This is a genomic window from Flavobacterium sp., from assembly GCF_044339515.1.
Classification (GTDB): domain Bacteria; phylum Bacteroidota; class Bacteroidia; order Flavobacteriales; family Flavobacteriaceae; genus Flavobacterium.
Genome location: NZ_JBIIVK010000020.1, coordinates 1 through 53,573, shown reverse-complemented (window position 1 = coordinate 53,573; position 53,573 = coordinate 1). Strand labels below are relative to the sequence as shown.

At 34.3% G+C, this 53,573-nt stretch carries 42 protein-coding genes, 1 tRNA gene and 1 pseudogene; 26 read left to right on the top strand and 18 right to left on the bottom strand.

All coding sequences use genetic code 11. From position 1 onward, the window contains the following. Window positions 1-158: 158 nt before the first annotated feature. Complete coding sequence (locus ACIQ0M_RS07435) at window positions 159-539, top strand: helix-turn-helix domain-containing protein (protein WP_396151222.1); 381 nt, start codon at window positions 159-161, stop codon at window positions 537-539. Window positions 540-785: 246 nt separating this feature from the next. Here the strand turns inward: ACIQ0M_RS07435 and ACIQ0M_RS07430 are convergent, their stop codons facing one another. Beyond that, on the bottom strand, window positions 786-1,931 hold the full coding sequence (locus ACIQ0M_RS07430) for a sensor histidine kinase (protein ID WP_396151221.1): 1,146 nt from the start codon (window positions 1,929-1,931) through the stop codon (window positions 786-788). A 102-nt stretch (window positions 1,932-2,033) separates the two neighbouring features. Here ACIQ0M_RS07430 and ACIQ0M_RS07425 point away from each other — a divergent pair, with 102 nt between their 5' ends. The 3 genes from ACIQ0M_RS07425 (at window position 2,034) to aat (ending at window position 4,048) form a co-directional block, all read left to right on the top strand. Beyond that, window positions 2,034-2,912, top strand: a complete 879-nt coding sequence (locus ACIQ0M_RS07425; RefSeq protein ID WP_396151220.1) for a flavin reductase family protein — start codon at window positions 2,034-2,036, stop codon at window positions 2,910-2,912. A gap of 35 nt (window positions 2,913-2,947) precedes the next feature. After that, the gene (locus ACIQ0M_RS07420) at window positions 2,948-3,322 is read left to right on the top strand and encodes a DUF3127 domain-containing protein (protein ID WP_396151219.1); all 375 of its coding nucleotides are present in this window, start codon (window positions 2,948-2,950) and stop codon (window positions 3,320-3,322) included. Window positions 3,323-3,406: 84 nt separating this feature from the next. Continuing rightward, on the top strand, window positions 3,407-4,048 hold the full coding sequence (aat, locus tag ACIQ0M_RS07415; protein WP_396151218.1) for a leucyl/phenylalanyl-tRNA--protein transferase: 642 nt from the start codon (window positions 3,407-3,409) through the stop codon (window positions 4,046-4,048). Here aat and ACIQ0M_RS07410 read toward each other — a convergent pair. Further along, window positions 4,045-4,605: a DNA-3-methyladenine glycosylase I gene (locus tag ACIQ0M_RS07410; RefSeq protein WP_396151217.1), complete on the bottom strand. Its 561-nt coding sequence runs from the start codon at window positions 4,603-4,605 to the stop codon at window positions 4,045-4,047. The two genes, aat and ACIQ0M_RS07410, sit on opposite strands and share 4 nt — an antisense overlap. Window positions 4,606-4,766: 161 nt before the next feature. Between ACIQ0M_RS07410 and ald the strand changes: the two genes are divergently transcribed. Further along, the gene (ald, locus tag ACIQ0M_RS07405; protein ID WP_396151216.1) at window positions 4,767-5,855 is read left to right on the top strand and encodes an alanine dehydrogenase; all 1,089 of its coding nucleotides are present in this window, start codon (window positions 4,767-4,769) and stop codon (window positions 5,853-5,855) included. Window positions 5,856-5,920: 65 nt separating this feature from the next. Here ald and ACIQ0M_RS07400 read toward each other — a convergent pair whose 3' ends face one another. The 6 genes from ACIQ0M_RS07400 to rplM all read right to left on the bottom strand — a co-directional run bounded on the left by ACIQ0M_RS07400 (window position 5,921) and on the right by rplM (window position 12,825). Next, a complete protein-coding gene (locus ACIQ0M_RS07400; protein WP_396151215.1) occupies window positions 5,921-6,136 on the bottom strand; it encodes a VF530 family DNA-binding protein in 216 nt (71 codons plus the stop codon). 26 nt (window positions 6,137-6,162) lie between these two features. After that, window positions 6,163-9,822, bottom strand: coding sequence for a TraB/GumN family protein (locus ACIQ0M_RS07395; protein WP_396151214.1), 3,660 nt, complete (start codon window positions 9,820-9,822; stop codon window positions 6,163-6,165). Between the two features lie 106 nt (window positions 9,823-9,928). Next, entirely contained in the window at window positions 9,929-10,894 is a 966-nt protein-coding gene (gene tsf, locus ACIQ0M_RS07390) for a translation elongation factor Ts (RefSeq protein WP_396151213.1), read from the bottom strand. Window positions 10,895-11,041: 147 nt separating this feature from the next. Then, complete coding sequence (rpsB, locus tag ACIQ0M_RS07385) at window positions 11,042-11,839, bottom strand: 30S ribosomal protein S2 (protein ID WP_396151212.1); 798 nt, start codon at window positions 11,837-11,839, stop codon at window positions 11,042-11,044. A gap of 144 nt (window positions 11,840-11,983) precedes the next feature. Beyond that, the gene (rpsI, locus tag ACIQ0M_RS07380) at window positions 11,984-12,370 is read right to left on the bottom strand and encodes a 30S ribosomal protein S9 (RefSeq protein WP_129463372.1); all 387 of its coding nucleotides are present in this window, start codon (window positions 12,368-12,370) and stop codon (window positions 11,984-11,986) included. Continuing rightward, the gene (rplM, locus tag ACIQ0M_RS07375; RefSeq protein WP_396151211.1) at window positions 12,370-12,825 is read right to left on the bottom strand and encodes a 50S ribosomal protein L13; all 456 of its coding nucleotides are present in this window, start codon (window positions 12,823-12,825) and stop codon (window positions 12,370-12,372) included. The genes rpsI and rplM overlap by 1 nt, the downstream gene beginning before the upstream one ends. A 302-nt stretch (window positions 12,826-13,127) precedes the next feature. Here rplM and ACIQ0M_RS07370 point away from each other — a divergent pair, with 302 nt between their 5' ends. After that, a complete protein-coding gene (locus ACIQ0M_RS07370; protein WP_396151210.1) occupies window positions 13,128-14,150 on the top strand; it encodes a LacI family DNA-binding transcriptional regulator in 1,023 nt (340 codons plus the stop codon). Window positions 14,151-14,160: 10 nt separating this feature from the next. After that, window positions 14,161-14,856 (top strand): hypothetical protein, encoded by a 696-nt coding sequence (locus ACIQ0M_RS07365; RefSeq protein ID WP_396151209.1) that lies wholly within the window; start codon window positions 14,161-14,163, stop codon window positions 14,854-14,856. 49 nt (window positions 14,857-14,905) lie between these two features. Here ACIQ0M_RS07365 and ACIQ0M_RS07360 read toward each other — a convergent pair whose 3' ends face one another. The 6 genes from ACIQ0M_RS07360 to ACIQ0M_RS07335 form a co-directional block, all read right to left on the bottom strand. Continuing rightward, entirely contained in the window at window positions 14,906-15,265 is a 360-nt protein-coding gene (locus ACIQ0M_RS07360) for a hypothetical protein (RefSeq protein WP_396151208.1), read from the bottom strand. Window positions 15,266-15,368: 103 nt separating this feature from the next. Then, a complete protein-coding gene (gene polA, locus ACIQ0M_RS07355; RefSeq protein WP_396151207.1) occupies window positions 15,369-18,236 on the bottom strand; it encodes a DNA polymerase I in 2,868 nt (955 codons plus the stop codon). Window positions 18,237-18,347: 111 nt separating this feature from the next. Beyond that, complete coding sequence (locus ACIQ0M_RS07350) at window positions 18,348-23,927, bottom strand: tail fiber domain-containing protein (RefSeq protein WP_396151206.1); 5,580 nt, start codon at window positions 23,925-23,927, stop codon at window positions 18,348-18,350. Then, a complete protein-coding gene (locus ACIQ0M_RS07345; RefSeq protein ID WP_396151205.1) occupies window positions 23,924-24,145 on the bottom strand; it encodes a hypothetical protein in 222 nt (73 codons plus the stop codon). Before ACIQ0M_RS07345 ends, ACIQ0M_RS07350 begins: the two co-directional genes overlap by 4 nt. A 108-nt stretch (window positions 24,146-24,253) precedes the next feature. Then, complete coding sequence (locus tag ACIQ0M_RS07340; RefSeq protein WP_396151204.1) at window positions 24,254-24,967, bottom strand: LytR/AlgR family response regulator transcription factor; 714 nt, start codon at window positions 24,965-24,967, stop codon at window positions 24,254-24,256. A 17-nt stretch (window positions 24,968-24,984) separates the two neighbouring features. After that, entirely contained in the window at window positions 24,985-26,682 is a 1,698-nt protein-coding gene (locus ACIQ0M_RS07335; RefSeq protein WP_396151203.1) for a histidine kinase dimerization/phosphoacceptor domain -containing protein, read from the bottom strand. Window positions 26,683-26,889: 207 nt separating this feature from the next. Between ACIQ0M_RS07335 and ACIQ0M_RS07330 the strand changes: the two genes are divergently transcribed. Both ACIQ0M_RS07330 and ACIQ0M_RS07325 read left to right on the top strand, forming a co-directional pair. Continuing rightward, the gene (locus ACIQ0M_RS07330; protein WP_396151202.1) at window positions 26,890-28,125 is read left to right on the top strand and encodes a metallophosphoesterase; all 1,236 of its coding nucleotides are present in this window, start codon (window positions 26,890-26,892) and stop codon (window positions 28,123-28,125) included. Window positions 28,126-28,196: 71 nt separating this feature from the next. Then, window positions 28,197-28,493: a co-chaperone YbbN gene (locus tag ACIQ0M_RS07325; protein ID WP_248435864.1), complete on the top strand. Its 297-nt coding sequence runs from the start codon at window positions 28,197-28,199 to the stop codon at window positions 28,491-28,493. Here ACIQ0M_RS07325 and ACIQ0M_RS07320 read toward each other — a convergent pair. Both ACIQ0M_RS07320 and ACIQ0M_RS07315 read right to left on the bottom strand, forming a co-directional pair. Next, window positions 28,490-29,134 carry a polysaccharide deacetylase family protein gene (locus tag ACIQ0M_RS07320; protein WP_396151201.1) on the bottom strand — a complete coding sequence of 215 codons (645 nt, stop codon included), beginning with the start codon at window positions 29,132-29,134 and terminating at the stop codon, window positions 28,490-28,492. The genes ACIQ0M_RS07325 and ACIQ0M_RS07320 overlap by 4 nt on opposite strands. Before the next feature lie 39 nt (window positions 29,135-29,173). Beyond that, complete coding sequence (locus tag ACIQ0M_RS07315) at window positions 29,174-32,371, bottom strand: DUF2723 domain-containing protein (protein WP_396151200.1); 3,198 nt, start codon at window positions 32,369-32,371, stop codon at window positions 29,174-29,176. A gap of 229 nt (window positions 32,372-32,600) precedes the next feature. Between ACIQ0M_RS07315 and ACIQ0M_RS07310 the strand changes: the two genes are divergently transcribed. After that, a tRNA-Gln gene (locus ACIQ0M_RS07310) sits at window positions 32,601-32,671 on the top strand. Between the two features lie 102 nt (window positions 32,672-32,773). Here the strand turns inward: ACIQ0M_RS07310 and ACIQ0M_RS07305 are convergent. After that, entirely contained in the window at window positions 32,774-33,598 is an 825-nt protein-coding gene (locus ACIQ0M_RS07305; protein WP_396151199.1) for a universal stress protein, read from the bottom strand. A gap of 176 nt (window positions 33,599-33,774) precedes the next feature. Here ACIQ0M_RS07305 and rimP point away from each other — a divergent pair, with 176 nt between their 5' ends. Genes rimP through infB form a run of 3 tightly spaced genes read left to right on the top strand, consistent with a single transcriptional unit; the run spans window position 33,775 to window position 38,338 of the window. Further along, window positions 33,775-34,239: a ribosome assembly cofactor RimP gene (rimP, locus tag ACIQ0M_RS07300; protein WP_396151223.1), complete on the top strand. Its 465-nt coding sequence runs from the start codon at window positions 33,775-33,777 to the stop codon at window positions 34,237-34,239. Window positions 34,240-34,259: 20 nt separating this feature from the next. Beyond that, a complete protein-coding gene (gene nusA / locus ACIQ0M_RS07295) occupies window positions 34,260-35,504 on the top strand; it encodes a transcription termination factor NusA (RefSeq protein WP_396151198.1) in 1,245 nt (414 codons plus the stop codon). Window positions 35,505-35,539: 35 nt separating this feature from the next. Beyond that, complete coding sequence (gene infB / locus ACIQ0M_RS07290; protein WP_396151197.1) at window positions 35,540-38,338, top strand: translation initiation factor IF-2; 2,799 nt, start codon at window positions 35,540-35,542, stop codon at window positions 38,336-38,338. 53 nt (window positions 38,339-38,391) lie between these two features. Here infB and ACIQ0M_RS07285 read toward each other — a convergent pair whose 3' ends face one another. After that, window positions 38,392-38,781: an SPOR domain-containing protein gene (locus ACIQ0M_RS07285; RefSeq protein WP_396151196.1), complete on the bottom strand. Its 390-nt coding sequence runs from the start codon at window positions 38,779-38,781 to the stop codon at window positions 38,392-38,394. 218 nt (window positions 38,782-38,999) lie between these two features. Here ACIQ0M_RS07285 and ACIQ0M_RS07280 point away from each other — a divergent pair, with 218 nt between their 5' ends. The 13 genes and pseudogenes from ACIQ0M_RS07280 to ACIQ0M_RS07220 all read left to right on the top strand — a co-directional run. After that, window positions 39,000-40,334, top strand: a complete 1,335-nt coding sequence (locus tag ACIQ0M_RS07280) for a c-type cytochrome (RefSeq protein ID WP_396151195.1) — start codon at window positions 39,000-39,002, stop codon at window positions 40,332-40,334. Between the two features lie 28 nt (window positions 40,335-40,362). Next, window positions 40,363-43,428 (top strand): TAT-variant-translocated molybdopterin oxidoreductase, encoded by a 3,066-nt coding sequence (locus ACIQ0M_RS07275; RefSeq protein ID WP_396151194.1) that lies wholly within the window; start codon window positions 40,363-40,365, stop codon window positions 43,426-43,428. Window positions 43,429-43,464: 36 nt separating this feature from the next. Next, on the top strand, window positions 43,465-44,868 hold the full coding sequence (nrfD, locus tag ACIQ0M_RS07270; protein ID WP_396151193.1) for an NrfD/PsrC family molybdoenzyme membrane anchor subunit: 1,404 nt from the start codon (window positions 43,465-43,467) through the stop codon (window positions 44,866-44,868). Between the two features lie 21 nt (window positions 44,869-44,889). Then, the gene (locus ACIQ0M_RS07265; RefSeq protein WP_396151192.1) at window positions 44,890-45,414 is read left to right on the top strand and encodes a DUF3341 domain-containing protein; all 525 of its coding nucleotides are present in this window, start codon (window positions 44,890-44,892) and stop codon (window positions 45,412-45,414) included. Between the two features lie 9 nt (window positions 45,415-45,423). Next, window positions 45,424-45,987, top strand: a complete 564-nt coding sequence (locus ACIQ0M_RS07260) for a c-type cytochrome (protein ID WP_396151191.1) — start codon at window positions 45,424-45,426, stop codon at window positions 45,985-45,987. 27 nt (window positions 45,988-46,014) lie between these two features. Next, the gene (locus ACIQ0M_RS07255; RefSeq protein ID WP_396151190.1) at window positions 46,015-47,355 is read left to right on the top strand and encodes a quinol:cytochrome C oxidoreductase; all 1,341 of its coding nucleotides are present in this window, start codon (window positions 46,015-46,017) and stop codon (window positions 47,353-47,355) included. Between the two features lie 19 nt (window positions 47,356-47,374). Further along, window positions 47,375-48,538, top strand: coding sequence for a cytochrome c oxidase subunit II (locus tag ACIQ0M_RS07250; protein WP_396151189.1), 1,164 nt, complete (start codon window positions 47,375-47,377; stop codon window positions 48,536-48,538). A 27-nt stretch (window positions 48,539-48,565) separates the two neighbouring features. Continuing rightward, the gene (locus tag ACIQ0M_RS07245) at window positions 48,566-50,368 is read left to right on the top strand and encodes a cbb3-type cytochrome c oxidase subunit I (protein ID WP_396151188.1); all 1,803 of its coding nucleotides are present in this window, start codon (window positions 48,566-48,568) and stop codon (window positions 50,366-50,368) included. Between the two features lie 86 nt (window positions 50,369-50,454). Further along, on the top strand, window positions 50,455-50,676 hold the full coding sequence (locus tag ACIQ0M_RS07240; protein WP_396151187.1) for a (4Fe-4S)-binding protein: 222 nt from the start codon (window positions 50,455-50,457) through the stop codon (window positions 50,674-50,676). Window position 50,677: 1 nt separating this feature from the next. Beyond that, window positions 50,678-50,986, top strand: a complete 309-nt coding sequence (locus tag ACIQ0M_RS07235) for a GNAT family N-acetyltransferase (protein ID WP_396151186.1) — start codon at window positions 50,678-50,680, stop codon at window positions 50,984-50,986. Between the two features lie 42 nt (window positions 50,987-51,028). Beyond that, window positions 51,029-52,054 (top strand): Holliday junction branch migration DNA helicase RuvB, encoded by a 1,026-nt coding sequence (gene ruvB / locus ACIQ0M_RS07230; RefSeq protein WP_396151185.1) that lies wholly within the window; start codon window positions 51,029-51,031, stop codon window positions 52,052-52,054. 20 nt (window positions 52,055-52,074) lie between these two features. Beyond that, window positions 52,075-53,406: a cytochrome P450 gene (locus tag ACIQ0M_RS07225; protein ID WP_396151184.1), complete on the top strand. Its 1,332-nt coding sequence runs from the start codon at window positions 52,075-52,077 to the stop codon at window positions 53,404-53,406. Further along, window positions 53,406-53,573 (top strand): annotated as a pseudogene (locus tag ACIQ0M_RS07220) (tRNA epoxyqueuosine(34) reductase QueG); the annotation flags it as partial. The gene ACIQ0M_RS07225 and the pseudogene ACIQ0M_RS07220, both read left to right, overlap by 1 nt.

The following is a 53,573-nucleotide window of genomic DNA, read 5'->3' as shown; positions in this document are numbered from 1 at the left end:
AAATGAAGTCTACAAGCTTCTTCACTTCCAAAATTTGCCGTAAAACTGAATAAATTCATCGCTTTTTTTTATCAAATATAAGGCTTTTTATTTAATTATGGGTAATTGCGGACAATCAATTATTTTATTTTAGTTCTAAAATAGAACCAAGTTGCATCATGAAAAATAACATTGGACAAAAAATTAGAAAAGTAAGAGAGCTTAAAGGTTTTACACAAGATTATATGGCAGATAAACTGGCCATTTCACAAAGAGCCTATAGCAAATTAGAAAATAATGAAACAAAATTAGACTGGGAGAAAATAGAATTGGTGTCGTCCGTTTTGGGCGTAGACCCACTTGAACTTGTAACTTTTGATGATAATATGGTTTTTAATAATTGTAATCAATCAGGAAAGCAACATACTTTTAACTATAACTTTTCTGAGGAACTCAAACAAAACTATGAAGAAAGAATAGAACATTTGGAGAAAGAAATTGAGTTTCTGAGAGATTTAGTAAAAAAAATCAAATGTTTAGCTAGCCATAAACAACCGTAGCAAAAATTTCATTTATAAAAAAATGTGTCAATAGTTGACGCATTTTTTTCATTCTTAAAAATTTGCTACAAAAAGTGTAGCGTAAAAATATTTTTTTCAAATTTGCTACAAAGTATTGAATCTTATTTAACGATTAGTTACTTTGAAAGTTATGATTAATTGACGATATTTCTTTATAAACAAGATATCCCGAGTTCATCGGGATTTTTTATAAAACAAAAAAAGAAAGTTAATTTTTTATAACTTCTACACTTTTTTAAAACTAACCAACATGGTCGTGCCTTTGTCTACTTCGGATTGGTAAACTCTTATTTTTCCTTTATGGTATTCTTCCACAATTCGTTTTGTTAGCGAAAGACCTAATCCCCAACCGCGTTTTTTAGTAGTGAAACCAGGCTCGAACACTTTTTTAAATTGATTTTTAGGAATTCCTTTCCCGGAATCGGAGACTAATATTTTAACCTCTTTTTCATCTTCAACAATTGTGAGTGATAGTTTGCCGCGACCTTTCATCGCATCAATAGCATTTTTTACCAAATTTTCAATGGTCCAACTGTGTAGCGTAGGGTTTAAATTTACTAAAATAGTTTTGGTCGGTGCCGAAAATGAAAATTCAACCTGCTTGGAGAAACGTGATTTCAAGTAATCAAACGACTGAATCGTTTCTGTAACCAAATCTAATTTTTCCAGAACCGGTTCAGAGCCAACTTTAGAAAAACGATCGGCAATGGTTTGCAGTCGAGTAATGTCTTTTTCAATTTCTTTAATCGTGTTTTCTTCTACATTCTCAATTTTTAAAATTTCCAACCACCCTATTAATGACGAAAGCGGTGTGCCAATTTGGTGTGCTGTTTCTTTGGCCATTCCCGCCCAAAGTTTGTTTTGGGTGGCAACTTTTGTACTTCTATAGTAATTGTAAACTAAAGCAGTAAAAAGAATAATAATCAGAATTAATGCGAGAGGATAGTATTTCAACTTGTTTAACAGCGACGAATTACCATAATATAAATATTGAAAACGTCCTTTTGCATATTCCATCACGATAGGTTCATTTTCCTTTTTTAATTTTTCAAGATAATTGCGTAAGTTTAAGGTATCATTTTCTTTAATTTCATCGAGATTTGTTTTATTAATGATACTGTCTTTTTCGTTGGTAACAATAATGGGGATGGTAGTGGTATTGCTAATAATTTTCAAAGGCAAGCTAATGTCTTCTTCGTCTGAATTAAAAACAGTGATTTGAGCTTGAGCCCAAAGTTCCATTTTTAAACGTTCGTCTTCTTTAAATTGTTGAAAAAACATATATGTATTCCAAAGAATCAGTGAAACAATCACAAATGATGTGAGAATTAAAAACCAACGGGTTACATTTCTGCTTTCAGAAAATTGCATAAATCTGTATTTAGGATAAAAGTAGTAAAATCTTATGGGAATTGAAAAATTCAATCGGCAAATACTTTTCATTTTTATACATTTGTATAAACTCAGAAGACGATGGTTAGTATTTCTCCAAAAGATGTTTCTCCTTTAAAATTACAAGGTTATTTGCAAAGTTCGGTTGGGCCGAGACCTATTGCGTTTGCCAGTACCGTTGACGCAAATGGCAATCCGAATTTGTCTCCGTTTAGCTTTTTTAATGTGTTTAGTTCCAATCCGCCGATTTTGGTTTTTTCCCCTGCCAGAAGAGTGCGGGATAACACCGTCAAACACACTTTAATTAACTGCGAAGCCACAAAAGAAGTGGTCATTAATGTGGTGAATTTTGATATTGTTCAGCAAATGTCGTTGTCGAGTACAGAATATGCCGATGGAGTAAATGAGTTTCTAAAATCAGGTTTAACCATGTTGCCGTCTGAAGTTGTAAAACCATTTCGTGTTGCCGAAAGTCCGGTGCAATTTGAGTGTAAGGTGAATCAAATCATCAGTCTGGGAACAGAAGGCGGAGCAGGAAATTTAATTATTTGTGAAGTAGTTAAGTTACACATCGATGAGTCTATTTTAGATGAAAATGGCAACATCAATCAGCATAAAATCGATTTGGTTTCCAGAATGGGAGCCAATTGGTATTCGCGTTCCAATCAAGGGCTTTTTGAAATCCCAAAACCATTGGCAACGTTAGGAATTGGAGTCGATCAAATCCCGGATTTTATTAAAGAAAGCCCCGTTTTTAGCGGAAATGATTTAGGAATGTTAGGAAATGTAGAAAGTTTGCCATCAACCGAAGAAATTAATATATTTGTAGATGGAAATATTCAGGTAAAAGGAGTTTTGAGTTCTGCCGATGAAATGAAAGTGCAACAAAAAGCAAAAGAATTCTTGAACAAGCAAGATGCCCTTTCGGCCTGGAAAGTTTTATTAGCCAAACGAGTTTAATATGAGCCAAATTAATAATTTTAAAAATCAAGATCATGGAAGTTTCAGGAAAAATTAAAGTCATTAACCCAGAACAACAAGTTAGTGCATCATTCAGAAAAAGAGAATTAGTGGTTACTACAGAAGAACAGTATCCGCAACATATTATGGTTGAATTCACGCAAGATAAGTGTGATTTACTCAATTCATATAAAGCAGGTGAAGGAGTGAAAGTGTCGATTAATTTGAGAGGAAGAGAATGGGTGAATCCACAAGGAGAAACTAAGTATTTCAACTCTATTCAAGGTTGGAGAATTGAACGTTTGCAAGCAGAAGCTCCTGCTGCTCAAATGCCACCGGTTCCTGCCGCAGAAGCTTTTGAGCCGGCAACCAATTTTAATGAAGAAGAGCACGACGATTTACCATTTTAATTCGTTAAGTATAGAATGAACTAATTCCAAATTCCAATTTTATTTTTTTGGGGTTTGGAATTTCTTTTTTAGACCGTTTAACCGATGTATTTCCTTAGTAAAGAGTTATATTTTCCGCCAGTTTCTGAAGCTTCTTCTGAAGGTATATTGGCCGTTGGAGGCGATTTGAGTTCGGAACGCCTACTTTTGGCTTACAGCAATGGTATTTTCCCATGGTTTGAAGAAGATGAGCCCATTTTATGGTGGAGTCCGCCCCAACGAATGGTAGTAAACCCCAATGAATATAAAACCGCAAAAAGTCTTCGAAATATCTTAAACCGTAAGATTTTTGAGGTTACTTTCAATACAAATTTTTCTGAAGTAATCAAGCATTGTCAAACCATCAAAAGAAAAGGGCAAAAAGGCACTTGGATAACCGATTCAATGTATGAGGCTTATTTGAAATTACACAATTTAGGAATTGCAAAATCCGTTGAAGTGTGGCAACAAGATAAATTAGTTGGCGGATTGTATGGTGTTGATTTAGGAAAAGTTTTTTGTGGTGAAAGTATGTTTTCACTGGTTCCAAACGCAAGTAAAGTCGCTTTCGTTTCTCTAATTGAAAAATTGAAGCAAGAAAATTATCTTTTATTAGATTGTCAAGTACATAATAATCATTTAGAAAAATTAGGTGCGTTTGAAATTACGCGAGACAACTACCTTAAAATATTAAAATCCTCACTTTAACTTCTTTTCCAACAATCTAGAAAATGATCATTCACCATTCCGGTAGCTTGCATGTGAGCATACATCGTTGTTGGTCCGATGAATTTAAAGCCTCGTTTCTTTAAATCTTTACTGATTTTTTCAGCTAATGGACTGTATGCCGGAACTTCCTTAAAAGAAGTGAAATTATTCACGATTGGTTTCCCATCCACATAACTCCAGATAAATTTAGAAAAAGAACCAAATTCTTCCTGCACTTTTATAAATGCTTTTGCATTGCTGATGGCAGAATTTATTTTCAAAGTATTTCGAATAATTCCTGCATCTTTCATCAATTCCTGCACTTCATAATCGCCAAATAAAGCGATTTGTTGGTAATCAAAATTTAGAAATGCTTTTCTGAAATTTTCTCTCTTTTTTAAAATCAAATGCCAACTCACGCCGGCTTGAAAAGTTTCTAAAATTAAAAATTCAAACAGTTTTTGATCATCATAAACAGGTTCGCCCCATTCTTCGTCATGGTAATTACGGTATAAATCATCTTTTTCGCACCAAGCACATCGGTTTTTAGTTGCCATCTTGTTTCATTTATTTAACAAATATAAAAAATCAAAGCTTTAATTTGATATTAATGTTTATTTTGGGGGTTATAACTTAAAAAATGATAAAAATTATACTATAGTGTATAAAAATTAGGGGTTATTAATACATTTGTGTAATAATTAGAAATAATTTAGAGATGAAAATAGGGGTTCCAAAGGAAATTAAAAATAACGAGAGTCGCGTTGGAATGACTCCTGCTGGTGTTTTTGAATTGATTAAAAATAATCATACAGTTTATGTACAACAAGATGCCGGATTTGGTAGTGGTTTTTTTGACACGGATTATGCGGTGGTGGGAGCAATTTTAGTTCCCACTGCGGCAGAAGTCTATGCCAATTCAGATATGATTGTAAAAGTGAAAGAACCCATTGCAGAAGAATATCCATTAATCAAAAAAGGACAAATTGTATTTACGTATTTTCATTTTGCTTCCAGTGAAGAATTAACGATTGCGATGTTGGAATCTAAATCCATTTGCATTGCCTATGAAACGGTGGAAGAAACGGACGGTTCATTGCCTTTGCTCACTCCAATGTCTGAAGTAGCCGGAAGAATGGCTATTCAACAAGGAGCCAAATATTTAGAAAAACCAATTAAAGGTAGAGGTGTTTTATTAGGAGGCGTTCCCGGAGTTCCACCCGGTAAAGTGTTGGTTTTAGGAGCCGGAATTGTTGGGATTCAGGCAGCAAAAATGGCAGCCGGTTTAGGAGCACATGTTACGATTTTAGATATTAATATGAAACGCCTTCGCTATGTAAATGATGTGATGCCAAGTCATGTGGTAACTGAATTTTCCAGTGAATATAACATTAGAAGACATATCAAAAACCACGATTTGATCATCGGTGCGGTTTTAATTCCGGGAGCAAAAGCTCCAAAATTAATTACCAGAGATATGTTAAAAGAAATGCATCCGGGAACAGTAATGGTGGATGTAGCAGTAGACCAAGGCGGTTGTTTTGAAACTACTGTGGCAACCACGCATGAAAACCCAACTTATATTATTGATGATGTTGTGCATTATTGCGTGGCAAATATGCCGGGAGCTGTGCCTTACACGTCAACATTAGCCTTAACGAATGTGACATTGCCATACGTTTTAAAATTAGCCAACTTAGGATGGAAAGCCGCTACAGAACGCTATCCTGATTTGTCCAAAGGACTCAACATTGTTGAGGGAGAAATTGTTTATAAAGAATTAGCAGAAACGTTCAATTTTAGTTAATAGGTTTTATTTGTTTGTTTGTTTAAAAATCCCATCGCAGCCAAGGTGATGGGATTTTGTATTTGTTATGTTTTTGAAATCGTTTGACAATACAATTCCTCCACTTTTTTACGTGCCCAATCTGTTTTTCTCAAAAAAGTTAAACTGGATTTCACAGAAGGGTTTTCGATAAAACATTTAATTTTTATTTTTTGGCTTAACGTTTCAAAACCATAAAATTCAACTAAAAATTCTACTATGGTTTGTAGTGTTTTTCCATGAAGCGGATCGGAGTTTTTCATTAGAAAAATTTGAATTAATCACCAGTCTAAAAGCCATTAAATAAAAAAGGATTTATACCGGTGTGCTTTATTTTTTCGAAACTTGCCCGATAATGTTTTTCGTTGATTGATTTCAAAATAGTTCGATCTATCAAATCACTCAATTCTTCGTCTTCATCAATGACATTACTTCCATAGTATTTAAAAGCCAAAGGATTAATTTTTTCATTCTCCATTACAAAAGCCAGTGTATGCAGAATTTCTCCTGAAGTTATATAATCGGTGGCTTCTTGTTTTGTTTTATAAAAGTAATAGGTGACTTCTCTTTCGTTTTGAATCAATTTTCTTTTTTCAATAAAACTGAGCGAATCTTTTGCTTTCAAATTTTGTAAATTAGAAATGGCAGCAAGTGCAATCTCATCGTCTGAAAAAGTAATAAGGTCTTTTTTATTCTTGTTTAAAAGTAAATTAACGGTTAAAAAGCGTGTCTCCGGTTTCGAAAGAGCTTCTTTGATATCATTTTCAGAAAAAATATCGTTAACAATTCCCAATCTAATTAACTCAATATTCAATTCTTCAATGTTTAGTTTTTTTGCGTTTGTCAATACATCGATTGCTTCTTTATTTTTTGGGAAATAACTAAGAAAGTTGATATACGGAATAAAATCATCCACAATGGTTCTGTCGGAATAGCTGTCCAATTCATCATCGGTTGTTTCATCCGTTGCATTTTTCTTATTCCAACTCAATAGTCTTTTATAATCCAGTTTTGCATTGGTTAGTATCATTTTCAAATTTGATTCCGCTTTTTTAGCTGGGATTAAATTTTTTTCCAACAAAGTATTGTAAAAGCTAATAATTGGTTTACTGTATTCCTTCACTGAATAAAATTGAAATATTTTTGGAAAAAGTTCTTTGCTGTTTTCCGCATCCTTTTCAAAATAATAGAAGAGACTACTAATTTCATATTCCAGTTCTGAAATAGGTAATGAAAATTCCATTAGCTCCATTATTTTTTGATATGCTGCTTTGTTTTTTTGTTCGCTGATTGTTTTTAAAATACTCAATTGAACATTGGATTGCGTTTCTTCTTTTTTATAGTAGTCTGTTAAAAACGGAATCACTCGATCGTCTTGAATATCACCCATTTTAGCAATCAAAGCTTCCACAACATTATTTTCACTCTGTTTAAACTTAAACGTTGTTAGAAATTCTTTGAGCATATCAAAATCTTCTTTTACTAGATTAAGTTGATAGACATCGTTTATGGCAGTAGCTCTAATCGTGTCTTTTTCACTTTTCACCTCGTCAATAAACAATTTTAATTTGTTCATTTCGGCTAGACTATCTTTCTTTTTGGTGATTTCTATTGAATTAAAAGTATTTTCTATAAAAGCGTCATCATTATTGTAGTCTTTATTTACCAGCGTTTTTAGTCGATAATAGTTGTTTTCTTTAAAAAGAACTTTGTGTTTTACTGCTTGCGTAGCATTTGGTTTAGACACGATTGCATTAAAGACATATGTGTTTGTATTCTCATTAAATTCAAAATTTTCTGAAATTATTTCATAGTTGGTTTCGTTTTTACCAATCAGCTTATTCCATAACGAAAAAGATAATCCTTTTTTGGTGTATAACGAATAATTCAACAACGAGGGGGGAAAGCTGTAATACATTTCATCATCATCTTCATAATAGTTTTCGTCATCGTAAGCATATTCTTTATTCAAAAAATACTTTTTTACGTTGGCCTTTAATGTGTCAATTGGAATTGAGTTGGCAAAACGATGTTTTTTATTGTGCTCCAAAAAGATTGTTCTTCCGGTTTCTGAATTAAAAGTATGATTTTTGAATAATAAGTTGTTGTTTTTGTTTTGATTACTTACAAATAACGATTCGTTTTCTTTATAAGGAATGTTGATTTTGAATTCGGCTATACTATCGGTAAAGATTTCTGTTTTAGATTTATATTTTGGTTGGTCTATTTTGAAGGAATCAAAAAAGCGTTTTTTGTTTTTGTCAGAAACACTTACGGTTCCTAACAAATAGTATTTGTTGCCGTTGATGATAGTTTTTAGATTAATATTTTTGTCTCCAATTTTTGAACTGGAAGTGAACGAATTAGAGACCTTATCGTGATTTGATTCCACAATTTTTGTATCGTGTTGCAAATAAAATTCATAGTGAATTTGGTTGTGTTCAAAAGAAGCGTCTTCTAAATTAGAAACATTGTTTAATGTTTTTTCAGTTAAAAAATAATAGCCTTTTTCAGTAGAATCATACGCTTGAATGTCAATGTTATTAATTTCTTCTGCTGAATTTCCATAGACAAAATTAAAAGAAGGAATTTCTACCAAAAAGCCACCTTTTTCAGGATTAAATTGATTCCAATTTGTATTGAATTCTTTTAATTTGATGGAGTTGAATACATCATTTTCGAATTGACGAACATAATTTCCCGGACCAATCATTGAGACAGCAATCAATTCCAATGGTGTTATATAAAAACGATACCGTTGGTTTTTTCCGGTTTTTGAAACATTCTTGATATCATAACCCGAATAATGTTCCGTTTGGAAGAACTTTTTCTCCAAAATTTCCCCCGGAATATTTTCATAGAATAAACTATCCAACGATTTTGGATTATACGCTTCATTGTTTTTATTTAAAAAATAATTCAACGGAATTCGTTTGATGTTGATTACTCCGCCATTTGTGAAATCAGGACTTCCGGTGTTTTGAAATTCATTTATGACGTTTTTGGTCAAAGGCATTTCAATCATTCCATCTCGAATTGTGGTCATTACAAAACCTGGATTAGGGAAATAGGTTTCGATATCTTTTTTAGTTTTTTGACCTATTGAAGTAAGCGTATCAAAAATTGGTGTTACAGTGTATCCTTTCCCTCTCAAAAGTTCTATCATTCCCTCTTTTCCGGCAAGATGTGCAGCTCCAACAGCAGAAAAGAGACTACCTTTTTTAATTAATTCATCGATGCTGTTGGCCATGATTTTGTTGCGATTTACAATCAATGCATCATGAGCTTTTTTTGGAAAAATTAGCTTATAAATCGAATCCAGCATTACGACATCTTTTTCTCGATAATATTCATTGAGTACGGTTATAAAAGGTCTGTTTTTAAAAATTTTAGTCAGTATTTGAATGTTTTCATCTACTGGTTTTACATCTTCTTCGTTTATTTTCATCAGTTGGATGATGGATTCTTTTGCATCTTCTAAACCAACAATTTCTTTTTTATACTTTCTTCCGGTTTGGTAAATAAACATATCTAAAACCGTATCTTCTTGAAAATCGGCTGTTTTTCCCTCCATAGAAGACAACATATTGCTGAAATAATTGTTGTTGTTCTCAAAGATGGTTTTAATTAATTCTTTTTTAACCGGCTTTTTGTAAAAGGTTGAATAGGCATTGAAGGAACTTCCGATTTCATTTTCTGACAAAAGGTTGGTGATATCACCCCAAGTTTCAGGATCACTTTCGTTTCCAACCATATCAGAAGCCAATAAGTTTTTAAAAAAAGCATCTGAAAGATGATAAGAAACTTTTTCACTTACATGCATGGTTCCATACAAATAGGATTTTTTTGTGAGTCCGTTTCCGGATATTTCCCAAAACAATGTTTTTTCGTTTTGAGCGAAAGAATAGCAACTTAAAAACAGAAACGAAAGTAGAAATATTTTTTTCAAAGCAATTTATTTTGATAGTAAACAAATATAAATAGAAAAACGGCATCTCAAAATTGAAATGCCGTTTATATGCTAGTTAAATTCAGTTTTTAAACTGAAAATGGTATTATCCTAAAGTAACTCTTTTGAAACCTGTAATTTCAACGTTGAAACCTTTCACATAATCACTCACTTTTTTACTGTCATCTTTAATGAAGTTTTGATCTAACAGAGCTTTTTCTTGATCTAAAGTGGTGTTGTCAGAGATAAAACGTTGAATTTTACCCGGAATGATTTTGTCCCAAATTTGCTCTGGTTTTCCTTCCGCTTTTAATTCTGCTTTAGCATCTTCTTCAGCTTGTTTTAAAACTTCTTCTGTTAATTGAGAGAAAGAAATATATTTAGGAACATTTTTCAATGTTTTTCCTAAACGAGCTGCTTCTTCATTTTCTTTTTCGATAATTGCAATACGAGCAGCAAGTTCAGAAGCAACGAAAGCAGGATCAAAATCTTTATACGATAAAGTATCCGCTCCCATTGAAGCTACTTGCATAGAGATGTCTTTGGTTAAAACTTCTGCATCTGCAATTGCTGATGAAATAGCAGTTAAAGCAGCAATTTTGTTCACGTGTACATACGATCCAACAAAAGAACCTTCTAAAATTTCAAAACCACCAATTTCAATTTTTTCCCCGATAACTCCGGTTTGCTCAATTAATTTTTCAGCAACGGTCATGTTTCCGTCAAATGAAGAAGCTAAAAATTCTTCTTTAGAAGAAAAGTTGATTGCTTTTTCTACTAATTGTTTAGCCAAAGAAACGAACGATTCGTTTTTACCTACAAAATCTGTTTCACAGTTTAAAGTAATAACAGCACCTTTGGTTTTGTCTGCATTTATAAAAGCAACAGCAGCACCTTCACTAGACTCACGGTCAGAACGGTTAGCAGCAACTTTTTGCCCTTTTTCTCTAAGGATTTGTATAGCTTTATCGAAATCTCCTTCAGCTTCAACCAAAGCTTTTTTACAGTCCATCATTCCGGCACCTGTAGTTTGTCTTAATTTATTTACGTCTGCAGCAGTAATTGTTGCCATTTTGTATCTATTTTTAAGTTTAAAATTTTTTTTGTAAAAAAACAAATTCCGATAATCAAATTCCAAATTCCAATTTTATTAAATCATCAATTTTAAGAGAGACAATTTGTTGGAACTTGGAATTTTTCCTATCGGAATTTATATTATTTATTCTTCTGAAGTTGTTTTAGCTTCTTCTGCTTCCACTGCTGGAGCAGCTTCTACTGCTACTACTTCTTCTACTGTATCTTCTGCAACATCTGCATCTTTTTCAGATCCTCTTTCAGAAAGACCTTCGATGATAGCACCGGTTACTAAAGATAAAATTTTATCGATTGATTTAGAAGCATCATCATTAGCCGGGATAACGTACTCTACTTCACGTGGGTCAGAGTTGGTGTCAACCATAGCAAAAACTGGAATGTTTAATTTTTGAGCTTCTTTTACTGCGATGTGTTCAGCTTTGATATCTACTACAAATAATGCAGCAGGTAATCTAGACATGTCAGCGATAGAACCTAAGTTCTTCTCTAGTTTAGCACGAAGACGATCTACTTGAAGTCTTTCTTTTTTAGAAAGTGTATTAAAAGTGCCATCTTTCTTCATTCTATCAATAGAAGCCATTTTTTTAACAGCTTTACGGATAGTCACGAAGTTAGTAAGCATACCACCAGGCCATCTTTCCGTGATATACGGCATGTTCGCTGCAGCAGCTTTTTCGGCTACGATATCTTTTGCTTGTTTTTTGGTAGCTACGAAAAGTACTTTTCTACCGGATGCTGCAATTTTTTTCAAGGCTTCATTAGCCTCTTCAATTTTAGCAGCAGTTTTATATAGGTTAATGATATGAATACCATTACGTTCCATATAAATGTAAGGAGCCATGTTCGGATCCCATTTACGAGTCATGTGTCCAAAATGAACACCAGCCTCTAATAAGTCTTTAACTTCAACTTTGTTTGCCATTTTTGTACTAGTTTACGTTCTGTTGATTAGCAATAATGGAGTAGCGATTACTCTGGTCTTCATTATTTAGATGCTAAACTAATTTTCCGATCGCATCGGAATAATAACAACAATAACTTTTTTAATAATAATTTTGTAAATCGATTAACGTTTAGAGAATTGGAATCTCTTACGAGCTTTCTTCTGTCCAAATTTCTTACGTTCTACCATTCTTGGATCTCTTGTTAGCAATCCTTCTGGTTTCAAGATAGCTCTGTTTTCAGCTTCTACCTCACACATTGCTCTTGCAATAGCCATTCTCACAGCTTCTGCTTGCCCTGTTGAACCACCACCATACACATTTACTTTTACGTCAAAGTTCGTTGCATTTTCTGTCATTGACATTGGTTGCATCACTTTGTACTGTAAAGTAGCTGTTGGGAAGTAGTTTTCAAATTCTCTTTTGTTTACGGTGATTTTTCCTGTTCCTTCAGAAACATAAACACGTGCCACAGCACATTTTCTTCTACCGATTTTGTGAATAACTCCCATTACTTTAGATCGTTTAAGTTAACGGTTTTTGGTTGTTGAGCCGCATGTTTGTGCTCAATACCAACATTTACATTTAAATTGCGGAATAGTTGAGCACCTAATTTGTTTTTAGGTAACATTCCTTTTACAGCCTTTTCTACTAAAGTTGCAGGGTTTTTTTGTTGCAATACTTTAGCCGTTAGGCTTCTTTGTCCACCTGGGTAACCTGTGTGACGGATGTACGTTTTGTCATCCAACTTGTTACCAGTCAGGTTGATTTTTTCTGCGTTGATAACGATTACGTTATCACCACAATCAACGTGCGGAGTATAACTAGGCTTGTATTTACCTCTCAATAGCATCGCTACTTTTGAAGCTAAACGACCTAAGTTATGACCCTCAGCATCTACAACAATCCACTGCTTATCTGCGGTAGCTTTGTTGGCTGAAACTGTCTTGTAGCTTAATGTGTTCACAATAATTTATTTTAATTAAACATTCCATCCCCAATAAAGGGGTTGCAAAAGTACAATTAATTATGATAAAAGCAAATAGCAATTTGAGATTATTTTGTAAGACTTATTTTTATCATTATAATTTCGCTAATACTACTGATTTTAAAGGTCTAACTAATGGATTTTTTTTGAATTAATTGAGATCATTTCAAACTCATTTAATTGAAATTTTATAACAATTATCAATTTTCATCCTCAGATAAACGTCAAACACTGCAAATCTATTTATTATTTTACTATTTTTACGTCTAAATTCAAAAGGTATGAAGCCAAAAGCCACTTTAAAACAAATTTCAAAAGATTTAGGAATTTCCGTTTCCACGGTTTCTAAAGCGTTGAGTGATAGTCATGAAATTAGTGAACCTACTAAAATCAGGGTACAAGAGTATGCTAAGCTTCAGAACTACAAGCCGAATACGATGGCTAAGAATTTGAAAAATCAACGTACAAATACAATTGGAGTTATTATTCCTAATATTTTAAATCCTTTTTTTGCTAAAGTGTTCAGCGGAATCGAAAAGAAAGCCAACGAAAAAGGTTACAATGTTATCACTTATATTTCCAACGAATCCCATAACAAAGAAAAACAAGCAATGGATCTGTTGAGTAATGGAACAGTTGATGGTTTTATTCTTTCGGTTGCAGAAGAATCACAAGCTAAAAATGTTTCCTCACACTTTAAAGAAATACTTCGAGAAGGATTGCCAATTGTGATGTTTGATCGCATCATGGAAGATGTCAATTGTGATAAAGTGATTGTAGATGATTTTGAATCTTCGATTGAAGCTGTCAATCATTTATTGAAAATAGGTTGTAAAAATATCGCCTTACTTTCTTGTATTGATAATTTAAGTGTGGGAAAACATCGTGCGTTGGGTTATGAAAGAGCTTTGCAAGACAATAAAATAAGCATTAACAATAAGCATATCATCATTACCGACACTCAAGAAGATTTTGATGCCCGTTTAGAAAAATTAATAGCCTCAAAAGAAGTAGATGGAATTTTGGCTGTTGATGAACATTCTTCTACCATGGCGATGAAAATTGCCATTCAAAAAGGAATAAAAATACCGGAAGAATTGTGTGTTATTGGATTTGCAGACGGCGTTTGGTCACGTAGATTAACACCAAGTTTATCTACCATCAGCCAACACGGACCTGAAATTGGTGAAGAAGCCGCCAAACTTCTTATCGAAAAACTCGAACGAAAACAAGAAACACCAACGTATAAAACTACGGTTGTAAAAACGGAGTTGAGACAACGGGATTCTACGAGGAGGGTGTAAGGTCAATTTTATGAGAAAGAAATTCAAAATTTTACTGCTTTCATTCATTTTCTTTTTGAATTTTAATAGCAATAATTTACATTGTCAAGTCATTGTAAAAAATGATTGTGACACTGAAATATTTTCAAAAGTTGAATTTGATAAATGTTTAACTGATGAAGTTTGGAAAGATGATATTATTGTCAATACAAATTACATCATTAAGTTTAAAACAAGTTTACTTCCTAAGTATCGTAGATTAAGAAAAGAATTAACACTTCCTATTGAACTTCAAAGTTCGTTGCAGCAACTAAAAAAGACTTATGATTCAGTATTAGTTAAGAAAACTAGCATTTTTCTTATTGATATGGATAAAAACCAACAATATATCCAACCAAAAGCATATCTATCCTCACTTATTTCTTTACAAACTTTTAACTTTTATCCAGATGTTTATGCTATTCTTCTCAATGATATACATTTACAATTAAAGCCAATAACTTCAAAAGAAGATATAACTATTTTTAATATACTTGTAGATGATGTGTTTAAAGCTATTCCAAATGAGTTATTTAAAAGATTGGTAGAAATTACTACATCTTTTTCAAATGAAAATGCTAAACTAATGAAGGAAGGTTTTTCATCGTTATTTCAGGGAAAACAGAGCGAAAAGGACTTAGAGAAATATAGAATTATAAATTTCCTTTTATGGTTAGAGGATGTTTAGAAATTTATATAATTTGTAGGTTCAGGTTTATGGGAAGTAAATGTTAGTGTTAAAATTTCAATAAAGACTTTATTCTCCAAAACAAAGAATTAAAAAATATCATTAAAAATACAACAATTCCAATAATTGCAATGTTATCAACCAAACGCATATATCTTAAATTATCATAAAACAAACAACAAAAAGCGATTAAGATAAAATGTATTATTGAAAGATGGTAATTAGTTTTTACTTTGATGATGGCTAGAAACAAATATCCAATGAAAAAAGCAAAAACAATATATTTAACGTAATACATCGTAAATCCTGAAATGTCATAAGCCCAGCCCACTGTTTTATTAATTCCATAATTTTCAATTTCTGAAAATCTTACTAATAAAGGTAAACAAAAAAGTATGATAAGATACATTTTTGTTTCAAAGAGATTCTTCACTTTCATACCTTATTGTTTATTGAAATACTTTGTTCAACAATTTAACTGCCTACTAAAAACTGCTTACTGAACACTAAAATCAATGAGCCTCCAACCAATTTCTCCCCATTCCCAATTCCACATCCAACGGAACAGCTAATGTAAATGCGTTTTCCATTTCGTACTTAATCATCGGTTGAATTTTTTCTAATTCCGAATTGTGCACATCAAACACCAACTCATCGTGTACTTGCAATAACATTTTGGATTGCCAATTTTCGTTAACCAATCGTTTGTAAATGTCAATCATCGCAATTTTGATGATATCTGCGGCAGAACCTTGAATGGGAGCGTTCACAGCATTTCGCTCGGCACCGCTTCGCACCATTGCATTGGCGGAATTGATGTCTTTTAAATAACGTCGTCTTCCTAAAACGGTTTGAACGTAACCGTGTTCTCTCGCAAAATCAACTTGGTTCGCCATGTAGGCTTTCAATTTTGGATAAGTGGCATAATAGGCATCAATCAACTCCGCACTTTCTTTTCGGGATAAATTGGTTTGGTTGGAAAGTCCGAATGCCGAAACACCATAAATGATACCGAAATTGACCGTTTTGGCATTGCTTCGTTGTTCTTTGGTGACTTCTTCCAAGGGAACATTGAATACTTTTGCAGCCGTACTTTTGTGAATATCTTCGTTGTTTTGAAAGGCTTTAATCATATTTTCTTCGCCTGATAAAGCGGCAATAATGCGAAGTTCTATTTGCGAATAATCGGCAGAAACTAAGGTGTAATTTTCATCTCTGGCAATAAATGCTTTTCGGATTAATCGACCTCTTTCGGTTCGAATCGGAATGTTCTGCAAATTCGGATTGTTGGAACTTAATCGTCCGGTTGCGGCAACCGTTTGCATATAATCGGTGTGAACGCGTTGCGTTTTTGGATCTACTTGATTCGGCAACGCATCTATATAGGTACTTTGCAATTTCACCATTTGTCGCCATTCCAAAATGTCTTTCACAATTTGGTGTTCGTTCACTAAATAACTCAACACTTCCTCACCCGTAGCATATTGTCCTGTTTTGGTTTTCTTTTGTTTGGCTCCACCGATTTTTAATTTATCAAATAAAATATCGCCCAATTGTTTTGGAGAAGCCAAATTGAATTTTTCACCGGCCGTTTCATAGATTTTTTGCTCAAATTCAGTGATATCTTTTTGCATATCCACTGACATTTTTTTCAGAAAATCAACATCCAATCGAATGCCTTCAGATTCCATTGCCGCTAAAACGGGAATTAACGGAATTTCGATTTCATCAAACAATTTCTTTGTTTCAGCTTTGTCTAATATAGGACTGAAAACTTCTTTCAATTGTAAAGTAATATCAGCATCTTCGGCAGCATATTCTTTGATTTCCTCCAAATTCACATTTCGCATCGAAAGTTGGTTTTTCCCTTTTTTACCAATTAAGGTTTCAATGGATTTTGGCGAATATTTTAAATACGTTTCCGATAAAATATCCATGTTGTGACGCATATCCGGATTGATCAAATAATGAGCAATCATCGTATCGAATAATTTCCCTTTAACCGAAATACCATAATTCGCTAAAATTTTCAAATCATATTTGATGTTCTGACCGATTTTTTCAATCGTTTCACTTTCAAAAAAAGGTCTGAATTTTTCAATTAATTGTTGAGCTTCTTCCTGATTTTCAGGAAAGGGAACGTAGAATGCTTTTCCTTTTTCCCACGAAAGTGCCAAACCAACCAATTCGGCATTCAACGCATCAATTCCGGTGGTTTCGGTATCAAAACAAACCGAAGTTTGGTTCATTAAATTTTGCAAAAGTAATTTTACTGGCAAATCACCTTGCACACTTTGGTAAAAATGTTCGGTTGTTTCTAACGTGGCATAAAATGAATTTGTTCTTACTTCATCCGAATCATCATCACTAAAACCAAACAAATCAAATTGCTCTTCGTTTGATTTTTTTGCAACTGGTTTCTTTTGAAATTGATTTTTGCCATTGTCATTACCACTGTCATTGCCATTTGTGTCGATTTCGTCGTATTCTTTTCCACTACCAAACAGTTTATCAAATTGAGTTTTCATTTGTCTAAACTCAAGTTCCTGAAAAATCTCATCTGTTTTTTGCACATCCGGTTTAGAAAGTTCAAAATCTTCAGCATTAAAAGTTACCGGACAATCAAGTAAAATTCGAGCCAGTTTTTTGGATAAAATTCCAAGTTCTTTATTCTTTTCAATTTTATCTTTTAAAGCACCTTTTAATTTATCGGTGTTTTCCAGAAGATTTTCCATCGAACCAAATTCCTTCAATAACTTTTTGGCAGTTACTTCTCCCACTCCTGGAAAACCCGGTATATTATCGGCAGAATCGCCCATCATTCCCAAATAATCAATGACTTGTTCCGGTCGTTCAATTTCAAATTTGGCCAGAACTTCGGGAATTCCCCAAATTTCAATATCATTCCCCATTCGGGCGGGTTTGTACATAAAAATATTTTCGGAAACCAACTGAGCAAAATCTTTATCAGGCGTGACCATAAAAACTTGGAAACCTTCTTTTTCGGCTTGTTTGGCTAATGTTCCAATTAAATCATCGGCTTCAAAACCTGCTTTTTCCATAATCGGAATTTGCATCGCTTTCAACAATTCTTGAATATAAGGAACTGCAATTTTGATGGCTTCGGGCGTTTCGTCTCGATGAGCTTTGTACTCTTGATACATTTCATAACGGTAATCGCTTCCGCCTTTATCAAACGCCACCGCAAGATGATCGGGTTTTTCACGACGAATAACATCCATTAAAGAATTCATAAATCCCATGATTGCTGAGGTATCCATTCCTTTGGAGTTGATTCGTGGATTTTTGATAAAAGCATAATACCCACGAAAAATTAAAGCGTAAGCATCAAGAAGGAAAAGGCGTTTTTGCGTTGACATAATTCTAATATATTGAAGATTTCAAAGATACATTTTTGAATCCTAAAAAAGAAAAATGCCGAAACCAATTTCTGATTTCGACATTTTCCAACCACTAAAAAAAATCCAACTTTATTTTATATTCATTTGTTCTAATTTGGCTTCCAGAGCATTTACTTTTTCTACTATTGACTTTAATGCAGCGTTCTCTTTTTCTAAATTTTCAATTTTATCGTTTAACGCTTTGATGGCCTGAAAAACGATTGGGTCATAATCACCGTAAGCGGTTTGCAAATATCCAAGATTATCTTCTGAAACTTTTTCCGGGAAAACTTCGGCAATTTCTTGTGCAATAAAACCCATTTGAAGATTTTCAGGACGAGTTGTTCCGGTTTTGTCATCATTCCAATAATACGTTACTCCTCTTAATTTTAGAATTTTATCTAAGGCTTCATTGGGAGAAATTGTTGTAATGTCTTTCTTTAAACGACTGTCAGAATTGGCTATGAAAGCACCTGCAACATTTTTTGAAGCATTGCCATTTACTTCCAAAGCATTGGTTGCTGGAGCTCTCATGATTCCGACCCTTCCATCTCCGTTTACAACCACTACATTTCCTGAGACATTATTAAAAATGTTAAAAGAACTGTCGGAGTTGGTATTGTCTGCACGTCCAAATAATACCCATTCATTAGTTAATTCAGCAGCATTTGTAAATCTAATTCTAGCACCGTCATCGGCAACAGATTCTTTTAATTCGAGGTGGGAATAAGTACCAGTGCTATTTTTATTAATGCTTATGGCTGCGTTTGCATTATTTGTTTCGCCAACACTCAATCGATCAGAAAAATAACTTCTTCCAACAAAATATCCAGCCCAACCATTAGAAACATCAACAGAATTAAAAGTTCCATAGTGAGTACCTCCAGCCGCGGCGGGTATTAAATTATACGTTCCATATTTTATACCTGTTCCAGTGGCAGCTGCCGTGTAGGCATTTCTAACACCGTAGTAGGTTCCATTGGATGGATTTGAAAATTCGGAATACACACCCATTATTCCACTTGTTCCTGGTGTTCCATCCGTGAAGGAATTGTAAACTCCGGCAGTTTCATTGGTTATAGATGGAGAGTTAAATTCATTGTATGTTCCATATAAATTTGCCGCTGATGTTCCTCGCATACCATTGTAAACGCCATATTGATTTCCAGTTCCTGCGTTATCCAAATTATTAAAAGTACCAAATATAAAAGATGAAGTAGCACTATTGATGTAATTTCGGGTTCCATATTGATTTCCAATGGCATTACTGGATATAGTATTAAAGATGCCATACTTTTGTCCGGTTCCGGTTCCGTCAACATTGGTATATATAGCATGGCTTCTTCCTGTTCCTGTTCCTGTTTTTTGAATATATAAGCCAGAGGTTTCAACTGTTGTATTATCGGTTTTATCAATATAAACGCCTTGAGTAGTTGCTGCAACATTTTCAACAATATGTAAGGGAAAAGCTGGGTTGGAAGTTCCAATTCCAATATCTCCGGTATGCTCTACAAAAAAGACATCTGTTCCATTGTCTTGGATAGAAAAATCACCAGTGCTATTAAGGTTAATATCTAATGAATTAACTCCTTGGGTGACTGAAGTGTTTTGTATTAATGTTCCACCTAATTGAATATTGTCTGCTATTTGAGTTAAACCATTATTTGCAGTTGTGCTTTCAGTGGTTGGAGAATTTACCCATGAAACATTTCCAACACCATCTGTTTGCATGATTTGACCGTTGGTTCCGCGTGATGATGGTAAAATATAATTGTTTGTGGTTGTTGTCCCGATAGATAATCTTCCCAAGAAATAGCCTGCAAAACTATTAGCTTTTGTCACATCTGAATAAATTCCATAATGCAAACCACCACTAGCGTTATCAATTTCAATTTTTTCCCCATATTTTATACCTGTTCCTGTGCTCGAAATGTTGGTTTCTATTCCTATTTGTTCTCCAGTTGTAGTAGATAATAACTCGTTTTTGATTCCAACAACTGCTCCTGAACCACCTCCTTCAAAATTGTTTAATAAACCTGTTTTTGTATCGTTGCTGTTAATGTCATTTGTGTTTTGAAACCCTATAAAGAACCCTGTGATTCCATTACTTACTGAATTTTGAAATCCAATTATATTACCTGAATTGGTCGATATTGGGTTAAAAAAATTACTGTATCCAACTGCACTGACATTTCCACTTGAATAAAATTGATTGCTTATTCCAGTTTCAACGATATTTGGACCACTGTTGTTCGTGGCAAAATTATTAGTAACACCAGTTTTGAATGTTGCATTTCCTCTAATATTATTAAGTATGCCGGAGGAAAGTGAATTATTTGGATTAGTAGTAAGAGAGTTAAAAATTCCATTTTTTATTCCATTACTCGTATTGTTGTTTTCCAAAAATAAGGTTAATATTTTGTCATTAGCATCGATGTCCACTTTACCGTTTGCAGCAGTTGTTTTTCCTATGGAAACATCGCCACCAGTGTATATGTTGTCTAAAATTGAATTGGCTGGATTTGTTCCACCAACTTCATACCAATCATGGTCTAAAAGGGGAGCTAAATTTACTGTTTGTAAAGGTTGGCCATCATTTTCTAATGAAAGTCGCAAAGTTGTTCCGCTTAAACTGAAGTTATCAATCGTTTGATCATCCGTTCCGGTTCCATCTTGAAGCGGAGCTAAATCGATGGATGTTCCTATACCATTTTCAATGTTTAGATTTAACGTTGTTCCAACCAAAGTTGGTGTAACCAAATTTTGATCATCAGTGCCAACTAAAGAAGCTAAATTCACAGTTTGTAAAGGTTGCCCGTCATTTTCCAATGAAAGTCGTAAAGTTGTTCCGCTTAAACTGAAATTATCAATCGTTTGATCATCTGTTCCGGTTCCATCTTGAAGGGGAGCCAAATCAATTGACGTTCCTGTTCCGTTTTCGATATTTAAGTTTAAAGTGGTTCCAACTAATGTTGGAGTTACTAAATTTTGGTCGTCAGTGTTTAAAGCGGACAAGTTAACAGTATTTCCACCGGAAATGGATAAATTGTTACCAGCTAAAGCAAGTGTTTGGTTATCTGTTCCCGTCCCATCTTGAAGCGGGGCCAAATCAATAGAAGTTCCTATCCCGTTTTCAATATTTAAGTTTAAAGTGGTTCCTACTAATGTTGGAGTTACTAAATTTTGGTCGTCAGTGTTTAAAGCGGACAAGTTAACAGTATTTCCATCGGAAATGGATAAATTGTTACCAGCTAAAGCAAGTGTTTGGTTATCTGTTCCCGTCCCATCTTGAAGCGGGGCCAAATCAATAGAAGTTCCTATCCCGTTTTCAATATTTAAGTTTAAAGTGGTTCCTACTAATGTTGGAGTTACTAAATTTTGGTCGTCAGTGTTTAAAGCGGACAAGTTAACAGTATTTCCACCGGAAATGGATAAATTGTTTCCGGCTAAAGCAAGTGTTTGGTTATCCGTTCCGGTTCCGTCTTGAAGCGGAGCCAAATCAATGGAAGTTCCTGTTCCGTTTTCAATATTTAAGTTTAAAGTGGTTCCTACTAAAGTTGGGGTTGTTAAATTTTGATCATCTGTGCCTGTTGCTGGAGTTACCCAAGTTACATTTCCAGTTCCATCAATTTGCATAATTTGACCATTTGCACCTCTTGATGAGGGCAAAATATAACTGTTTGATATAGTAGTTCCTATGGAAACGTTACCTAAAAAATATCCGGCGTAACTTCCTGTTTTGGTTGCACTCGAATAAATTCCGTAATGTGTACCTCCTAAAGTAGCAGGAATTGATGTAAATGAACCGTATTTGTCAAAATTATTTGACATTGTTGGTTGAAAACTATTATATAAACCATAAATTGTTCCGCCTATTGTTGAGCCAAAATTATTTCGAATACCATATTTTGTACCACTATCATTAACCAAATTGTTTGAAGAAAATTCATTCAAAAGACCATAAAAATTATTATTTGATGCTTGCTCAAATCGGATGGTGTTACCCATTTGTTCACTCGTGTTGATTGAACCACTATCAAAAATAATAATACTTGAACCTATATTTAAACCGCTTCCTTCTATACGACCTTGAAAAGCACTATTTGTACCATTTCCATTTTCTACTGAAGTAAAAACACCATATTTAAGACCAGAATTTGGATTATTATGTGAAATCCTAAGACCGTATTCACTAGAAGTTGCAGTTGATTGCATAGTTAGGTCAATTCCTGTATGTAAGGTTATTCCGGTACTTACATCCCTGATTTTTAAAGAGGTAGAAGAGTTATTGTTTTCAATGTCCAATTTAGGATTACTAATATCCAACGTATTTTTCCCAATCACAACATTTCCATTATGAAAAATATTATCTGTAATCGCATTTGGAGCAACAGTTGTTCCTACTTCATACCAATCATGGTCTCTAAGTGGTGATAAATCAACGGTTTGAGTCGCAATGCCATCATCTTGTAATGAAATGTTAAGTGTATCACCAGTTAAGGAAAGAACATCTATTTGTTGATCATCTGTTGCTGTTGATGGCGTTGCCCAAGAAACGGTTCCGGAACCATTGGTTTGCATTACTTGACCATTAGTTCCGTCTGAAGTGGGCATCGTATACGCATCATTGATGTTCATTCGTCCGTCTTTAAAAATCGTTAAAGCGTTACTGAGATTTGTTGCATTTGTACCGTTCCCAATGACAAACAAACGGTCAGCATTGTTGAATCCATTTATATTTATTGGCGTATAATCTGTGTTGAAAGTTCCAAAAACAGATTCGTAACCAGATTCAGAGGTTAAATTATTTCCAAATGCCATTGAATTAATTCCAGAAGCGGTAGTATAATTCCCTAAAGCAAAAGAGTTATCTCCGCTAGCAATAGAATTGTTGCCAAAAACCATTGAATTATCTTCAGTTGCATTTGATAAATAACCCAACACGGTTGATTGAAATCCAGAAGCCGTAGAATTTTGACCCATAGAAAATGAATAGGCTCCCGAAGCTGTGTTTGCCCAACCTAATGTAGTTGAATAACTTCCAGAAGCAGTTGAACCAAAACCGATAGCAATATCATAAGTGTTTGAAGCTATTGTACCTCTACCTAAAGCGATTGAAAAATCTCCAATGTTTGAATCATCCCATTCGTTTCCAAAAACACTTCCTGCCCTAAAAGCAGCTTTTCTTGGGTTGAAAAACATTCGTGTTCCTGCTCCGGTTATTTCAGTATTGATAATATTTCCCGTTCCAAAAATTCCGGTTACCAAAAAACCGTCATCTCCATTGATACGAACTGCACCATCGGTTGCGTTGATGTTTTTACCAATTCCTGCTCCACCTTGGTCATACGATTGATCCAATGTGTTTCCGGTTATTGTCTGCGTAATCGGTATCCATTGCGTACCATTAAAAAAGTAAAAACCAACACCATTTCCACCCACAGTGGCAGCATTGGTATTCCAAATTAATAATCCTGTTGCGGCGGTGTTGGTTCCGTCGAGCATGGTGGTTGTTACATTAGCCAAACTTACTCTTGGCACTAAAACTCCTTTGTTAATAGAGGCAATATCCAACATGGATGATGGATCGGGTGTGGTGGTGTTTACACCCACTTGAGCATAGAGTGCTAGGTTTAATAGCAAAAAGAAAAATACGGTAATTTTTTTCATGACAATAAAATTTTTTCCCAGTGGTTGGTGGTTACAATTGGTTGTAGGGTAAATGCAAATCGATTTTGGGCAAATCCTTTGATGACTATTTTTTTGTTTTCACTTTTTAAAGTGTCCTTAAAAACCAAAGTATGATCGGTTTTATGACGAATTTCCAACAGATAAAACCCGTTTGTTTCGGTGTAAAGCGTGATGGAAGGATTAGATAAGCTAAACATAGATATTAGATTTTAATCTAAAACTATACTAACTCGCTGAATTACAAAGATTAAATAAAGTGAAAAGAGCTTTTTTTTGAGTGAACAAAGCTTTTTTCTAAGTGAAGATTATAATAAAGTAATGTTTTTCATTAGTTCTTCACGGTATGATTTTCCAACCGGAATTTTGTGTTTACCAATAAATACAAATCCTTCTTGAAGTGAAGAAATTTGTGAAACCTGCACCACAAAAGAACGGTGTACCCGAAGAAATTTTTGAGAAGGCAATTTTTCTTCTACACTTTTTAACGTATGACTAATCAAGGTTTTGTTTTGTGCAGTGATGAGGTAACAATAATTATCAAACGCTTCTAAATACAAAATTTGATTGAGTTCAATTCGTATAAGTTCACCTTTATTTTTAATAAAAAAAGAATCATTTTCTTCCGTCACAGAAACGGATGGCTTTTGAAGTTGGTATTTGTGCAAAGCCAATTCAATATTCGTTTTTAATGTTTTTTCATTAAATGGTTTTACGATATAGCCAAAAGGTTCGGTGGCTTTCACTTTTTCCAACGTAGCATTATCTGATAATGAGGTTAAAAAGATAAAAGGAATATCGGTTTTCTTTTTCAAATGATGAACGAAATCAATTCCATTTAATTCACCATCTAAAGTGATGTCTACCAAAATTAAATCGGGTTGAAGTGTTTCAACATCAAAAGCGGCTTCTTTCACATTGTCAGCCATTCCGCAAATTTCATAACCTTCTTTTTCAAGACTGGTTTTGATGGTTTCTGCGATTAATGGCTCGTCTTCCAGTATGTAGATTTTGGTTTTCATTACACTAAAGTACTCTTTTAATTCAATTCTTCAAATTTAGTAATGAATAGCGTCACGGTTGTGCCATTATTGTTTTCAAAAGAAACAGTGGCTTTTAATTTTTTGGCTAACGAATGAATTAATTTTAAACCAAAAGAATCCGGATTGTTTTGATTAGAAATACCGATTCCATTATCGGAAACACTTAATTCATAGTTACCTTCTTTTTTGATAAAAGAAACGGTTAATTGTGGATTTTGAATTTTATCAGGAAAAGCATATTTAATAACATTGGTCATTAATTCATTGATGATTAATCCAATAGGAGTAATGGTGTCGATGCTGAAAATCTTACTTTCAATATTTTTTACAATTGTAAGATTTTCAATATTATCCGATTGATTTTCAATGATGTCATTCACTAAATCTTCTATGTATTCTTTGGAATCAATCCCAACCAATTGATCTTTACTATATAATTTTTGATGAATTAAAATCATCGATTTCACACGATTTTGAGCTTCCTTAACGGCCAAAGCGGCTTCTTTGTCATGGATATTTTCGGATTGTAGATAAAGCAAACTCGACACAATCTGAAAACTGTTTTTCACCCGGTGATGGGTTTCTTTCAACAACGTATTTTTTTCGTCAACTAGAATTTCTAATTGTGCTTTTTGTTTGTTTAGTTTTTTCTTTTGTTTGATGTTTAAGTAAACTAAATAGCTTAAAAACAAAATAATAACTCCAAAGAGAATGATGTAAATTAACAATTGGTTTTTTTCTTTAATTTTTTTCTGAAGCTCTTCCTCTTTTTTCTCTGTTTGGTATTTTGTTTCTAATTCATATACAACATCATCTCGTTCCTGCGTTTTTAAATCATAAAACAAGTCAATGTATTTGTCTTTATCTTCAGCAGCTTGTTTGTATTGACCTAAATTATAATGGGTTACACTAATTGAAGCTAAAACAATCGTTTTATCTCGCAAAGAACTAGCTTTTTCAAACATTATTTTTGCATTTCTTAAAATGGTATCAATTCCAGTAAAATCTTTTGCTTCATTTTTTGCATCCAAAAGCCTGGAATAATCAACCGGGTCGCCACCTTTGATTGGGTTGAATTCTATAGCTTTCACAGCATATTTGATTGCCTCCTGATACTTTTTTTCACCAATTTTCATATTGGCAAAATTGGAATAGATGGCGTTTTTTAATTTTTTATCACACGGATAACTCAATGCTTCCAAAAATAATTTTTCTGCTTCAACAAAATTATCTTCACGAAAATTAATCGTTGCTAAACTGGCTAATCCTTTCGCTATTAATAAAGAATCCTTTTCTGATTGAGCTAATTCATATGATTTTTTAAAATATTCTTTTGCCTTTGGATAATTATCAGAAAAATGAAAAACCCTTCCTAGGGAATGATAAATGTTTTTATGGTAATTGAGTTTATGTTTTTCGCATAACTCAAGACATTCTAAAAATTTTTTTTGAGCTTCATCATAATTATTTTTAATATATAAATGATAGAACCCCTCCATTTCAATACTTTTAACAATTCCCAAATGATTATTTTTTTTAGAAAAAATATTTTTTGCTTTTTTTGAATAAACTAATAAACTATCATTTTCGTCATCTAAAAAACGCTGTGCTTTTACTAAATATATTTCCCCACTTTCTTGAGTGTTTCCTTGTATCGCAAATAAAAAAAACACTATTAAAATGATACTTCTCATCTATCAAAAATTTTCTTAATTCTATTAGGTTTTTGCATTTAAAAGCATAAAAATATATATTTTTTATTTAAATCAGTTACTTAAGATAGGCTATTATTGGATTATCATTTTTTAGAACTTATTTTTTTTGACAATATAAAACCGTTAAATTTTTAATAAATAGGAGTCAATCAAAGGTATATGTTGTTATTTTGCTTAAAAATTCCTGTGCTAGTTAGATTATTATTTTTTCTCGCGTTTGTTTTATTTATAGAGATTTATGCTTTTCAAGCGTTTAAGACTATTTCCCGAATAAAGTGGGTTCACTATTCATACATTATACTTAGTATTCTAATTTTAGTTTATATCATTTACTCCTTCACTCAGTTTGACCGAAGCGTTGGTCAAACTCCCAAAACGCTCTTTACATTAGGATTAGTTTTGATTATTTACATTCCAAAAATGATTCTTACAACAATTATGTTTGGAGAGGATTTTTACAGAATAATTTCCGGTACGATTTCACATTTTTTAGGAAATACAAACCAAAGTTCTTTTTTACCGGAAAGAAGAAAATTCGTGAGTCAAATTGCTCTTGGTGTGGCAGCTGTGCCATTTCTATCTCTTTTGTATGGAATGACAAAAGGAAAATATAACTTCAAAGTCATCAAACAAACTTTGTTTTTTCCTGATTTACCGGATAGTTTTGATGGAACGACCATTACACACATTTCTGACATTCACTCAGGAAGTTTTGATGATCCTGAAAAAATTCAATATGCGGTTGATTTAATTAATGAACAAAATTCAGATTTAGTATTATTTACAGGCGATATCGTGAATACACACGCCACTGAAATGAATCCTTGGGTTGATACGTTTAAAAAAATACATAATCCAAAGTTTGGAAAATTTTCGGTATTAGGCAATCACGATTATGGGGAATATATTGATTGGCCAACTCAAAAGGAAAAAGAAGATAATTTTTTAGCAATTAAGGATTTACATCGTCAAATTGATTTTAAGTTGTTGATGAATGAACATATAAAATTGAAAAATGAAACCGATGAAATTGCTGTGGTTGGTGTTGAAAATTGGGGAAAAAGTTTCAAAAAGGCCGGAGATTTGGTGAAAGCTTCCAACGGTTTAAGTCAAAATGATTTTAAGATTTTGATGAGCCACGATCCAAGTCATTGGGAATACGAAGTGAAAAATAATGAACAAAATTTCCATTTGACGTTATCCGGTCACACGCACGGATTGCAATTTGGAATAGAAATTCCCGGTTTTATCAAATGGAGTCCGGTGCAATATGTGTATAAACAATGGGCAGGATTGTATGAAAATTTAGGTAGATATGTTTATGTAAACCGCGGTTTTGGTTTCCACGCTTACCCAGGAAGAGTAGGAATTTGGCCTGAAATTACCGTAATCGAATTAAAAAGAGGCGAAAAAGTAGCGTAATTCGTAAAATATGCTACATTTGTATTGAATATGTTAAAAAATAGGTTTAAATTTAAATAAAATTTGTCCTTATGTCAAAGTTTGGTGAACTTATTAATGCTCAAGTTCCGGTGCTAATTGATTTTTACACTGAGTGGAACGAGTCATCCGTAGCCATGCATCCCGTGATTCGTGATGTTGCAGCCGCTCTGGGAGATAAAGCGAAGGTAATTAAGATAGACGTAGATAAAAATCAGGAATTGGCCGATGCTCTTCGTATCAAAGGTCTTCCTACCTTAATGATTTATAAAGAAGGTCAGATGGTTTGGAGACAATCCGGTGAGTTGGATGCCAATACGATTATTGGTTTAGTTCAAGAACAAGTCTAACGAATTATTTCACATTGATATCCGTTTTCGGATAAAAATTGAAGCGTTTTTGGAAGTACATATTCCAGATTCGGAAATGCTTTTATACTATCGTGAAAAACGATAATACTGCCTGATTCAACATTTTTTAATACGTTTTCTAAACATTTTTCTTTAGAATTTTCCTTTTTGTAATCGGCACTTAGCACATCCCACATGATTATTTTATACCCTAGTTTTCGCAATCTTCTGGATTGTGAGGGTTTTATTTTTCCGTAAGGAGGACGAAATAATTTAGATTTAAGATTGACTATCGACGATTTTTGAATTTCCACTTCACACAATTCCACTTCCTTGAAATAAGTTTTGTTTGGGGTATTCCAGCCTTTAAAATGGTTGAATGTATGGTTTCCAATGGCATGACCTTCTTCTATTAATTTATTGAATACTTCAGGATGTTTTTCAATATTATTACCAATGCAAAAAAAAGTTGCCTTGTAATTATATACTTTCAGTTGATCTAAAACCCAATCCGTTATTTCAGGAATCGGACCGTCGTCAAAAGTTAGAAACACTTTTTTCTCATGGTTGGGAATGCTCCACACATAGTTTGAAAAAATGCTTTTGATGATTGGGCTTGTTTTTATCCAAAGTATATCCATATCTCAAACAAAAAGAGCCAAATTAATGGCTCTATTTTTTTATTCATTATCGCGACCAAATCGCTCAAATCGTTTGTTGTAACCGTTGAATGTTTTTCGATTTTTCTCATAAAAAGCGGTATCTCTTTTGCTTTTTACAACTTGTATCAAGGATCGGTAGCGTTCTAAATTTTTAACAATTTCATACATGTTTTCATTTTGTTCCGAAGGATTAAGACTAACAAAATAATTGAGATTTTCATTATATTTCTCAGCTAATTTAGCGGTTAATTCCTGAGCTTTTTTGGGTTCACCAATGTCATAATAACCGCCCACAAAAGGCTCAATCAGGGTATAAAATCCATACTTATCTAACGGTAGTTTTTCTAAAGCCAATTCAATAACTTTTTTGGCTTTATCATTTTTTCCTTCATTAATTAGTTGTTGCATTAATCTGGATAAGTTTAAGCGATAGGTTATACTGTTTCTTCGGGTCTCAACATCGTGATAAATGTCGCCGTCGCTATTCCCCCAATCCCATTTCATCACAATGTCATACATTTTGTCACTGTCTATCATACCCATTTCCAATTGACCATTCTCAGGATCATAGGGAGTTTTTAAAGGGACTAACTTGTAAACTAAACCATCTAATTGAAGGTATTGTTTCATCCATAAGAAATCTTCATCCGTATCACTACCACCAGTAAAATAAATTGGTCTCTCCCAATTGTTATTCTGAATGATATCAAACATCATAATTCGAGCTTTGTAAATCGCTTTATCTTTAATGTCAATATCCATATAAGGAACGATTGAATCATAGAGTTTTTCCGAGACTACTTTGTTTTTAATGACAGCTTCTTTGTCAACTGTATATCTAATTTTGTTAGTTGGGAAAAAATGTACACTTTGACCACTTTGCATTTCAAGTTTAGTGTTAGGGTCATCACTTTTAATAAAGTTAATCAGATCTTTTAATTCCCAGCGGTTTTGCGTAATTTCATTGTAGAGACAATAATCTAATTTATCTCCAACATATAAATTTCTATCAAATGAAATCGGTAATGGTTCAGAATCATATGCTTTTGCCTTCATCTGATCAATATGCCAATCGGTCATAAACAATTGGGTATTAACCACTCTTACATCTCTACGAATTCCTTCGATTTCTTGAGCATACCATAAAGGGAAAGTATCATTATCACCGATAGTAAACAAAATTGCATTGGGTTCGCAAGACTCTAAGTAGCCTTTCGCATTTGCCAAAGCGGTATATTTTCCAGAACGGTCATGATCGTCCCAGTTTTGGGAGGCTAGTAAAACAGGAGCGGCTAAAAGTGAAGCAATAAAAATAACAGGAAAAACGATTTTGGGTTGCATCCATTTACGTAAAGTGTCAAAAATGGCATAAACACCAATTCCAATCCAAATGGCAAAAACATAGAATGAACCAACCAAGGCATAATCTCTTTCACGCGGTTCAAAAGGTCTTTCGTTGAGGTAAATTTTTAAAGCGATTCCGGTAAACAAGAATAAGGCAAGCAGCACATAAAAACTTTTTAAATCTTTTTTAGAATGATAAAGCAAACCAATAATTCCCAGAATAAAAGGTAAAAAGTAGTATACATTTCTTCCTTTATTGGTAAGTACATCTTGAGGAAGGTTTTCTTGTGAGCCTAAAAAGATTTCATCAATAAATTTAATCCCACTAAGCCAATTTCCTTCGTTATCATATTTTCCCTGAACGTCGCTTTGCCTTCCAACGAAATTCCATAACAAATAACGAACATACATATACCCAAATTGGTATTCAAACATAAATTTAAAATTGTCCGAAGTTTTTGGTTTTTCTACAATCAGGTAATTTCCGTATCCTTTTAAAAATGAAATATAATCTTCGTTGTCCAATCTGCCGGAGCTGTAAGCTTGTCTAAATTGCGAAACAATATTGACCAATTCTTCTTCATGAGCATATTCCGGATCAATTTTAAAATCCACAACATTTGTAAATTCCATATAATTTTGAGCACTTTCGCCATTCCACATACGAGGTAAAAAAGTTTTGTGTGCATTATGGCTATTCTGAGTTGCATTGATGTAATTGTTGGTAATTACATACTTGCCTGTTTTATAATCACGCTCATAGTTGGGAGCTTTGTCTAAATAAGGTTCGTCAGGGTCTAACCCGGCAAACATATCGGTAAACTGAGGGCCGTAAAACAAAGGATTTTGTGGATATTGTTCACGGTTATAATAGGCCAAAACTTCTCGAGCATCTGAAGGACGATTTTCATTAATAACAACATTTGCATTGGCACGAATTGGCAACATCATCCAAGTTGAAAAACCAATTAAAACAAAAAGAATACACAATAATATGGTGTTATACTGCGGAAGATTTTTTGTTCGTGTAAATTTCAAGCCAAAATAGAAGAATGCAATTAAAAACAACGTCATAAAAATAGTTCCTGAGTTAAATGGTAACCCGAATGTGTTGACCATAAAAACTTCTGTTTTCCCAAAAAGAGACATCGTTAAAGGCAACAGCATTTTAAAAATAAACAACAGAATTGCTATAACTACTACATTGGCAATGATGAAATTTTTAACAGTGATGGTTTTATAGTTTTTAAAGAAATACAACAATCCTATTGAAGGAATTGTCAGTAAAGCCATAAAGTGAACACCAAATGAAAGTCCAACGACCAAGCAAATTAACAAAAGCCATTTATTTCCCCTTGGTGTATGCATGTCGGTTTCCCATCGCAAACCAAGCCAAAATAAAAGTGAAATCAGTAAAGTTGCCATAGCATATACTTCAGCTTCCACCGCATTATACCAGAAACTGTCTGTAAACGTAAAAGCTAACGCACCCACGAAAGAAGCACCTAAAATAGCCACTTCATCCATTTTAGTTATTTCTTTGAATCGAGCTACAATTTTTCTCAACAACAGGGTGGATGACCAAAACATGAATAAAATTGTAAAAGCACTGGAGAATACCGACATCATATTCACCATCAAAGCTACCTTTGAATCGTCTGGGGCAAACATTGCAAAAAATGCACCCATCATTTGAAATAGTGGAGCTCCAGGAGGGTGCCCAACTTGTAACTTAGCTGAGGTGGAGATATATTCACCACAATCCCAAAAACTTAAAGTCGGTTCTACGGTTAATGAAAATGTAAGTAGAGCAATGGCAAAAGCGAACCAGCCTAAAAGGGTATTCCACTTATTAAAGTTGAGTGTAGTCATTAGTGCTATTTATTGTTTATGCTTGAATCTAGCTACAAAGAAACTATTTTTTTGTGTAAACGGGTATGGGTTAACAAAATTTTCTCACTATTAATTGTTTATTTTGTAACTTAAAATACTAGTTTTTAAACTTATTACTAATTTCAGAAAAATATTTCAGATAAAAATCTTTTATTTATTTGCTTTAAATAAAAAATGTTATAAATTTGCACCCGCAATCAAGCGATTTTGGTCCATGGTGTAATGGTAACACTACGGTTTTTGGTGCCGTCTTTCTAGGTTCGAGTCCTAGTGGACCAACAGACAAACCCACTTTAAAGAGTGGGTTTTTTGTTTTTATTTCATAAAAAATCCCGTTTGGTATATTCTCAAACGGGATTTTTATCTCTATATGATAAATGGTTATATTTTGAACGTTAAAACCGGTTTTACAGCGTGATTTACTAAGTCTTCACTGATACTTCCGTTGAAAAAGTGCGAAAGGCCTTTGCGTCCGTGTGTGCACATTCCAATCAAATCGGCATCAATACTGTTGGCAAAATTCAAGATTCCTTTTTCAACATTGGCATCATTAAAGATGTGTGTTGAATACTTATTAACTTGAAATTGTGCAACAAACTTATCCATAATTTCTTGTGCCACTAATGTTGATTTGAAGCTATTAGGTGTATTAATCATTACTAAATTTAACTCTGCATCAAATTTATTTGCGGCTTCAACTACTTTTGCAAAAGGTTTTTTTACTTCATCTGCAAAGTCAGAGGCAAAAACAAATTTATTGATATTGAAATCAGGTATTTCTTTCTTAATGATCAACACTGGAACTTCGGAATGACGAACAACTTTTTCTGCATTAGAGCCAATGAACATATCCTTAAATCCGCTAGCACCATGAGAACCCATTACAATCAAATCAACATCGTTTTTTTTGCTTAGGTTGATAATTCCGTCAAATGCTAATTCAAATTGAATTATTTCTGAAACTTTTAAACCGTCTAAATAGGGTGCATCCATTAAGCTCTCTAGTTTATTAATGGCAGCATTTTTAAAAAACATTAGTTCAGGAATAGCATGTCCGCTATTTACAGCGTCGCCGGATTGATGTGGTAACTCTAACATGTGAAGCAAAATAATTTCACCATCATGTTTTCTTGCGATCTGAGCCGCTACTTTAAGAGCATATTCTGCATGTTGAGAAAAATCGGTTGGAATTAAAATTTTTTTCATAAAAAAGTCGTGTAAAATAGATTGGTTTTTTAGGTTGTTTGAAAAGATAAAGGTACAAATATTTTTATGATTTTACAATGAATTTTCAATTATAAAAAAAATCACTATATTTGCACCGTTATTTGATTAAAAAGTAAATAATGAGGCACGCAATGCGTGCCTCTTTTTATAAAAATATGACATTTAAAGATAAAGTAGTTTCCTTATTAAATCAAGGTTTGTCTGAAAAGCCATCGGTGTTTTTGATTGATTTAACCATTACCGAAAGTATGAAAATTATCGTAACTTTGGATGGTGATCAGGGTGTTACGCTCCAAGATTGTATTGATATTAGTAGAACTCTAGAGCATAATTTGGATCGTGAAGAGCAGGATTTTTCGCTTGAAGTGGCTTCAGCTGGAGTTTCAACACCGCTGAAATTAGTGAGACAATATAAAAAAAATATAGGAAGAGTACTAAAAGTTAAAACAGCAACAGATATAATTGAAGCCGTTTTATCTGAGGCAAACGAAGAATTTATTACCTTAACTTGGACAGCAAGAGAGCCTAAGAAGATTGGTAAAGGAAAGGAAACGGTAGAAAAAAAATTAGCACTACCTTATTCAGAAATAAAAGAAGCAATTGTGACCATAACATTTTAAAAATATTAAGTAGATTTAGCATGGAAAATATAGCGTTAATTGAATCATTTTCAGAGTTTAAAGACGATAAATTAATTGATCGTGTGACCCTCATGGCCATTTTAGAAGATGTTTTTAGAAATGCCTTGAAGAAGAAATATGGTTCAGATGACAATTTCGATATTATTATCAATCCTGACAAAGGAGATATGGAAATATGGCGAAATCGTGTGGTGGTAGCAGATGGAGAGGTGGAAGACGAAAATTCAGAGATTTCATTGTCAGAAGCCAGAAAAATTGAACCTGATTTTGAAGTAGGTGAAGATGTTTCCGAAGAAGTGAAATTAATCGATTTGGGTAGAAGAGCTATTTTAGCACTTCGTCAAAACTTAATTTCTAAAATACACGAACACGACAGTACAAATCTTTACAAACAATTTAAAGATTTAATAGGTGAAATTTATACAGCAGAAGTGCACCACGTTCGTCCAAGAGTTGTAATTTTGGTGGATGATGACGGAAACGAAATCGTTTTGCCAAAAGAAAAGCAAATTCCATCCGACTTTTTCCGTAAAGGAGATAATGTTCGTGGAATTATTGAAAATGTGGAATTGAAAGGAAATAAGCCTCAAATTATCATGTCAAGAACTTCTGAAAAGTTTTTGGAGAAATTATTTGAACAAGAAATTCCTGAAATTTTTGACGGATTAATCATGATTAAAAAAGTGGTACGAATTCCGGGAGAAAAAGCAAAAGTGGCAGTAGATTCATATGATGACAGAATTGATCCGGTGGGAGCTTGTGTTGGGATGAAAGGTTCAAGAATTCATGGAATCGTTCGTGAATTAGGCAATGAAAACATTGATGTCATCAATTATACAAGTAATAATCAATTGTTTATTACAAGAGCATTAAGTCCGGCAAAAGTTTCATCGATTAAAATTGATGAAGATAAAAAAAGAGCTGAGGTGTTTTTGAAATTAGAAGAAGTTTCAAAAGCAATTGGACGTGGCGGACACAATATTAAATTAGCAGGTTTATTAACCGGTTATGAATTAGATGTTATCCGTGAAGGAAACGTAGCTGAAGAAGAAGATGATGTTGAATTAACAGAGTTCTCCGACGAAATCGACGGATGGGTAATCGACGAATTTGCAAAAATTGGTTTAGATACGGCAAGAAGCGTATTGAAACATTCAATTGAAGATTTAGTTAGAAGAACAGATTTAGAAGAAGAAACAGTTCAGGATGTGATGCGAATTTTAAAATCTGAATTTGAAGGATAAACTTCACAAAAACGAACACACACTAAAAAAAATATATGTCTGAAGAAAAGAACATAAGAATTAATAAAGTTTTAAGGGAATTAAATATTTCTTTGGAGAGAGCTGTCGATTATTTAAAAGACAAAGGAGTTTCTATTGAAGCTAGTCCAAACACAAAAATCTCTGAAAGTGAATATTCAATTCTTTGTAATGAATTTGCCGGCGACAAAGGAAATAAAGAAGCTTCTAAGGAAGTAAGTGAAGAAAAACGAAAAGAAAAAGAAGCCCTCCGGATAGAAAGAGAAAAAGAATTGGAGTTGCAGAAAAAGCAGGAAGAAGAGCTTTTGAAACAGCAACAGGAAGTGATTAAAGCCAAAGCAAATGTATCAGGACCAAAACAAGTGGGTAAAATTGATTTAGAGCCCAAAAAACAACCTGTTCAGGAAGCTGAAAAAGTTGCAGAAGTTAAGTCTGAACCTGTACAAGAACCTGTAAAAGTGGACGAACCTGTTCAGGAAAAACCAGTTGTAGAAGACAAACCAAAAGTTACTCCTGAAAAAATTGACACAAAACCGGTTGTCCAAAAAGCGGAAGAAACCAAGAAACCGGCTATTACGCCAAATTCTGCTGTTCCGGGTGATGAAAAATTTGAAACCCAATATCAAAAGCTATCAGGAGCTACCATAACGGGACAAAAAATTGATCTGTCTCAATTTGATAAGCCAAAAAAGAAAAAGGAAGAACCAAAAATTCAACCTCGATCGGCCACACAAGCTGCGGGTTCAAACGATCCAAACAAAAATAAAAGAAAAAGAATTCAATCTAAACCCGGAGCACCGGGAGGACAAAATTCCGGTAATACACAAGGTGGTCCACCTCGTCCGGGTCAAGCAATTCGACCGGGATTCAATAAGGGTGCTCGCCCGGCTATTGTAGCCAAAGTGGAGCCAACGGAAGAGGAAGTTCAAAAACAAATCCGTGAAACCTTAGAAAAACTCCAAGGAAAAGGAAATAAAAGTAAAGCGGCAAAATACCGTCGAGATAAAAGAGATTCACACCGTCAACGTTCGGATGAAGAGTTAAAAGCAATCGAAGAAGGAAGCAAAACCATCAAAGTAACCGAGTTTGTTACGGTGGGTGAAATTGCAACCATGATGGATGTGCCAATTACAAAAGTTATCGGAACTTGTATGTCTTTGGGAATCATGGTAACCATGAACCAACGTTTAGATGCTGAAACACTATCAATTGTTGCAGACGAGTTTGGCTACGAAGTAGAGTTCATAACCACAGACATCGAAGATGCTATTGAGGTAGTGGAAGACAGAGATGAAGATTTGGTACACAGAGCTCCAATCGTTACTGTAATGGGTCACGTTGACCATGGTAAAACCTCTTTACTGGATTACATTCGTAAAGCCAACGTAATTGCAGGTGAATCAGGAGGAATTACACAACATATCGGTGCTTACGGAGTGACACTTGAAAATGGTCAAAAAATTGCTTTTCTTGATACACCGGGTCACGAAGCGTTTACCGCTATGCGTGCTCGTGGTGCTCAGTTAACGGACATTGCGATTATTGTAATTGCGGCGGATGATGACATCATGCCACAAACCAAGGAAGCAATCAGTCATGCTCAAGCAGCAGGTGTTCCTATGATTTTTGCTATTAATAAAGTAGATAAGCCAAATGCTAATCCGGAGAAAATTAAAGAAAGATTAGCCGGAATGAATTTATTGGTCGAAGATTGGGGTGGAAAAATTCAATCGCACGACATTTCTGCAAAAATGGGAATTGGTGTAAAAGAATTACTTGAAAAAGTTTTATTAGAAGCTGAATTGTTAGATTTAAAGGCAAATCCAAATAAACCTGCTGTAGGAACTGTAGTAGAAGCCTATTTAGATAAAGGAAAAGGATATATTTCAACGGTTTTGGTGCAAGCCGGAACGGTGAAAATTGGAGATTATGTATTGGCAGGTAAAAATCATGGTAAAGTGAAAGCAATGCATGATGAACGTGGCAATAACATTAAAGAAGCAGGTCCTTCAACACCGATTTCAATTTTGGGACTAGATGGTGCTCCAACTGCCGGTGATAAATTCAATGTGTTTGAAGACGAACGAGAAGCAAAACAAATTGCTGCAAAACGTTCACAATTGATGCGTGAGCAATCGGTTCGAACTCAAAAACACATTACATTGGCTGAAATTGGAAGACGTATTGCTTTAGGCCAGTTTAAAGAGTTGAATATTATTTTGAAAGGTGACGTGGATGGTTCTGTAGAAGCTCTTTCAGATTCCTTCTCAAAATTATCAACAGAAGAAATTCAAATCAAAATTATTCACAAAGGTGTTGGTGCAATTACCGAATCCGATGTATTGTTAGCTTCCGCTTCCGATGCCATCATTATTGGATTTAATGTTCGTCCTGCCGGAAATGCTAAACAATTAGCTGATAAAGAAGAAATTGACATCAAAACATATTCAATTATCTACGATGCAATTGACGATTTGAAAGATGCAATGGAAGGAATGTTGTCTCCTGAATTGAAAGAAGAAATTTCAGGAACAGCGGAAATTAGAGAAACATTTAAAATTTCAAAAATTGGAACTATTGCAGGATGTATGGTGATTGATGGAAAAATCATTAGAAGTTCGAAAATTAGATTAATCAGGGAAGGTGTTGTAATCTACACTGGAGATTTGGTAGCTCTTAAACGTTTCAAAGACGACGTGAAAGAAGTTTCTAAAGGATATGATTGTGGTATGCAAATTAAAGGCTACAACGACATTGAAATAGGCGATTTAATCGAATCATTCAGCCAAGTAGAAGTTAAGAAAAAACTGAAATAAGAAGTATAAAAAAATCCCGAGTAATCGGGATTTTTTGTTTTATGTAATGACGGTTATTTATTCGGTTTGATTAAAAAAGCATTCGGATATTTTGTTTTCAATTCTTTTAAATTTCTCTCCGCTTCAATTCTGGTTTTATAATTTCCCACCCAAACTTTATATACAGGGGTATGAAAAACTATCGTTGCATCAAAGTCCTTATTTTCTCTTTTGAATGCAATCAGCTCTTTTTTTGAGTTTTCATTATTACCGGTAAAAATTTGAATTTTCCATCGATCATTCACCGTCAATGAAGCATTAACCTTCCTTTTTTCATTTAACAACTGTTCGAATTTTGCATCTTGTTCCACTGTCGTAGTTTGTGCGAAAATTTCATAATTTGTAAATAATAAAACAAGTAAAATCAGGGAGTAAAACAGTTTTTTTTGTTCTTTTGATAACATAATGAATTGATTTTAATGCAAATGTAATGGTTATGAAATAAAACAAAACAATAAATATTATTTAGAATAAATATAAATTACTATTTAAGGCTATTTTAAGGTTTTGAGAATAGTTCATAAGTCGTATTTTTGTCGGAGTTTAAAATAAAATCTACGTTTTGTTGTGAACTATAGAAAAAATCATACCAAAAATTAGTCGACAAATTATATTCTAATATATGAAAAAGGTGGGTAACCCTAATTCGATTTCAAGAGTTCTACTGTTCAGTTTAGCTTTCGTGCTAACTTTTTCTATTCAAATTTTTGCTCAAGAAGCCGCTGCTCCAGCTGCTGAACCTGCCGCTGCTGCTGCTCCCGTTGCTGCTCCTGCTTCAGGTGATGCCGCCGCCGGAAAAGCATTGTTCAATGCTCAGTGTGCTGCCTGTCACAAATTAGATGCAAAAATGACCGGTCCTGCGTTGCGTGGGGTGGGTGATAAGTATGAAAAGGAATGGTTGTATAAATGGATTCGTAACAGTGCCGATTTAATTAAATCCGGAGACGAAAGAGCTAATAAGATTTTTAACGAGTTCAACCAGTCGCCAATGACGGCTTTTCCTCAATTGTCTGATGCAGATATTGATAATATCATCGCTTATACAATGGAGCCTGTTGTCGTTCAAACTCCCAAAGATCCGGTTCCTGATGGTGAAGTTGCACAATCAGGTGGGATTTCTAATGAAGTAATCCTTGGTGCTCTTGCGTTAGTTTTAGCCATGTTAGTGGTTATGCTTTTCTTGGTTAACAATGTTTTATCAAAAATTGCAAAAGCTAATGGTATTGAAGTAGTAAAAAGTGAAAAATCGTTACCAATTTGGAAAGCTTTTGCTAAAAATCAATTCTTAGTTCTGGTAACTGTAATTTTCCTTTTGTTATCAAGTGCCTATTTTGCTTACGGATGGTTTATGCAGATTGGTGTGGACCAAAACTACGAACCGATCCAACCGATTCATTATTCCCACAGAATTCATGCCGGTGACAACGGTATTGATTGTAAATATTGTCACTCCTCAGCAAGAGAGAGTAAGCATTCTGGGATTCCTTCCTTAAATGTTTGTATGAACTGTCATAAAAATATTTCTGAGGTTGCTGAATCTACTTTGGCAGAAGGAAAAGAATATGGGGTTGATTACAACGAAGAAATTCAAAAATTGTACGATGCTGTAGGTTGGGATAAAGCCAATCAAAAATATACTGGGAAAACACAACCTGTAAAATGGGTGCGTATTCACAACTTACCTGACTTGGTTTATTTTAACCACGCTCAACACGTTACCGTAGGCGGAATTGAATGCCAAACCTGTCACGGTCCTGTTGAAGAGTATGAGTATCAAAAACAATTCGCTCCGTTAACTATGGGATGGTGTATAAACTGTCACAGAGAAACCGATGTGAAATTACAAGATAATGATTACTACAAAAAGATTCACGAAGAACTTTCTAAAAAATATGGTGTAGACAAATTAACGGCTGCACAAATGGGAGGTTTAGAATGTGGAAAATGTCACTATTAATTAATTAAGAAGCTAATATATATACAGTATGTCATCAAACAAAAAATACTGGAAAAGTGTTGAAGAGCTAAGCGATAACAGTTCTATTGTTGAGACGTTAAGAAACAATGAATTCGTGGATCCAATTCCAACGGATGAGTTTTTGGGAGATAAAGACAGTTTGTCTAATTCTTCTACTTCAAGACGTGATTTCTTAAAATACGTTGGTTTTAGCACAGCTGCCGCTTCATTGGCTGCCTGTGAAGGACCGGTTATCAAATCAATTCCTTATGTGGTGCAACCGGAGCAAATTATTCCTGGTATCGCAGATTATTATGCCACAACCATGTTTGACGGTTTTGACTTTGCTAATATTTTGGTAAAAACTCGCGAAGGCCGTCCGATTAAAATAGAAAACAATACCATTGAAGGGGCTACTTTTAGTGCAAATGCTCGTGTTCATGCTTCGGTTTTGTCGATGTATGACAACATGCGTTTGAAGCAACCTAAATTGAACCAAAAGGATACCTCTTGGTCAGAAGTTGATGCTAAAGTAAAAGCTAGTTTGGCTGATGCAAAAGCAACCGGCGGTCAAGTTGTTCTTTTAACCGGAACATTAGCAAGTCCTTCTACTGATAAATTAATTGGAGAATTTATAACAAATAATCCGTCAGCAAAACATGTAATCTATGATGCTGTTTCTTCTTCAGAAGCATTAGATGCTTTTGAAGCGGTTTATGGAGAAAGAGCTTTAGCAGAATATGATTTTGCAAAAGCATCAACCATTGTTTCCGTTGGAGCAGATTTCTTAGGTGATTGGCAAGGTGGTGGTTATGATAAAGGATATGCCCAAGGAAGAGTTCCAAAGCAAGGAAAAATGTCAAAACATGTTCAATTAGAAGCGAATATGACATTGTCCGGGGCTGCAGCTGATAGAAGAATTCCAATGTCTACGGCAGAACAAAAATTAGCTTTAGTTAAAATTTTCAGTATAGTTACTGGAACTCCTGTTTCAGTTGGGAAATTAGCAAACGAAGCAGAAATTGTAAAAATTGCAGAACAATTAAATCAATCGGGTGCTAAAGGTGTTTTAGTTTCCGGTATCGATGATAAAAATGCACAGTTGTTAGTATTGGCTATCAATGCAAAATTAAACAGCGAAGCATTTAATCCAAACCAAACACGTCAAATTAGAAAAGGTTCTAACCAAGCAGTAGCTCAATTGACAGCTGATTTGAATGGTGGAAAGGTACACACACTTATCATGAGTGGTGTTAATCCGGTTTATACGTTAGCAGATGGAAAAGCATTTGCTGATGGTTTGAAAAAAGCTAAACTTTCAGTAGCAATCTCTTTAAAAGAAGACGAAACAGCTTCTTTAACAACGATTGCCGCTCCTGCTCCACATTATTTAGAAAGCTGGGGAGATGTTCAAATTATCAAAGGAACGTTTGGTGTTACTCAACCAACCATTCGTCCGTTGTTCAATTCTCGTCAATTACAAGATAATTTATTGGTTTGGAACGGAAGTGATAAAACCTATTATGATTTCTTAAAAGAAACATGGTCAACAGGAATTTTAACTGAAAAAACTTGGAATCAAGCTATTCATGATGGAATTTTTGTGTCTGCTACAGCACCTACAAATGTTGCAGGAACTGCAGATTTTTCTTCGGCAGCTTCAGCCTTAGCTCAAGCAAAACCAAGTCCATTCGAATTAAATTTATATACCAAAACAGGAATGGGAGACGGGCAACAAGCCAATAACCCATGGTTACAAGAATTTCCGGATCCAATTACCAGAGTATCTTGGGACAACTATTTAACTATTTCCAAAGCGGATGCAGAAAAATTAGGAATTGAAAACGAAATTGTTGCCAATGGTGGTCTTAACGGAAGCTATGTAACGATAACAGTTGGAAATACAAAACTTGAAAAAGTTCCTGTAATCATTCAGCCTGGTCAAGCCAAAGGAACAGTTGGTTTAGCTCTAGGATATGGTAAAAAAGTAGCTTTAAAAGAGGCTATGCAAGTGGGAGTCAATGCCTATTCTTTATACAAAGGATTTAATGCAACGCAACCTGTATCAATTGCTTTAGAAAGTGGAGCTCATGAATTTGCTTCAGTTCAATCACAAAAAACATTGATGGGTCGTGGTGATATTATCAAAGAAACCACGTTAACCATTTTCAATACTGAAAAAGACGCGAAGAAGTGGAATCCACCACCAATGGTTTCCATCGATCACAAACCAATCGAAGCTACAAAAGTAGATTTATGGGATAGTTTTGATAGATCTGTTGGGCATCACTTCAACTTGTCAATTGATTTAAATTCTTGTACCGGTTGTGGAGCTTGTGTAATCGCTTGTCATGCTGAAAATAACGTTCCCGTAGTTGGAAAATCAGAAGTAAGAAGAAGTAGAGATATGCACTGGTTGCGTATTGATAGATATTATTCTTCGGAAGATACCTTTGCAGCGGATGTAAAGAGAAAAGAAGAATTCGACGGATTATTTGGAGAAAAAGGTTCTCTTGGCGGATTTGGTGAAATGGAAAGTCCTGCGGAAAATCCTCAAGTAGCATTCCAACCTGTTATGTGTCAACATTGTAACCATGCTCCATGTGAAACAGTTTGTCCGGTTGCCGCAACTTCGCACAGCCGTCAAGGTCAAAATCACATGGCTTACAACAGATGTGTGGGTACTCGTTACTGTGCTAATAACTGTCCATATAAAGTTCGTCGTTTCAACTGGTTCTTGTATAATAAAAATAGTGAATTTGATTTCCACATGAATGACGATTTAGGTCGTATGGTATTGAATCCGGATGTAAATGTTCGTTCAAGAGGGGTTATGGAAAAATGTTCAATGTGTATTCAAATGACACAAGCTACTATCTTAAAAGCGAAAAAAGAAGGTCGTCCGGTAAATAAAGATGAATTCCAAACCGCTTGTTCAAATGCATGTTCAACCGGATCATTAGTATTTGGTGATGTAAATGATAAAGAAAGTGAAGTAGCCAAGTTAGTTGAAGATGATAGAATGTATCATTTGTTAGAACATGTTGGAACAAAACCAAATGTATTTTATCACGTTAAAGTTAGAAATACATAATTAAAATTTAATTAATAAGAAATACTATAAAGGATTATGTCGTCTCACTACGAAGCACCCATTAGAAAACCTTTAGTTATAGGTGATAAATCTTATCACGATGTAACAGTAGATGTCGCTGCTCCTGTTGAAGGAAGAGCAAATAAACAATGGTGGATTGTCTTTTCAATCGCATTAACTGCTTTCCTTTGGGGAGTTGGTTGTATGATTTACACCATTTCTACCGGTATCGGAACATGGGGATTAAACAAAACAGTTGGTTGGGCTTGGGATATTACTAACTTCGTTTGGTGGGTTGGTATTGGTCACGCCGGAACATTAATTTCTGCCGTACTGTTATTATTCCGTCAAAAATGGAGAATGGCCATTAACCGTTCTGCCGAAGCAATGACTATTTTCTCTGTAATGCAAGCCGGTTTGTTCCCAATTATTCACATGGGTCGTCCATGGTTAGGATATTGGGTACTTCCAATTCCTAATCAATTTGGGTCGTTATGGGTTAACTTTAACTCGCCATTGCTTTGGGACGTATTCGCAATTTCAACGTATCTTTCTGTATCATTGGTATTCTGGTGGACAGGTTTACTTCCTGACTTTGCAATGTTAAGAGACAGAGCGATAACTCCTTTTACAAAAAGAATCTATTCCGTTTTATCCTTTGGATGGAGTGGTAGAGCAAAAGATTGGCAACGTTTTGAAGAAGTATCTTTAGTTCTTGCTGGATTAGCAACTCCTCTTGTACTTTCTGTGCACACCATTGTATCCTTTGACTTTGCTACTTCGGTAATTCCGGGATGGCATACTACCATTTTCCCACCATATTTCGTTGCAGGTGCAGTATTCTCAGGATTTGCTATGGTAAACACTCTTTTGATTATCATGCGTAAAGTATCTAAATTAGAAGCGTATATCACTATTCAACATATCGAATTAATGAACATTGTAATCATGATTACAGGTTCGATTGTGGGTGTGGCCTACATTACTGAGTTGTTTGTAGCTTGGTATTCCGGAGTAGAATATGAACAATATGCTTTCTTGAACAGAGCAACCGGTCCTTATGCGTGGGCATATTGGGCGATGATGACTTGTAATGTGTTTTCTCCACAATTTATGTGGTTCAAAAAACTTAGAACGAGTATCATGTTCTCTTTCGTAATTTCGATTGTGGTAAACATTGGTATGTGGTTTGAACGTTTTGTGATTATCGTTACTTCATTACACAGAGATTACCTTCCATCATCTTGGACGATGTTCTCTCCAACATTTGTGGATATCGGAATTTTTATTGGAACAATCGGTTTCTTCTTCGTGTTGTTCCTTTTATATGCCAGATCATTCCCGGTAATTGCTCAAGCAGAAGTAAAAACCATCTTGAAATCATCTGGGGATAATTACAAAAGAAAAAGAGAAGAAGAAGGAAATCACCACAATCATTAAGATAATTAGTAGTAAGAAATTATGAGTACTAAAGTTATACAGGCACTATATAATGATGATGACATCCTAATGGATGCTGTGAAAGAGACTCGCAAAGCTCATCATCATATTGAAGAGGTTTATACTCCTTTTCCGGTTCACGGATTGGATAAAGCGATGGGATTAGCACCAACAAGAATTGCTATTGCTTCGTTTTTATATGGTTGTGTTGGTTTATCATTGGCAACTTGGATGATGAATTTTATCATGATTCAGGATTGGCCACAAGATATTGGAGGAAAACCAAGTTTTAGTTATATCGAAAATATGCCGGCTTTTGTGCCAATCATGTTTGAGTTAACCGTTTTCTTTGCCGCTCACTTAATGGTGATTACTTTTTACATGAGAAGTAAATTATGGCCATTTAAAGCTGCAGAAAATCCGGATGTAAGAACTACTGACGACCACTTTTTAATGGAAGTTGCCGTTCATAATAACGAAGAAGAACTTTCTGATTTTTTAAAGAAAACAGGAGCCGTAGAAATTAAAGTTGTAGAAAAGCATTAAGATAGAAATATGAAAAGCTTATTTAAATTAGCCCTATTCTTTGGATTAACCGTTTCGGTAACCTCTTGTTCTGATACTAAAAGTCCAAATTATCAATTTTTCCCGAACATGTATGAGTCTGTAGGTTATGAGACTTATGCTGAGTCTGAAGCGTTTAATGGAAAAAATCAATTGAAAGGGCAAACTGCTCAAGAGCCACCACAAGGTAGCATCAAAAGAGGTTTTGAAATTTATGAATATGAAAATTCAACGGCCGGATATGAACTTGCAAAGGCAAATTTAATGTCTCCTATCGACTCTATTACTGAAAAAGAAGCTGTAAAAGGAAAAGAATTGTATGGAATTTATTGTGCAATTTGCCACGGTGAACAAGGGAATGGGAAAGGAAAATTAGTAGAAAGAGAAAAATTCCTAGGAGTTCCAAGTTATGCGGATAGAGTAATTACTGAAGGAAGCGTTTATCACGTGATAACGTATGGATTAAATTCTATGGGTTCGCATGCTAATCAATTATCGCAACAAGAGCGTTGGTTAGTGACTGATTATGTTCTTCAGTTAAAAAGTAAATTATAAAATTATTGACAACTAGATTGTATAGATATGTATACCTTTTCAAGTAAATTAAAAGTTTTTTCCTTTGTTCTGATAATCGTCGGATTGTTGGGAATTGGATATAGTTTTATTTCTGCTCCAAAAACCACAGCCGATGTAGAAAAAATTCTTGAAGCTGAAGCTCATGGTCATCATGGTGCTCACGATGCTCATGCTCATGACGCACACGGACATGATGCGAACAGTGCAGAAGCACATGCTGAACATGAAGAACACTTAAACCATGTTTTACATCAGTTGCAAAATAAACCTTGGGCTGCATTGTATGTTGCGGCAATCTTTTTTATGTTGATTTCACTTGGGGTATTGGCTTTTTATGCTATTCAAAATGTGGCTCAGGCGGGTTGGTCGCCTGTGTTGTTTAGAGTAATGCAAGGAATCACTGCTTATTTGCCTTGGGGATCTGCTATCTTTTTTGTTTTATTGATTCTTTCAGCTTTCCATTTTAATCATTTATTTGTTTGGATGGATCCTGAATTAGTAAATCCGGATAGTCCAAAGTTCGATAAATTAATCAATGGTAAAAAAGGTTATTTAAATGAATGGTTTTGGTTGATTAGAGCTGCAGTTTTCATAATTGGATGGAATTTATATCGTTATTTCTCAAGAAAAAATTGTTTAGCTCAAGACGAAGCATCAGATAATGCTTTCTATAAAAAGAATTTCAACATTTCAGCCGGATTCTTAGTGTTCTTTATTGTAACAGAATCTATTATGTCTTGGGACTGGATTATGTCTGTTGATCCACACTGGTTTTCAACCTTATTTGGATGGTATGTATTTGCCTCTTTCTTCGTAAGTGGAATCACGGTGATTACTATGGTAACCTTATATCTTAAGTCAAAAGGATATTTAGAGCATGTTAACACAAGTCATATTCATGATTTAGCTAAATTTATGTTTGGTATTAGTGTGTTTTGGACCTACTTATGGTTCTCTCAATTCATGTTGATTTGGTATTCTAATATTCCTGAAGAGGTAACTTATTTTGTAACACGTATTGAACAATATAACTTACCATTCTTTGGAATGGTTGCCATGAACTTTATTTTTCCATTCTTAATTTTAATAAATACTGATTTCAAACGAATTACTTGGATTTTAGTAATGGCAGGAGTTGTAATTTTATTAGGACATTATGTTGATTTCTTCAACATGATTATGCCTGCAACTGTTGGTGATAGATGGTTTATTGGAATAGGAGAGATTGGTTCATTACTTTTCTTTTTAGGATTATTTATTTTAATAGTGTTTACCGCTTTAACTAAAGCACCATTATTACCAAAAAGAAATCCTTTTATCGAAGAAAGTAAACATTTTCATTATTAATATTTAAAGATTTAGACAGATGACAAGTTTGTTAGTACTAGTTGTTTTAGTTTTAGTATCAGTAGCTATATGGCAATTGACCAAGATATTTGATTTAACTCAAATTGGTGGAAATGCTGATAATTCTCAAGTAGCTAATGACAATGATAATAATGTAAATGGTTACTTAATGTTTGCTTTTTTAGTATTCATTTACCTTACTACAATTTTTTGTGTTGTCCAATATGGCCATTTCCCTTTAATGAGTAACTCTGCTTCAGAACATGGTGTAGAGGTAGACCGTTTGATGTGGATTTCCATGATTTTAATTTTCTTTGTTCAAACTATTACTCAAGCATTATTGCATTACTTCTCTTTCAAATACAGAGGGAAAAAAGGAAATTCTGCTTTGTATTTTGCTGATAACAACAAATTAGAAATGATTTGGAGTATCATTCCAGCGATAACATTAGCCGGATTAATTCTTTATGGATTATATGCATGGACTAATATTATGTTTGTGGATGAAGAAACCGAAAACCCAATGGTTGTTGAAATTTATGCCAAACAGTTTGGATGGGAAGTCCGTTATGCCGGTGAGGATAATGTATTAGGAAAAGCTAATGTTCGCTACATTGAAGGAGTAAATACTTTAGGTGTTGATTTAGCTGATCCAAATGCTCAGGATGATATTCAATCAAATGAATTGCATTTGCCAAAAGGAGTGAAAGTAGTATTTAAAATTCGTTCTCAAGACGTTTTACACTCCGCATACATGCCACACTTTAGAGCTCAAATGAATTGTGTTCCGGGTATGGTCACACAATTTGCATTTACACCGACTGTTACAACTCTTGATATGAGAAACTCTCCTGAAATGCAGGAGAAAGTAGCTACTATCAATAAAATTAGAGCTGAAAAAAGTAAACAGTTAGTTGCCGATGGAAAAGCAGCTTTAGATCCTTACACATTTGACTATTTGTTATTGTGTAATAAAATTTGTGGAAGCTCTCACTATAACATGCAAATGAAAATTGTTGTCGAAAGCAAAGAGGACTTCAAGAAATGGTTGAGTGAAAAGCAAACATTTGCCCAAGTAATTAAAGCTCAGGAACAACCTGCTCAAGAGGTTAAAACTGAAACAGATTCTACCAAAGTTGTTGTAGATTCAACTTTAGTAGCCCAAGTAGTAGAAAAAAAATAGCTATAATAAAAATTATAATTTAAGAGTATGTCAGCACACGATCACGCAAACGAACACGATCACGGACACGAGCACGAACATCACCACAAAGATACTTTCATCACAAAGTATATCTTTAGCATTGATCATAAAATGATTGCTAAGCAATACCTTATCACCGGTTTGATTATGGGTATTATAGGTGTGGGAATGTCATTATTGTTCAGAATGCAATTGGCATGGCCGGAAGAATCTTTTAAAATTTTCAACGTATTGCTTGGTGATAATTTTGCACCGGAAGGGGTAATGCGTAACGACATTTATCTAGCTTTAGTTACAATTCACGGAACCATCATGGTGTTCTTTGTATTGACCGCTGGTTTAAGTGGTACTTTTAGTAATCTTTTGATTCCATTGCAAATTGGAGCGAGAGATATGGCATCCGGTTTTATGAATATGATTTCCTATTGGTTATTCTTCTTGTCAAGTGTAATCATGGTTGTATCATTATTTGTAGAATCTGGACCTGCCTCTGCGGGTTGGACGATTTATCCTCCATTAAGTGCACTTCCTCAAGCTATTCCGGGTTCAGGAACAGGGATGACTTTATGGTTGGTGTCGATGGCAATTTTCATTGCTTCATCCTTGATGGGATCGCTTAACTATGTGGTTACCGTTATCAATTTAAGAACCAAAGGAATGTCGATGACAAGATTGCCTTTAACTATTTGGGCTTTCTTTATCACTGCAATCATTGGTATTGTATCTTTCCCTGTACTTCTATCCGCTGCATTGTTGTTGATTTTTGACAGAAGCTTTGGAACTTCATTTTTCTTATCTGATATTTTCATTGCAGGTGAAGTTTTGCATTACCAAGGAGGTTCACCAGTATTATTTGAACACTTATTTTGGTTTTTAGGACACCCTGAAGTTTACATCGTATTACTACCGGCTTTAGGTATCACTTCTGAAATTATAGCAACCAATGCTCGTAAACCGATTTTTGGTTACCGTGCCATGATTGCTTCAATTATTGCAATCGCCTTCCTTTCAACAATAGTTTGGGGTCATCACATGTTCGTATCCGGTATGAATCCATTCTTAGGTTCCGTGTTTACCTTTACAACATTATTAATTGCGATTCCTTCAGCAGTAAAAGCATTTAACTATATTACTACGCTTTGGAAAGGAAATCTTCAATTAAACCCTGCTATGTTATTCTCTATTGGATTAGTTTCTACATTCATTACAGGAGGTTTAACTGGTATCATTTTAGGAGATAGTACACTTGATATTAACGTTCACGATACTTATTTTGTTGTGGCTCACTTCCATTTAGTAATGGGTATTTCTGCTCTTTATGGTATGTTTGCCGGAATCTATCATTGGTTCCCAAGAATGTTCGGAAGAATGTTGAACAAGAATTTAGGTTATGTTCACTTCTGGGTTACTGCTGTTTGTGCGTACGGGGTTTTCTTCCCAATGCACTTCATCGGCATGGCAGGTTTACCAAGACGTTATTATACCAATACAGCTTTTCCATTGTTCGATGATTTGCAAAATGTAAATGTTATCATTACTATGTTTGCTTTGGTGGGTGGTGCTTTCCAGTTAGTATTCATTTGGAATTTCTTCCACAGCATGTTCTACGGTAAAAAGTCAGAAATGAATCCTTGGAAGTCAAACACGTTAGAATGGACTGCACCGGTAGAGCACATGCACGGAAACTGGCCTGGTGCTATTCCTGAAGTTCACAGATGGCCTTATGATTACAGTAAACCTGGTCATGATAGCGATTTCGTACCGCAAACTGTTCCAATGGGACCAGACGAAGAACAATTACATCACTAATACATTATTAATTCATATTTTAAAGAGTCCTTTCATTTTTTTGAAAGGGCTTTTTTATTTATCTTTATTCATCAAAATTTAGTGGTATGGAAACAGAAAAAGAATATTCTAATGGAGAAGTAACGATTGTTTGGAAAGCACATTTATGTACTCATTCTGCCAATTGTGCAAAAGGATTACCGGAAGTTTTTAAACCAAAAGAAAAACCATGGATTCATCCGCATTCTGCTTCAACTGATCAAATTATTGAACAAGTTAGAAAATGCCCTTCTGGAGCATTATCGTTTTACCTAAATAAAGAAGAATAATATGGCGGATAAATATGAATCATCAGAATTAGTAAAAAACGAAGAAAAAAAACGATTTGAACTTCATGTAGATACTCATTTTGCTTTTATTGAATATATTTTAACAAATCAAAATGTGATGTATTTAACACATACTGAAGTACCGCAAGCACTAGAAGGAAATGGAGTTGGCGGAAGCATTGTATTCAAGGCGTTAAATTATATCAAATCCAATCATTTTACCTTAGCACCGCTTTGTCCTTTTGTAGCTGCGTATGTAAAACGTCATCCTGAATGGAAAGAAATTTTAGCTTCGGGTTATCATGTTTAACAATTTCTTTTTCTAGAAGAACTTTACCCTATCTTTGCTTTTATGAATGAATATTTAGACCCCACCAACAAAGGTTTTAATCCTGAAGAACTTGATATTGAAAAAAAGTTAAGACCTCTTTCCTTTGATGATTTTTCTGGACAAGACCAAGTTTTAGAAAATTTAAAAGTATTTGTGGAAGCCGCTAATCAAAGAGAAGAGGCTTTAGACCATACCCTTTTTCATGGTCCACCCGGATTAGGAAAAACAACATTAGCGAATATTTTAGCGAATGAATTAGGTGTTGGTATCAAAATTACCTCCGGACCAGTGTTGGATAAACCGGGAGACTTAGCTGGATTACTAACAAACTTGGAAGACCGGGATGTTCTTTTTATTGATGAAATTCACCGTCTGAGTCCAATAGTTGAAGAGTATTTGTATTCTGCGATGGAGGACTTCAAAATTGACATTATGATCGAGTCAGGACCTAACGCAAGAACGGTTCAGATTAATCTCAATCCATTTACATTAGTTGGAGCAACCACTCGTTCAGGTTTGCTTACTGCTCCAATGCGGGCTCGTTTCGGAATACAAAGCCGATTGCAATATTACAATACGGAATTGTTAACCACAATTGTACAACGAAGTGCTTCTATTCTAAAAGTTCCAATTTCTATGGAAGCCGCCATAGAAATTGCAGGAAGAAGTAGAGGTACTCCTCGTATTGCCAACGCACTATTACGAAGAGTTCGTGACTTTGCCCAAATAAAAGGCAATGGAAAAATCGATATTGAAATCGCTAGATATGCTTTGAAAGCTTTAAATGTTGATGCCCACGGTTTGGATGAAATGGATAACAAAATCCTTACAACCATAATTGATAAATTCAAAGGCGGTCCTGTTGGATTATCAACTTTAGCAACCGCTGTTTCAGAAAGTGGTGAAACCATCGAAGAAGTTTATGAGCCATTCTTAATTCAAGAAGGATTTATCATGCGAACACCTCGTGGAAGAGAAGTGACCGAGAAAGCCTATAAACATTTGGGAAAAATCAGAAGTAATATACAAGGCGGATTATTCGAATAGCGAAAGAATATAATAAAAGTATGAGTGCATCCAGATCAATCCCTGAAGTTTCATTTTTTAAGTTTCTTAATCATGCTAACAATATTCTTAAAAATCCATTACCATTTCATGCCCTGAATTTTAAAAATTTAGGTGATATTTTTCGTTTAAATATTGGTTTCGGAAAATCAGTTTTATTTTGTAGAGATGCAGGTTTGTTACAACATGTTCTTCAAAAAAATCAAAAAAATTATACTAAATCGTATATTCAAACTAAAGATTTAGCCAGATATGTTGGTAAAGGTTTGTTAACCTCAGAGGGTGAGCATTGGCAAAAACAACGAAAATTAATTCAACCTGCTTTTCATAAAAGCCAATTGGTTCTTTTATTAAATACTGTACAACGAACAATTTTAGAGGAATTAAAAAATGTAAAGACCAATAAGCCAATCGATGTTTTTCCAATTTTTAATGATTTAGCCTTTCAAACAGTAGTTAAATCCATATTTAATATTGCCGTTTCTGAGGAAGATATTGCTTCTTTGCAACACACTACTGAAGCAACACAACAAATGTTGGTGCAGGAATTGCGTCAACCTTTTCTCGTTTGGTGGTTTAATTTATCCGGAAAATCAAAAAAGCATTTAGATTTAACCCAAAATTCCAGAACTATTCTTAGACGGTTAGTTGAAGAACGTAAGCTAAATAACAAAAAGCATGATGATTTATTAGACATGTTATTAAATGCCAGATATGACGATGGTAGCGAAATGAGCGAAAGTCAACTCGTAGATGAAATTTTAATTTTATTTGCCGCCGGCCATGAAACCACGTCAAATGCATTAACGTTTACAACCGAACTCCTTGCCAGAAATCCTGAAGCTCAATTGAAAATTTTAGATGAAATTTCAAAAGTTAAAAGTGAATCGGATGATATCATGCATTGGATAAAAAATGCAACTTACACCAAATTGGTTATCGAAGAATCAATGCGGTTATATCCACCAGCCTATTTTATTGATAGGGTAAATAATGAAGAAGATGTTTTTGAAGGAATGATTTTACCAAAAGGCTCTACGTTGTTGTTTTCAGTTTATGAAATCCATCGACATCCCAATTTTTGGAAAGACCCTGAAGACTTTATTCCGGAACGTTTTCTTGATGAGAATATAAAGTTTTCCAAAAATTATTATCCTTTTGGTGCCGGACCCAGAATGTGCATCGGTAATAACTTTGCAATGTACGAAATGATTTTAGCCATTATCGCGTTGGTTGAACAATTTGAAATTGTTGAAAAGAAAGATCCTATTCAAATAAAACCATTAATCACGTTGAAACCGCACAATGCCATTTTAGAATTCAAAAAAAGGTAATGAATACGAAGGAGAAATACTCAAATTTCATCAAACAAGAGGCCAAACGCCTTGGTTTTTTATCCTGCGGAATTTCCAAAGCTGCTTTCCTCGAAGAAGAAGCTCCCAGACTAGAAAATTGGCTTAACAAAAACATGCAGGGTCAAATGAGTTACATGGAAAACCAT

What these genes read in the sequence shown, in the direction of transcription:
- ACIQ0M_RS07305 (WP_396151199.1), bottom strand. Translation starts at nt 33,598, where the DNA reads ATGAAAAAAATTTTAATTCCAACCGATTTTTCTCAACATGCAGAATAT.
- ACIQ0M_RS07235 (WP_396151186.1), top strand. Translation starts at nt 50,678, where the DNA reads ATGGCGGATAAATATGAATCATCAGAATTAGTAAAAAACGAAGAAAAA.
- ACIQ0M_RS07345 (WP_396151205.1), bottom strand. Translation starts at nt 24,145, where the DNA reads ATGTTTAGCTTATCTAATCCTTCCATCACGCTTTACACCGAAACAAAC.
- ACIQ0M_RS07400 (WP_396151215.1), bottom strand. Translation starts at nt 6,136, where the DNA reads ATGAAAAACTCCGATCCGCTTCATGGAAAAACACTACAAACCATAGTA.
- nrfD (WP_396151193.1), top strand. Translation starts at nt 43,465, where the DNA reads ATGTCGTCTCACTACGAAGCACCCATTAGAAAACCTTTAGTTATAGGT.
- ACIQ0M_RS07425 (WP_396151220.1), top strand. Translation starts at nt 2,034, where the DNA reads ATGGTTAGTATTTCTCCAAAAGATGTTTCTCCTTTAAAATTACAAGGT.
- ACIQ0M_RS07260 (WP_396151191.1), top strand. Translation starts at nt 45,424, where the DNA reads ATGAAAAGCTTATTTAAATTAGCCCTATTCTTTGGATTAACCGTTTCG.
- ACIQ0M_RS07315 (WP_396151200.1), bottom strand. Translation starts at nt 32,371, where the DNA reads ATGACTACACTCAACTTTAATAAGTGGAATACCCTTTTAGGCTGGTTC.
- ACIQ0M_RS07245 (WP_396151188.1), top strand. Translation starts at nt 48,566, where the DNA reads ATGTCAGCACACGATCACGCAAACGAACACGATCACGGACACGAGCAC.
- rpsI (WP_129463372.1), bottom strand. Translation starts at nt 12,370, where the DNA reads ATGGGAGTTATTCACAAAATCGGTAGAAGAAAATGTGCTGTGGCACGT.
- ACIQ0M_RS07340 (WP_396151204.1), bottom strand. Translation starts at nt 24,967, where the DNA reads ATGAAAACCAAAATCTACATACTGGAAGACGAGCCATTAATCGCAGAA.
- ACIQ0M_RS07265 (WP_396151192.1), top strand. Translation starts at nt 44,890, where the DNA reads ATGAGTACTAAAGTTATACAGGCACTATATAATGATGATGACATCCTA.
- ACIQ0M_RS07430 (WP_396151221.1), bottom strand. Translation starts at nt 1,931, where the DNA reads ATGCAATTTTCTGAAAGCAGAAATGTAACCCGTTGGTTTTTAATTCTC.
- nusA (WP_396151198.1), top strand. Translation starts at nt 34,260, where the DNA reads ATGGAAAATATAGCGTTAATTGAATCATTTTCAGAGTTTAAAGACGAT.
- ACIQ0M_RS07420 (WP_396151219.1), top strand. Translation starts at nt 2,948, where the DNA reads ATGGAAGTTTCAGGAAAAATTAAAGTCATTAACCCAGAACAACAAGTT.
- infB (WP_396151197.1), top strand. Translation starts at nt 35,540, where the DNA reads ATGTCTGAAGAAAAGAACATAAGAATTAATAAAGTTTTAAGGGAATTA.
- ACIQ0M_RS07325 (WP_248435864.1), top strand. Translation starts at nt 28,197, where the DNA reads ATGTCAAAGTTTGGTGAACTTATTAATGCTCAAGTTCCGGTGCTAATT.
- ACIQ0M_RS07225 (WP_396151184.1), top strand. Translation starts at nt 52,075, where the DNA reads ATGAGTGCATCCAGATCAATCCCTGAAGTTTCATTTTTTAAGTTTCTT.
- ACIQ0M_RS07280 (WP_396151195.1), top strand. Translation starts at nt 39,000, where the DNA reads ATGAAAAAGGTGGGTAACCCTAATTCGATTTCAAGAGTTCTACTGTTC.
- ACIQ0M_RS07275 (WP_396151194.1), top strand. Translation starts at nt 40,363, where the DNA reads ATGTCATCAAACAAAAAATACTGGAAAAGTGTTGAAGAGCTAAGCGAT.
- ACIQ0M_RS07365 (WP_396151209.1), top strand. Translation starts at nt 14,161, where the DNA reads ATGAGAAAGAAATTCAAAATTTTACTGCTTTCATTCATTTTCTTTTTG.
- tsf (WP_396151213.1), bottom strand. Translation starts at nt 10,894, where the DNA reads ATGGCAACAATTACTGCTGCAGACGTAAATAAATTAAGACAAACTACA.
- ACIQ0M_RS07320 (WP_396151201.1), bottom strand. Translation starts at nt 29,134, where the DNA reads ATGGATATACTTTGGATAAAAACAAGCCCAATCATCAAAAGCATTTTT.
- ACIQ0M_RS07240 (WP_396151187.1), top strand. Translation starts at nt 50,455, where the DNA reads ATGGAAACAGAAAAAGAATATTCTAATGGAGAAGTAACGATTGTTTGG.
- polA (WP_396151207.1), bottom strand. Translation starts at nt 18,236, where the DNA reads ATGTCAACGCAAAAACGCCTTTTCCTTCTTGATGCTTACGCTTTAATT.
- ACIQ0M_RS07255 (WP_396151190.1), top strand. Translation starts at nt 46,015, where the DNA reads ATGTATACCTTTTCAAGTAAATTAAAAGTTTTTTCCTTTGTTCTGATA.
- ruvB (WP_396151185.1), top strand. Translation starts at nt 51,029, where the DNA reads ATGAATGAATATTTAGACCCCACCAACAAAGGTTTTAATCCTGAAGAA.
- ACIQ0M_RS07285 (WP_396151196.1), bottom strand. Translation starts at nt 38,781, where the DNA reads ATGTTATCAAAAGAACAAAAAAAACTGTTTTACTCCCTGATTTTACTT.
- ACIQ0M_RS07250 (WP_396151189.1), top strand. Translation starts at nt 47,375, where the DNA reads ATGACAAGTTTGTTAGTACTAGTTGTTTTAGTTTTAGTATCAGTAGCT.
- ACIQ0M_RS07360 (WP_396151208.1), bottom strand. Translation starts at nt 15,265, where the DNA reads ATGTATCTTATCATACTTTTTTGTTTACCTTTATTAGTAAGATTTTCA.
- rpsB (WP_396151212.1), bottom strand. Translation starts at nt 11,839, where the DNA reads ATGGCAAACAAAGTTGAAGTTAAAGACTTATTAGAGGCTGGTGTTCAT.
- rimP (WP_396151223.1), top strand. Translation starts at nt 33,775, where the DNA reads ATGACATTTAAAGATAAAGTAGTTTCCTTATTAAATCAAGGTTTGTCT.
- ACIQ0M_RS07435 (WP_396151222.1), top strand. Translation starts at nt 159, where the DNA reads ATGAAAAATAACATTGGACAAAAAATTAGAAAAGTAAGAGAGCTTAAA.
- aat (WP_396151218.1), top strand. Translation starts at nt 3,407, where the DNA reads ATGTATTTCCTTAGTAAAGAGTTATATTTTCCGCCAGTTTCTGAAGCT.
- ACIQ0M_RS07335 (WP_396151203.1), bottom strand. Translation starts at nt 26,682, where the DNA reads ATGAGAAGTATCATTTTAATAGTGTTTTTTTTATTTGCGATACAAGGA.
- ACIQ0M_RS07350 (WP_396151206.1), bottom strand. Translation starts at nt 23,927, where the DNA reads ATGAAAAAAATTACCGTATTTTTCTTTTTGCTATTAAACCTAGCACTC.
- ACIQ0M_RS07370 (WP_396151210.1), top strand. Translation starts at nt 13,128, where the DNA reads ATGAAGCCAAAAGCCACTTTAAAACAAATTTCAAAAGATTTAGGAATT.
- ald (WP_396151216.1), top strand. Translation starts at nt 4,767, where the DNA reads ATGAAAATAGGGGTTCCAAAGGAAATTAAAAATAACGAGAGTCGCGTT.
- ACIQ0M_RS07410 (WP_396151217.1), bottom strand. Translation starts at nt 4,605, where the DNA reads ATGGCAACTAAAAACCGATGTGCTTGGTGCGAAAAAGATGATTTATAC.